Genomic DNA, 56,745 nt, shown 5'->3' with positions numbered 1-56,745 from the left:
CCGGTCCGCCGGCAGGTCCGGCCAGCCCGGCCGGGCCAGCCGCACCGCGTGGAAGTCGCGCCGCATCCGCCGCGCCATGACGGCGCCGAAGAAGCGGCAGAGCGCCGGCGAGCGCAACGCGACCGGATCGTCCCTCAGACCGTCATCCTCCATCCCTGGCCCCATATCCGGCCCGCCGCTCAGGCGACGGCGCGTAGGTCGCCGTCGCGCGCTCCGTTCCGGAGATCCTGGTCCAGGCTGTCGGCGGCGATCCAGCCGGACATCAGCACCATCGGCATGCCCGGCCCCGGATGGGCGGCCCCGCCGGCCAGATACAACCCCGCCACGTCGCGCGAGCGGTTGCCCGGCTTGAAGGCGCCCATGAAGCGGCCGTGGCTGGCCAGCCCGTAGATGGCGCCGTTCAGCACGCGGTAGCGGTCGTGGATGTCCTGCGGGGTCAGGACGCGCTCGACACGGATGCGCTCCTCCAGGTCGGCCATGCCGGCGGTGCGCTTCAGCTTGTCGAAGACGGTGCGGCGGTAGTCCGGCAGCATCCGCGACCAGTCGTGGTGCGGCCGCAGGTAAGGGGTGTGGACCAGCACATAGAGCGCCTCGCCCCCCGGCGGCGCCACGCCGGGCTCGGTGCGGGCGGGGGCGGCGATGTAGCAGGTCGGGTCGGGGGCCGGCTCACCGCGGCGGTAGATCCAGTCGAACTCCTCCGCCGGGTCACGGGAGAAGACGAAGTCATGGTGCAGCAGGTGGTCGTAGCCGCGGTCGAGCCCGAGATAGAAGACCACGCCCGAGCAGGCCGGCTCGTAGCGGCGGCGCTTGCGGAAGCGCTTGGCCGGGACGCCGCCCACCAGCTCCTCGTAGGTGCGGACGGAATCCATGTTGGACACCACCGCCGACACCGGGATGCGCTCCCCGCCCTCGGTCTCGACGGCGGTGACGCGCTTGTCGGTCACCTCCAGCCGGCGCACGCCGGTGCCGGTGCGGATCTCGACGCCGAGGCGCCGCGCCACCCTCTCCAGCGCCAGCGGAACGGCGCGGGTGCCGCCCATCGGGTACCAGACGCCGTCGTTGGTCTGCATGTGGGCGATGGCGCAGAGCACCGCCGGCGACCCGTAGGGGGACGAGCCGACATACTGGGTGAAATGATCGAGCATCTGGGCGGCGCGGGCGTCAGGGACGTGGCTGCGGATGGTGCCGGCCACCGTGCTGCCCATGCGCAGCGCCAGCACGTCGGACAGGGTGCTGGCGTTCATGCTCTCGCGGACCTTCAGCGTGTCGCCCAGATCCTCCACCGACTTCCAGAAGAAGAAGCGTTCGGAAATGCCGTGCAGACGCTCCGACAGCGCCTGGAAGCGGCGATAGCCCTCCCCGGCGCCGCGGCCGGGGGTCAGACGGTCGAGTTCCGCGGCCATCGCGCCGATGTTCTCCGACAGGTCCAGCACCGTGCCGTCGTCGAAGAAGCAGCGCCACTGCGGCTCCAGCCGGACCAGTTCCAGCTCGCGATCAAGGTCGCAGCCGGCCTCCGCCAGGATGCGGCGCAGGACGCGCGGCACCGTCAGGATGGTCGGCCCCATGTCGAAACGGAAGCCGCCCTCCTCCAGCACCGCCGCCTTGCCGCCGACCCAGCCGTTCTTCTCCAGAAGCACCACCTTGTGGCCGCGCGCCGCCAGAACCACCGCCGACGCCAGCCCGCCCAGGCCGCCGCCGATCACCGCGATCCGATCCGTCATGCCAATCCCCCCGCTACGGCCCGCTTGGGCAGGCCGGACAGTCCCATGGTCTCGCTGCGCCAGGGCGTCGGCAGGCCCAGTTCCGAGGCCAGCAGCCGCGACGTGATGCGCGCGCCTTCGAAGATCACCGGCAGGCCGCTGCCGGGGTGGGTGCCGCCGCCCACCAGATAGACGCCGTCCAGATCCTCGAACCGGTTGTGCGGACGCAGGTGGAGCATCTGATCCAGGCTGTGCGCCAGATTGAAGGTGGCGCCGCGGTGCACCGCGAACTGGCGGTCCCAGTCGGCCGGCGTCACCACCCGCTCCACCCGGATGCGGCGCTCCAGATCGCTCAGCCCGAAGCCGGCCAGCCGGTCGAGCACGAGGCGGCGGTAGCGCGGCGCCTCGGCCGTCCAGTCGATGTGGCCGCGCTGGTGGGCGACCGGCACCAGGATGTAGAGGGTGCTGCCGCCGGGCGGGGCCAACTCCGGGTCGCTCACGCAGGCGTTCTGCACATAGATCGATGGGCGGCGCGGCATCTCGCGGCCGTCCTCGATCTCGGCGAGGTTGCGGGCGTAATCCTCCGCCAGATAGACGGTGTGGTGGTCCAGTCCCTCCATCCGGCCTTCGATCCCGAGATAGAGCATGAAGGTGGAGCAGGAGAATTTCTTGGTGGCGATGCGGGCGTCGCTCCAGCGGCGGCGCAGATCGTCGGGCACCAGGCTCGTCATCGCGCGGGCGAAGTCGGCGTTGATGACCAGCGCGTCGGCCGGGTATTCGCCAGCCTCCGTCCGCACCCCCACGGCGCGCCTGCCCTGGAAGCGGATGTGGCGCACCGTCTCGTTCAGCCGCACGGTGACGCCGAGATCCTCGGCCACCCGCCGCATCGCCTCCATCACCGCCTCGGTCCCGCCGCGCGGGTGAAAGACGCCGTGCTCATGCTCCAGGAAGGACAGGATGGTGAACAGGCTGGGACAACGGAAGGGCGACATGCCCAGATACTTGCTCTGGAAGGAAAAGGCGAGGCGGACGCGCGGGTCCTGGAAGTAACGGGACAGGTCGCGGTCGACCGAGCGCTGCGGCGAAAGCCGTCCCAGCGCCTTCAGCATCGGCAGCGAGGCCAGCGCCCAGGGGCTGGAGAACTCGGTTTCCAGGATCGGGCGGAACAGCTCCATCTTCGCCCGGTTGTCGGCCAGGAAACGCGGCAGCCCCTGGGCGTCGCGCGGGTTGAGGCGGGCGATCTCCGCCATCAGGGCCTTCATCTCGCCGTGGACCCGCAGTTCCCCGCCGGCCTCGAAGACCAGCCGGTAGAGCGGGTCGAGACGGATCAGATCGACCTCGTCCGACAGGCGGCGCCCGCAGGCCTCGAAGATCTCCTCCAGAATGCGAGGGTAGAGGAAGAAGGTCGGGCCGCTGTCGAAGCGGTACCCGTCGAGCGCGAAGCCGGCCGACCGGCCGCCGACGCGGTCCTGCCGTTCCAGCACGGTGACCTTCGCCCCGGTGAGCGCCAGAAGCATTGCGGATGCCAATCCACCCGGCCCAGCGCCAATGATCACGACTTGCCGTTCCATCCGCTTGTCAAACGCTCCCAAGCTGCCGACTTGTGTGAAGGCAGTTACGAACATGGACCGGAAATGGATCACAGCCACAATCGCACCCCTCCGGGTGTAACCCCTTGGACAGGCGGGAGCGGCGATCTATTTTCATCTGCGCGCACGGCGTGGGCCGGCGGCAATACAGGCGAAAGACTGTCCATCATCCGCAAAATCCGCCGCCGCATCGCGGCGGATGCGGAGGATCTTGTGCGAACGCTGGCGACCCGCCCCGGGCGCAGCCCCGCCGAGAGCCTGAGCGCGGAGGTCCTGCCGCTGGCCGAGGCCTGCCGTTTCCTGGAGCGCGAGGCCGCCGCGCTGCTGGCGCCGCGGCGCCTGGGCGCGCGTGGGCGCCCGGTCTGGCTGTTCGGAGTCACCGCGGAGGTGCGACGGGAGCCGTTCGGCACCGTCCTGATCGTCGGCCCGTCCAACTACCCGCTGCTGCTGCCGGGGGTGCAGGCGCTTCAGGCACTGACCGCCGGGAACGCGGTGCTGGTCAAGCCGGCGCCCGGTTGCTCCGCGCCGATGGAGCGGCTGGCCGACTGGCTGGCCGAGGCCGGTCTGCCGGACGGCCTGTTCCAGCTTTTGGACGAGTCCCCCGACGCGGTGTCCGACGCGATCACCGCCGGCATCGACAAGCTGGTGCTGACCGGATCGGCCGGCACCGGCCGGGCGGTGGCCCGCCAGCTCGCCGACGGGCTGGTGCCCTCCACCATGGAATTGTCGGGCAACGACGCGGTGTTCGTCCTGCCGGGGGCCGACCTTGGCACGGTTGCCCGCGCGCTGGCCTTCGGCCTGCGCCTCAACGGCTCCGCCACCTGCATCGCGCCGCGCCGGGTCTTCGTGCCGCGCGCCCTGGCGGCCGAGCTGGAGCATTCCTTGACGCGCAGCGTGGCGGCGACCCCGCCGGCGGCGGTGCCCCTGCCGGTGCGGCGCCGGCTGGTCGGGCTGGTCCGCGCGGCGGTGGCGGAGGGCGCCCGCCCGGTTGGTCCACTGCCCGAGGACGCCGACCCGGCGATGACGCCGCTGATCGTGGCCGACGCGCGGCCGGGCATGGCGCTGCTGCGCGAGGAGCTGTTCGCCCCCATCCTGTCGCTGGTGCCCGTCCGCGATGCCGAGGAGGCGCTGGAGGCCGCCGCGCAGAGCCCCTACGCGCTCGGCGCCTCGGTCTTCGGGCCGGAGGAGGAGGCCTGCGCCCTGGCCGGGCGGCTGGACGCCGGGACGGTGACGGTCAACGACCTGATCGTTCCGACCGCCGACCCCCGCCTGCCTTTCGGAGGGCGCCGCGCCAGCGGCTGGGGCGTCACGCGCGGCGCCGAAGGGCTGCTGGAGATGACGCGGGTGAAAACCGTTTCGGTGCGGCGCGGCCGGCGGCTTCCCCACACCGACCCGCCGCGCGACGGCGACGCGGCGCTGATGCTGGCGGCGCTCCGCCTGCTCCATGGCGGTCCCGGCGCCCGCGCCGGGGTGGTCCGGACCCTGATCCAGGCCCTGCGCGACCGCCGGACCGACTGACCCGGAGACCAGTGTGACGACTGCCCTGATTCTCGCCGTCCTGATCGGCGCCGTTTCCGGTTCGCGCACCCTGCTCGCACCGGCGGCGGTCTCCTGGGCCGCCTATGGCGGCTGGCTCGACCTGTCGGGAAGCTGGCTGTTCTTCCTCGGCCACCCGGTCTCGCCCTGGGTCTTCGCCGCCATGGCGGTGGGGGAGCTGGTCACCGACAAGCTGCCGGGCACCCCCAGCCGCAAACGCCCCTTCCCCTTCGCCAGCCGCATCGTCGGCGGTGCCGTCGCGGGCGCTGCCATCGGGGCGAACGCGGGCGCGTGGGTCCCCGGATTGTTCGTCGGCGGGCTCGGCGCGGTTGCCGGCACGCTCCTTTTCTACGAGGCGCGCCGACGCATGGCGGCCGCCTTCGGCCGCGACCGGCCGGCGGCGCTGATCGAGGACGCCGTGGCGCTGACCGTTGCTCTGCTGGTCGTCGCGGCGGCATGAGGGGCCACCCGGTCCCGTTGGCGATTGCGCCGACGTCGAACCCGATGGCGGAAGAAGCCACGGAAAAGGGAAAAGCCAGCAACCCGTCAAGGTTGCTGGCTTCATGATGGTGGAGCCAAGGAGGATCGAACTCCTGACCTCTACAATGCCATTGTAGCGCTCTCCCAGCTGAGCTATGGCCCCACTATAATCTCAGGCCAACACAAGAAGTGTTGGTGCGCTTGGAGGGACTCGAACCCCCACGGCCTTTCAGCCACTAGGACCTGAACCTAGCGCGTCTACCAATTCCGCCACAAGCGCATCGTCTGCTCTTTGTCCCGCATCCCTTGGGGCGACGCGGGAGCGCTGATATAGCCGCGCCGCTGGCGGGGCTCAAGCGAAATCGACATGACCCCGTCACTTTTTTGCAAGACCGAGGGGGTTGGTGCAGCCACCCTACTCCGCCGCCCCGGCGTGGCGCATCCGGCCGGCGTTGGCGGCCCCCGCCTCGCCCCCCATCCCGGCCAGCATCTCCGCCGCACCGCGGGCGATGTGCAGCGTGCGCTGCGGCAGCGGGAAGTCGATTCCCAGCTCGATGAAGCGCGCCTTCATGCGGCCGTTGAACTCCCGCCCGACGTTCCATTGCTGGATGGGCAGCGTCTTGATGCGCGCCTTGATGACCGCCGCGGACTCCTGGAAGGAATCGACGCCCAGCACCTCCAGCGGCTCCAGGATCAGCGGCGCGAAGCGCGGGTCCTGGCGCAGCTCGTCGCCGATGCCGTGCAGCACGGAGACCACGCGGTCGGCGTTCTCGTGATAGGGAATGGCCACGTCGAACACGTAGTAGCTGAAGTCCTTCGTCATGTTCGACACGCTGGTGACCGCGCTGAAGGGGATGGTGTGCACCGTCCCGTCGAAGTCGCGCAGGCGGATGGTGCGGATGTTCATCCCCTCCACCAGACCGCCCTTGCCTCCGACATTGACGACGTCGCCGACCGAGATGGTGTCCTCGAACAGGATGAACAGGCCGGTGATGACGTCCTTGACCAGGGTCTGCGCACCGAAGCCGACGGCCAGGCCGACCACGCCGGCACCGGCCAGCAACGGCCCGATGTTCAGCCCCAGCTCCGACAGGGTGATCAGCGTGACCAGCGTCAGCAGGACCACCAGCAGGGCGCTGCGCAGCAGCGGCAGCAGGGTGCGCACCCGCGCGCTGCGCTGGATGGCCCGCCCGTTGCGGTCCGTCGTCGCCAGATGGCGTTCGATCAGCCCGTTCGTCACCTCCCACACGGCGAGCGCGATGGCGCCGACCAGCAGGAGCGACAGGCCCGACGCGACGATGCGCAGGCCGATGGCGGTCTGCAGCCAGCCCCAGACATCCAGCCCCCAGGCGTTCAGAACCACCAGCCCGCCCAGCACGGCCACCGCCGCGTGCAGCAGCCGCGCGGTGGGAGCGACGTAGCGGCGCAACCGCCCCGCCGCCCAGGCCGAATGTCCCCGCCGACGGTCCATACGCTCCAGAATCGCCGCGGCGGCGCGGGTGATCCCCCGCCCGATCAACCGCGCGACCCCCGCGACCACCAGCGTCACCGCCGTCGCCTGCATCACAAACAGCAGCCCGCCGCTGATCTCCAGCGCCCAGATGCCGAACAGGACGATGATGTAGAGGATGGCGATGGCGTGCCAAACATCGGCCACGCGGCGGCCGGCGGCGCGCAGCATCCGCCCGGCTCCGGCGGTGCGCCGTCCGGGCGGAACCGGCGACACCACGTCGGACAGCGGCTGCGCCGCCGCGATCCCGCCGCGCAGGCGTGCGGCCACCGCCTCCCGGCTTTGCAGCACCAGCACCGCCAGCATGACGGCAACCAGCAGGCCAACCAGGGTCACCAGCGCGCTGTAGCTCTGCGCCGGCAGGCCGAGCCGCCGAGCCGCCTCGGCCAGGAACATGCCGTAGAGCGTGGTGATGGCGATGGTCCGGCACCAGCGCAGCAGCCGCAGAGCCGACCCGTCGCTCATCGGGATCAAGCGCAGGTTGGGCGAGGCCGGAGCCAGAAGCGCCCGGACGACCAGAAGCACGATCTGCACGAAGATGCTGGCGTTGAGGAAGGTGACGCCCAGCACCCGCACCACCGGCGGCGGGTCGAACAGCGCCAGCACGCCGAAGCCGGCGGCGGCGAAGGCCACGATGGGCGCCAGATCGAACAGCGACCGCACCAGCAGCAGGGGCACCTTTGCGAGTGTGGAGTGGATGGGCCGCGCCGCCAGCATCGCCCGCGGACGCCGCAGCGTGCGGATGGCGATCAGCCGGGCGCTCTGCCCGACCACCACCACCAGCACCAGTTCGGCGGCCAGCCAGCCCCAGGCGGCGCGCTGCGCCGGGTCGGACACCTGCCGCTCCAGCCAATGCAGCCCCTGCGGCGCGTTCAACAGGGCGTCGCCGGCCAGCGCGGCCTCCTGCCCCAGCCCGTCGAGCCGGTTCGACAGCAGGCTGAGCAGGCGGGTGCCGATTCCGTCCGGTTCCGCCGGTGCGGTGGCGGCCTTCGCCTGCTCCAGGGCGCGGAGCTGACCGAGCAGGGCGGCGCGGCGCTCCGGGTCCTCCAGCGTCTGGCGCAGGCGGGCGATCTCCTCCGGATTGGGCGCCGCCTCGGCCTGGGCCGGCGGGGTGGGCGTCGGGATCTGCGCCGACGCCGGGGTCGCGAGCCCCCCAAGCGCGGCGGTCAGCAGGAGAAGGAGGGCGAGCAGGCCGCGCAAGGCGCGGAAGCGGGCGGCGGAAAGCCGTGGGGCACGGTCGTCGAAAGTCATCGTCCTCTGGCGGTTCCGTTTTCGGGGCGGTTCCGGTCTTCGGGGAAGACCTTTGGAGCGGTCCGGGTGACGGGTCCAACCCAGGCCAACAGCGCCGGGCACGATTTGTCTTGCAACGCAGCAACCGCGACATTTTGTCCGGCGAACCATCCGGCCCGCCGTCCGCTCTTGCGCGTCAATCTGATATATTAGTATACATCATGGCGAACACCGGAAGCGCCCGCGCCCTGCCGAGGCGGGCCGCCCGATCCGGCGCCCCCTTTCCAACCGGCCCTGGCCGGCGCCGCCCCCGATCCCATCCGGGGCCGCGAACACCAGCGGAGAACAGCATGTCCGTAAAGGTAGCGATCAACGGTTTTGGCCGTATCGGCCGTCTGGTTCTGCGGGCCATCTACGAGAGCGGCCGCAACGACGTGGAGGTCGTGGCGATCAACGACCTGGCCGACCTCAAGGCCAACGCCCACCTGCTGAAGTACGACAGCGTCCACGGCCGCTTCCCCGGCACCGTTGAGGTCAAGGACGGCGCCCTGATCGTCAACGGCCACGCGATCAAGGTCGTGCAGGAGCGTGACCCGGCCAAGCTGCCGTGGAAGGATCTGGGCATCCAGATCGCCATGGAATGCTCGGGCATCTTCACCAAGCGCGCCGACGCCGCCAAGCATCTGGAAGCGGGTGCGGAGAAGGTGCTGATCTCCGCCCCGGCCACCGACGAGGACATCACGGTGGTCTACGGCGTCAACCACGACCAGCTCAAGGCCGATCACCGCATCGTCTCGAACGCCTCGTGCACGACGAACTGCCTGGCCCCGGTGGCCTTCGTGCTGAACAAGCTGATCGGCATCGAGAAGGGCTTCATGACGACGATCCACTCCTACACGGGGGATCAGCGCATCGTCGACACCAACCACAAGGACCTGCACCGCGCCCGCGCCGCGGCGCTGAACATGATCCCGACCTCGACCGGCGCGGCCAAGGCGGTGGGCAAGGTGCTGCCCGAGCTGAAGGGCAAGCTGGACGGCACGGCCATGCGCGTGCCGACGCCCAACGTCTCGGTGGTCGACTTCAAGTTCACCGCCAAGCGCGCCACCTCGGTGGAGGAGATCACCAAGGCGATCGCCGAGGCCGCCAACGGCCCGCTCAAGGGCATCCTGGGTGCCTACACCGAGGATCTGGTCTCCACCGACTTCAACCACGACCCGCACAGCTCGATCTTCGCGCTGAACGAAACCAAGGTCATCGACGGCAACTTCGTCCGCATCATGACCTGGTACGACAACGAGTGGGGCTTCTCCAACCGCATGAGCGACACCGCCGTCGCCATGGCCAACGCCAAGTAAGGGCGGAGCGGCGTTGCCCCCACCCCGGCCCTCCCCCGCTTTGCAGGGGAGGGAGATTGTTGCGAAGCGGCGGCAGTCCCCTCCCCTGCGAAGCGGGGGAGGGTTAGGGTGGGGGCAATACGGCTCCCGTCCCCTCAAAAACTAAAATACCAGTTTTCAAAACCCGCTTTTTGAAAACACCCTTTCAAGGAGCCGTGGCATGCCCCGGACCTCCGACCCGCCGACCGCGCGCATCGCCGCCCTGGAGCGCGACGCCGACGCCCTGCGGCGGGCCTTCCTGACCACGCCGGTCTTCGTTCTGGATGAGCACGGCCTGCACGCGCGCTTCGAGGATTTCGGCCGCACCGCCCTCGCCCTCTTCCGTGAAACCGCCCGATCGGCCGGTGGCGAACAGGCCGCCCGGCGCATCGAGGCTGCCTACCACCGCGTCCATGAAGCGCTGCAAGCTGTTGCCACGCTTGCGCTTTCCGACACGGAGCCGGGTTTCCCGGCGCACGGGAACGGCACCGCCGAACCACCGCCGCAGGACGTGCGACAGAGTGTCATCCGACGGGGTACGCAGTTCTCCTGACTTGCCTCGCAGCGCTGATATACTAGTATCCACTCCATCGACGGCGCGATCCTTGGACAGGCCCGAAGGCCACCGGACCGGCGCCGCCCCGCAGGGGATGCGCGGCATGCTCCCCCTCCATGCGCCGCAACGGCAGCCACCACCCCGGACTTTCCATCGACGGCCCAGTCGGACCGCCCCAGGAGTACCGACTATGAACATCAAATCCAGGATCGACCGCATTCCCGGCGGGATGATGATCCTTCCCCTGTTCCTCGGCGCCTGCCTGAACACCTTCGCGCCGAACACGGGCAAGTTCTTCGGGTCCTTCACCAACGGCCTGATCACCGGCACCTTGCCGATCCTCTCCGTCTGGTTCTTCTGCATCGGCGCCAGCATCAGCCTGAAGGCCACCCCGCTGGTCCTGCGCAAGAGCGGCGTGCTCGTCACCGTGAAGATCCTCACCGCCGCCACCATGGGCATCGTCGCCTCCTGGTTCATCCCGCACGAGGGCGTCTCGTCGGGCTTCTTCACCGGCCTGTCGGTGCTGGCGATCATCGCCGCCATGAACGACACCAACGGCGGCATGTACATGGCGCTGATGCAGCAGTACGGCACCAAGGAGGAATCCGGCGCCTTCTGCCTGATGTGCCTGGAATCCGGCCCCTTCATGACGATGGCGACGCTGGGTCTGGCCGGTCTGGCCGCCTTCCCCTGGCAGACCATGGTCGGCGCGCTGCTGCCCTTCCTGATCGGCTTCGCGCTCGGCAACCTGGACCAGGACTTCCGCAAATTCTTCGGCCAGGCCGTGCCGGTGATGGTGCCCTTCTTCGCCTTCGCGCTCGGCAACAACCTGAACTTCGCGGTCATCCTGAACACCGGCCTGCTCGGCATCGTCCTCGGCCTCTCGGTCATCGCCATCACCGGCTTCACGCTGGTCGTCGCCGACATCCTGCTCGCCAAAGGCAACGGCACCGCCGGCATCGGCGCCGCCTCCACCGCCGGTGCGGCCGTGACCGTCCCGCCGATCATCGCCTCCATCGAGCCGAGCTTCGCCCCGAGCGCCCCGGCCGCCACCGCCCTGGTTGCCACCAGCGTCGTCGTCACCTCGCTGTTGACCCCGATCCTGACCGCTTGGTGGGCCCGCCGGTTCGGCGTCCTCTCCCCGCGCTATCTGGCCGCCCAGAAGGCCGCCCAAGAGAACACCGAAGCGCAACCCCTGCCGGTCCAGCCCGCCCCCGCCGAGTGACGGCGAGCGACTGAGCCCCACTCCACCACGGACGAAAGCCGGAGATTGCGGACCTCATGATTTCCGGCTTGCACCGCGGCACTGATATACTAATATGCTCCCTTAGGACCGGCCGAGCCGGCGCAACAGGTGCAGCCATGGACATGCCGACCACCCCGACGCCCGACGCCAGCAACGACCGCCCCGCCACTCAGCGGAGCGCGGTAAAGCCCTCCCGCGGGCCGGCGCGGGGCGCCTCCACCATGGCGGCGATCCACCGGTCGCTGCGCGCCGAGATCGTGGAGATGCGCCGCAATCCGGGCGAGCCCATCGTCGAGAAGCACATCGCCGAAGCCTTCGGCGTCAGCCGCACCCCGGTGCGCGAGGCGCTGCAGCGGCTGGCCGACGAGGGGCTGATCGAGATCTTCCCGCAGGTCGGCACCTTCGTCGCCCGCATCCCGGTGAACGCCCTGCCCGAGGCCATCGTCATCCGCACCTCGCTGGAGGGCACCGCCGTCCGCTACGCGGCGCAGCGCGCCACCGGCAGCCAGATCGCCGGCCTGCGCGCCAATCTGCTGCTCCAGCAGGAGACGGTGGAGGACGGCGACCTCAACGCCTTCCACGAGGCCGACGAGCGGTTCCACGCCCTGATCGCCGAGATCGCCGGCTATCCCGGTCTGTGGAGCATGGCGCAGCAGGTGAAGGTGCAGGTGGACCGCTACCGCCGCCTGACCCTGCCGGAGCCGGGGCGTCTCACCCATGTGCTGGCCGAGCACGCGGCGATCGTGGACGCCATCGCCGACGCCGACCCGGCGCTGGCCGCCGACCGCATGGCCGTCCACCTCGACGGTCTGCTGACCTCGATCCCCCAGGCCCAGGGGGCGAACCCGTTCTTCTTCACCGGTCCCTGATCTGGCTCCTGATTTGGCCCCTGAATTGGCCCCCACCGGCCCCGAAAAACACACACGAGGATACCGCCATGAAGATCACCGTCCGCCACGCGTCACACCAGGATGACGTCCGCAACTACGACACCACCAAGCTGCGCGACCATTTCCTTGTCCCGTCCGTCTTCGAGGCGGACGACATCGTCCTCACTTACAGCCACATCGACCGCTTCGTGGTCGGCGGCGCCATGCCGGTGTCCGGCCCGCTGAAGCTGGAATCGGCCAAGGCCATCGGCTCGGCCAACTTCCTCGACCGGCGCGAGCTGGGCGCCGTCAACGTCGGTGGCCCGGGGCGCATCACGGTGGACGGCGCGGTGTTCGAGCTGGCCCCGCGGGACTGCCTCTACATCACCATGGGCAGCCTGGACGTCCGTTTCGAGAGCCTGGACCCGACCAACCCGGCGAAGTTCTACCTGAACAGTGCCCCGGCCCACGCCCGCTTCGAGACGATGAAGATCTCCATCGCGCAGGCCAAGGCCGTGCACATGGGCGATCCCGCCCAGTCGAACGAGCGCACCATCTATCAGATGATCCACCCGGACGTCTGCCGCACCGCGCAGCTCGTGCTCGGCATGACCGTGCTGAAGCCGAACAACATGTGGAACACGATGCCGTGCCACACGCACGACCGCCGCTGCGAGGTCTATTTCTACTTCGACCTGCCGGAGCCGGCCCGTGTCTTCCACTTCATGGGCGAGCCGTCCGAGACGCGCCACGTCGTCGTCGCCAACGAGCAGGCGGTGATCTCGCCGAGCTGGTCGATCCATTCCGGCGTCGGCACGCGCAACTACACCTTCATCTGGGCCATGGCCGGCGACAACCAGGACTTCACCGACATGGACTTCATCCCTATGGAAGACCTGCGCTGATTCCCGGACGCCAAAAGAAGGAATAAGACAATGGCACAGGCACACCCCTTCGATCTCACCGGCAAGGTCGCCCTGGTGACCGGCGCCCACACCGGCATCGGCCAGGGCATCGCCGTGGCGCTGGCCCAGGCCGGCGCCGACATCGCCGCCGTTGACGTGGTGCCGCTGGACGAAACCAAGTCCCTGGTGGAGGCCGCCGGCCGCAAATTCCACGGTATGTCCGCCGACCTGACCAGCATCGCCCCGGTGCAGGGTCTGGTGGAGGAGGTGGTGGGCACCTTCGGCGGGCTGGACATCCTGGTGAACAACGCCGGTCTGATCCGCCGCGCCGACGCCGTTGACTTCACCGAGGCCGACTGGGACCTCGTGATGAACATCAACATCAAGACGGTGTTCTTCCTCTGCCAAGCCTTCGGCCGCTACGCCATCGGCCAGGGCCGCAAGGGCAAGATCATCAACATCGCGTCCATGCTGTCCTTCCAGGGCGGCATCCGCGTGCCCTCCTACACCGCCTCCAAGAGTGGCGTGGCCGGCATCACCCGGCTGCTCGCCAACGAATGGGCGGGCAAGGGCATCAACGTGAACGCCATCGCGCCGGGCTACGTCGCCACCAACAACACGGCGGCGATCCGCGCCGACGAGCAGCGCAGCGCGGAGATCCTGGGCCGCATTCCGGCGGGTCGCTGGAGCGTTCCCTCCGACATGGGCGGCCCGGCGGTGTTCCTGGCCTCCGACGCGTCGGACTACATCCACGGCACGGTTCTGCCGGTGGACGGGGGCTGGCTCGCCCGCTGAGGCGGGGTGAACCTGTTTCGGTGATGAAGCCGGGCGCCAGCGATGGCGCCCGGTTTTTCGTGTGGCGGTTCGCGGTGAGCCTTGCCCCACCCCGGCCCTCCCCCGCTGTCGCAGGGCAGGGAGCTTCCTGCGAGGCGGCGGCAGTCCCCTCCCCTGCGCAGCGGGGGAGGGTCAGGGTGGGGGCAAAAGCGCCTTCAATACGTTTCCACGGGCGTTCCTCGGCGCTTCACGGCATAACGGAAGTCCCCAGGACCGCAACGCCACCCGCCATGCCGACGCCAAACGAAGCCCCCGTGACCGAAACGGAATGGTCGATCCGGACCACGAAGGGAGCCCTCTACGCGAAGAGCTGGACTCCGGAAGCCGCCGGCGCCGTGCCGATCATCCTCTTCCACGACTCCCTCGGCAGCGTGGATTTGTGGCGCGGCTTCCCGCAGCGGCTGGCGGCCGAGACGAACCGCCGCGTCATCGCTTACGACCGGCTCGGCTTCGGGCGTTCGGACGCCCATCCGGGGCAGCTCGCCCTGGATTTCGTCGCCACGGAGGCGCGAGACAGCATCCCGCCGCTGTGCGACCAGCTCGGCGTGACGGAGTTCGTCGCCTGTGGCCACAGTGTCGGGGGCGGCATGGCCGTCGAGACGGCGGCGCGTTTTCCCGAGCGCTGCCGCGCCCTCGTGACCATCGCCGCACAAGCCTTCGTGGAAGAGAGAACCCTCGCCGGCATCCGCAACGCCAAGCGCGACTTCCAGGACCCCGCCAACGTCGCGCGTCTGGCGCGGTATCACGGCGACAAGGCGCGCTGGGTCCTGGACGCCTGGACGGAGACGTGGCTGTCGCCCGCTTTCGCCGACTGGACCCTGGACCGTGCCCTGGCGGCGGTGCGCTGCCCGGTTCTGGCCCTGCACGGCGACCGCGACGAGTACGGCTCCGCCGCCCACCCCGAACGCATTGTGGCCGGGCGGGGAGCCGCGAGGCTGCTCCCCGACACCGGCCATGTGCCGCACCGCGAACAGGAAGCGCTCGTCCTCGACGCGATCCGGAGCTTTCTGGACGGACTTTGAGGCGTCCGCTCAGGCCGCCAGGGGCGACAGTACTGCGCTGTGCGCCAGGATGCCCAGCGTGTGGCTGGCGATCATCCGCTCCTCGTCGGTGGGGATGACGAAGACCGGGACGCGGCTGTCGGCGGCCGAGATGCGCGTCGCCCGGGCGCGGTTCGCCGCCCCGTCGATATGGACGCCGAGCCAGCCCAGCTTCTCCGCCACCCGCGCCCGCACCGGGGCGGAGTTCTCGCCGACGCCGGCGGTGAAGACCACCGCGTCCAGCCCGCCCATGGAGGCCGCCAGCCCCGCCGCCTGCTTGGCGACCTGGAAGCAGAACAGCTCCACCGCCTCCGCCGCCTGCGGGTTCTCGCTGTCCAGCAGAGCGCGCATGTCGTTGGAGACGCCGGAGACTCCGAGCAAGCCGGACTTGTGGTAGAGCAGCCGCTCCAGCTCGTCGGGTCCCATGCCCTTCTCGCGCATCAGATAGATCAGCACGCCGGGATCGAGGACGCCGGGCCGCGTGCCCATCGGCAGGCCGTCCAGCGCGGTGAAGCCCATGGTGGTGTCGACGCTGCGGCCCGCGCGCATGCCGCACAGGCTGGACCCGCTGCCGAGATGGCAGACGACGACGCGGGCCTCGGCCAGCTCCGGCGCGATCTGCGGCAGGCGCTGGGCGATGTACTCGTAGGACAGGCCGTGGAAGCCGTAGCGGCGCACGCCCTCGTCGGTCAGCTCGCGCGGCAGGGCGAACATCTGGGCCTGCCAGGGCCGCGTGCTGTGGAAGGCGGTGTCGAAGCAGGCGACCTGCGGCAGCTCCGGGTAGACCTCGGCCAGCGCGGTCATCGCCGCGATGTTGTGCGGCTGGTGCAGCGGGGCCAGCGGCACCAGGGCCTCCAGCTCCGCCAGCACCGCCGGGGTCAGCCGGACCGGCGCGTCGAAGCGGGTGCCGCCATGCACGACCCGGTGGCCGGCGGCGACCAGCCGCACGTCGCGCAGCTCGTGCCGCATCCAGGTCAGCAGGAAGCCGAGCAGCCCGGCGCGGTCGCCGGGGCCGACCTCGTCCAGGATGCCGTCGGCCAGGACGCGGCGGGCGGCGTCCTTGGCCTCGAAGCGCGGGGCGGTGCCGATGCCGGAGATCTGGCCGGTCAGGACGGCCTCCAGATCGTGCCTTCCGGCGCCGCAGAAGATGGAGAATTTCAGGCTGGAGGAGCCCGCGTTGATGACGAGACAGGCGTCACGGTGCGACATGGTGTGATCCTCACTCCGCAGCCAGGGGGGCAGCCAGGGGAGCGGCAACGGCGTTGAGCGCGAGGGCGGGACGGCGCGCGGCGGCCACCAGCGCCGCCACGGCGCAGGAGGCGAGGCGGGTGCGGACGTTGTCGGCGCGGCTGGTCAGGATGACCGGGACCCGCGCGCCGAGAACGATGCCCGCCGCGTCGGCGTTGGCGAGGAAGGAGAGCTGCTTGGCCAGCATGTTGCCGGCTTCCAAGTCGGGGACGAGCAGGATGTCGGCCTGTCCGGAGACGGGGGATTTGATTCCCTTGATGCGCGCGGCCTCGGCGCTGATGGCGTTGTCGAAGGCCAGCGGGCCGTCGAGGATGCCGCCGGTGATCTGACCGCGGTCGGCCATTTTGCACAGCGCGGCGGCTTCCAGCGTGGTGGCGATCTTCGGGTTGAGCGTTTCCACCGCCGACAGGATGGCGACGCGCGGCGTCTCGACGCCCAGCACCTTGGCGAGATCGATGGCGTTCTGGACGATGTGGACCTTGTCCTCCAGCGTCGGGTAGATGTTGATCGCCGCGTCGGTGATCAGAAGCGCCCGCGGGTAGGTCGGCACGTTCATCACGAAGACGTGGCTGATGCGGCGGCTGGTGCGCAGGCCGGTCTCCTTGCGGACGACCTCGGCCATCAGCTCGTCGGTGTGCAGGCTGCCCTTCATCACCGCCTCGGCCTCGCCGGTGCGGGCCAGCGCGACGGCCGCTGCGGCGGCGGCGTGGCTGTGCTCGACGTCGACCAGACGGTAGCGGGCGATGTCCAGCCCGTGGGCGGCGGCCAGCGCGCGGATCTTCGCCGCCGGGCCGATCAGGATGGGGTCGATCAGGCCGGCTTCCGCCGCCTCCACCGCGCCCTTCAGCGAACTTTCGTCGCAGGGATGGGCGACCGCCGTGGCAACCGGCTCCAGCCCGTCGCACTTGCGCAGCAGCGCGTCGTGCTTGTCATGGCGGATCATCTGGATCTGCGGCAGCGCGTGGGCGGCGCGGCGGACCTTGCGGGTCGGCGCCACCACCTCCGCGGTGCCGGTCACCACGACCTCGCCGTCCTGGTTGGTGCACAGGCAGTCGAAGACGACGATGTTCGTGTCGGTCCGCTTCTCGCGCACGGTGACGGTGGCGGTGATGACGTCGCCCAGCCCGACCGGGCGACGGAAGCGCAGGTCCTGGCCGGCGTAGACAGTGCCGGCACCGGGCAGCCGGGTCCCCAGAACGCCGGAAATCAGCGCGCCGGACCACATGCCATGCCCGATCACCTTTTGAAAGCGGCTGTCGGCGGCGAATTTCGCGTCCAGATGAACCGGATCGATGTTGCCGGAGACGGTGGCGAACAGCTCGACGTCCATCACGGTCAGTTGCCGCGCGATGCTGGCGGACTGCCCGACCACGATCTCGTCGAAGGTGACGTTCTCGATCGGGGCCGCGTCAACAGGGGCCGCGGGGAGGTCGCCGCTGGTTTCACCATTGGCAGTCATTGCAGAACACTCCGGATAAGAGAAATAGGCATGATGCTGCCCGTTTCAGCCGATCCCTCCCGGCGCGCGCCTTGCTGAAAGGAGAAGCGCGTCTTGCCGTCTTCTTCTGTGAGCGTCTTTTTGTGTACTGATATATTAGCGGAAAAGGCGGTGCGGCGCAGCAAATCCGGCATCACCGGACACTTTGCCGCAGCCGCCTTCTCTTGGGCCGTTACGCCCTGAGGATGCCGCGCCCGGCGAAGCGGGATGCTGCGCCGAGCATCTCTTCGATGCGGACCAGCTGGTTGTACTTGGCCAGACGATCGGAGCGCGACAGCGAGCCGGTCTTGATCTCGCCGCAGTTGGTGGCGACCGCCAGATCGGCGATGGTGCTGTCCTCGGTCTCGCCCGAACGGTGCGACAGCACCGCCGTGTAGCCGGCCTTGTGCGCCATGTCCACGGCTTCCAGCGTCTCCGACAGCGTGCCGATCTGGTTGACCTTGACCAGGATCGAGTTGCCCACGCCCTTCCGGATGCCGTCGGCCAGACGCGCCGGGTTGGTCACGAACAGGTCGTCGCCGACCAGCTGCACCTTGCTGCCGATGGCGTCGGTCAGCGCCTTCCAGCCTTCCCAGTCGTCCTCGGCCATGCCGTCCTCGATCGAGATGATCGGGTAGCGGCCGACCAGATCGGCCCAGTAGGAGACCATCTGCTCCGGCGCCAGCGACTTGCCCTCGCCGGCCAGCTCGTACTTGCCGTTCTTGAAGAACTCGGTCGAGGCGGCGTCGATGGCCAGCATGACGTCGTCGCCCGGCTTGTAGCCGGCGGCCTCGATGGCCTTCATCACGAAGCCCAGCGCGTCCTCGGTCGAGGCGAGGTTGGGGGCGAAGCCGCCCTCGTCGCCGACGTTGGTGTTGTGGCCGGCGTCCTTGAGCTTCTTCTTGAGCGCCTGGAAGATCTCCGAGCCCATGCGGATGGCCTCGGCGGCGCTCTCGGCGCCGACCGGCATGACCATGAACTCCTGGATGTCGATCGGGTTGTCGGCGTGGGCGCCGCCGTTGATGATGTTCATCATCGGCACCGGCAGCAGATTGGCAAACGCGCCGCCGACGTAGCGGAACAGCGGCAGCGCGGCTTCTTCCGCGGACGCCTTGGCGACGGCGAGCGAGACGCCGAGGATGGCGTTGGCGCCGAGGCGGCCCTTGTTGGGGGTGCCGTCCAGCTCGATCATGGCGAGGTCGAGGGCGCGCTGGTTGGAGCCGTCGAGGCCGGCGATGGCGTCGAAGATCTCGCCGTTGACCGACTCCACGGCCTTCAGCACGCCCTTGCCGCCGTAGCGGCCCTTGTCGCCGTCGCGCAGCTCCACCGCCTCGTGCGCGCCGGTCGAGGCGCCCGACGGGACGGCGGCGCGGCCAAACGCGCCGGATTCGAGCAGGACGTCCACCTCGACGGTCGGGTTCCCACGGCTGTCGAGGATCTCGCGGGCGTGGATTTCGGTAATGGCGCTCATGGCGGGGTGTGGACCTTGATTGGAGGGGATATGGGTTTTGAGGAAGTGGTCGCGGCGGAGCCCCCACCCTTCCCACGGCTTCGCCGCGGGCCCCTTCCCTCCCCCGCTGACGCAGGGGAGGGAGTTATCCCCTCCCCTGCGAAGCGGGGGAGGGTCAGGGAGGGGGCAACACCTCGCGACTCAGACGCTTCTCAATGCGCGCCATGGAAGGTGCGGCTGATGACGTCCATCTGCTGCTCGCGGGTCAGCTTGATGAAGTTCACCGCGTAGCCCGACACCCGGATGGTCAGCTGCGGGTACAGCTCCGGATGGTCCATGGCGTGCAGCAGCGTCTCGCGGTCGAAGACGTTCACGTTGATGTGGTGGCCGCCCTGGCCGAAATAGCCGTCGAGCATGCCCACCAGATTGGCCACCCGCTCCCCCTCGGTCGGGCCCAGAGCGCCGGGCACGATGGTGAAGGTGTAGCTGATGCCGTCCTGGGCGTGGGCGTAGGGCAGCTTGGCCACCGACGCCATCGAGGCGATGGCCCCCTTGCGGTCGCGCCCGTGCATCGGGTTGGCGCCCGGCGCGAAGGGCTGGCCGGCCTTGCGCCCGTCCGGCGTGTTGCCGGTCTTCTTGCCGTAGACCACGTTCGAGGTGATCGTCAGCACCGACTGGGTGGGCACCGCGTCGCGGTAGGCCTTCTGCTTGCGCAGCAGGCCCATGAAGGTCTCGACCAGCCACACCGCGATGCCGTCGACCCGGTCGTCGTTGTTGCCGAAGGCCGGATAGTCGCCCTCGATCACGAAGTCGGTGGCGAGGCCACGCTCGTCGCGGACCACCTTCACCGTGGCGTGCTTGATCGCCGACAGGCTGTCCGCGACGACGCTGAGGCCGGCGATGCCGCAGGCCATGGTGCGCAGCACGTCGCGGTCGTGCAGCGCCATCTCCAGCCGCTCGTACATGTACTTGTCATGCATGAAGTGGATGGCGTTGAGCGTGTTCATGTAGGCGCGGGCCAGCCACTCCATCATCGGCAGCAGGCGGGCGACCACCGTGTCGTGGTCGAGCACCTCGCCGGTGATCGGCGCGAAGGCCGGGCCGACCTGCTCGCCCGACACCTCGTCGCGGCCGCCGTTGATGGCGTAGAGCAGCGTCTTGGCGAGGTTAGCGCGGGCGCCGAAGAACTGCATCTGCTTGCCGATGCGCATGGCCGAGACGCAGCAGGCGATGCCGTAGTCGTCGCCCCAGAAGGGCCGCATCAGGTCGTCGTTCTCGTACTGCACCGAGCAGGTCTTGATCGACGTTTCGGCGCAGAACTTCTTGAAGCCCTCCGGCAGGCTCTCCGACCACAGAACGGTCAGGTTCGGCTCCGGAGCGGGGCCGAGGTTGTTCAGGGTCTGGAGCATGCGGAAGCTGTTCTTCGTCACCAGCGTGCGCCCGTCGAGCGCCATGCCGCCGATGCACTCCGTCACCCAGGTCGGATCGCCCGAGAAGAGCTGGTCGTATTCCGGCGTGCGCAGGAAGCGGACGATGCGCAGCTTGGTCACGAACTGGTCGATCAGCTCCTGCGCCTCCTCCTCGGTCAGCAGGCCGTCGCGCAGGTCGCGCTCGACATAGACGTCGAGGAAGCTCGACACGCGCCCGAGCGACATGGCGGCGCCGTTGGCCTCCTTCACCGCGGCCAGATAGGCGAGGTAGGTCCACTGCACCGCCTCGCGGGCGCTGGCCGCCGGGCGCGACACGTCGAAGCCGTAGGACTTGGCCATGGCGGCGAGTTCCTTCAGCGCCTTGATCTGCTCGGTGATCTCCTCGCGCAGGCGCAGCGTGTGCTCGTCGATGCGGTCGACCTCAAGGCTCTTGTACTGGGCCTTCTTGTCCTCGATCAGGAAGGTCGCGCCGTAGAGCGCCAGCCGGCGGTAATCGCCGATGATGCGCCCGCGGCCGTAGGCGTCCGGCAGGCCGGTGATGACGCCCGACTTGCGGCAGCGCAGCATCTCCTCGGTGTAGACGTCGAAGACGCCGTCGTTGTGCGACTTGCGCAGGCCGGGGAACACCTCCTCCAGCTTGGGCGAGGGTTTGAAGCCGTAGGCCTCCAGCCCGTTCTTGACCATCCGCCAGCCGCCGAAGGGCATGATGGCGCGCTTCAGCGGCTTGTCCGTCTGAAGGCCGACGACGATCTCAAGCTCCCGGTCGATGTAGCCCGGCGCGTGGGCGGTGATCGAGCCGAAGACCTCCGTGTCGGCGTCGAGCACGCCGCCCTTGGCCGCGCGCTCCTCCTTCAGCAGGGCGGTGACCTTGTCCCACAGGGCCTTGGTCCGTCCGGTCGGGCCGGTCAGGAAGCGCGAATCCCCGGCGTAGGGGTGGACGTTGCGGACGATGAAGTCGCGGACGTTGACCTCTTGCTGCCAGACGCCCGGAACGAAGCGGCGCCAGGGGCGCTCGGCTTGCTGTTCCGGGGTCTCGACGAGTCCGTCTCTCAGCAGGGTGTCCATGATGTCTCCTCACGAAAAGGCGTCTGGGCGGCACGCGCCGCGTCGCTGATCGACCCTGGAGGCCCCCAGTGGAGGGGTCGGAAGACCGCCGAAGCCCGGTCAGGGCGGGAGCGGCGGTATGGCAACGGGCTGTGAAGCCGGCAGGGCCAAAAGTCATTCTGTAGTTTTGCTACATAAACCGGAACCCCGGGGCGCGCAAGGCAAAAGCGGTTGATTTTCCACGTTCTTTGATGAATTTACTGTGACGGAACGCCGCATCGTCGGCGGTCCCGGTATGTGGGACAGCGCCGACGATAGCGCCCTTCTATCGGGCCATGTAGTTTTACTATCCGTGCTACAGTGGCGAACGGATGGAACGGGGGAACAGGTCGATGCTGGCGAGGATCATGGCGGTGCGCGACGGGCTCCGTCCTTCGGAACGGAAGCTGGCGGACTGCGTGCTGGCCCAGCCGGGCGAGGTCATCACCCTGTCGATGGCCGACATGGCGGAACGCGCCGGAGTCAGCGAGCCGACCATCGCCCGCTTCTGCGGGGCGCTGGGCTGCAGCGGCTTCCGCGAGTTCAAGATCAAGCTGGCCCAGGACATCGCGGCGGGCATGCCCTTCATCGACCAGGAGGTCAGCCCGGACGACCGCGCGGCGGGCATCGCGGGGAAGGTGTTCGACCGCACCCTGGCGACGCTCATGCAGGTGCGCAACAACCTGTCGGCGGAGGCGGTGGACCGCGCCGCCGACCTGCTGGCCGGGGCGCGGCGGATCGAGTTCTACGGCTCCGGCAACTCCGGCACGGTGGCGCAGGACATCCAGCGCCGCTTCTTCCGGCTGGGCATCCCCACCGTCGCCTACAGCGACGCCCACGTCTATTTCGTGTCGGCCCTGTCGCTCTCCCCCGGCGACGCGGTGGTCGCCGTGTCCAGTTCGGGCGGCACCCGCGACATGCTGGAGGCCGTGCAGAACGCGCTTTCGTCCGGAGCCTCGGTCGTCGCCATCACCCGCTCCGGCTCGCCGCTGGCGCAGCTCGCCACGGTCAGCCTGCTGGCCGACGTCGCGGAAGACTTCGACATCCACTCGCCCATGACGTCGCGCATCAGCCATCTGGTCCTCGGCGACATACTGTCGATTGCCGTGGCGCTGCGCAAAGGCGACGCCCTGCGGGAGCGGCTGGAACGCCACAAGCAGGCGCTCAGCCGCCATCCCCGTGAACAATAAATACTAGTATATTAGTTTAACAGCAAGCCGTTCCGCCCGTCCTGTGCCGTTCTGCCGCAGGCCCCAAAGCAAAAAGCCCGGCCCCGTTTCCGGGACCGGGCTTTCCGCTTCCAACCGCAGCCGAACCGTCAGTCTCCGGCGTGCATCGGCTCGGCACCCTGCAGGGGGTGGGCGCCGGCGCGCTTGCTGCCGAACAGACGGTAGACCGCGACGAAGAAGACCGGGACGAACAGGATCGCCAGCACCGTGGCGGAGATCATGCCGCCCATCACGCCCACGCCGATGGCGTTCTGGCTTTCCGAACCGGCGCCGCTGCTGGTCGCCAGCGGCAGCACGCCCAGCACGAAGGCCAGCGAGGTCATGATGATCGGGCGCAGGCGCTGGCGGCACGCCTCGATGGCGGCGTCCTTCAGATCCATGCCCTCGTCGTACAGTGCCTTGGCGAACTCCACGATCAGGATGGCGTTCTTCGCCGACAGGCCGATGGTCGTCAGCAGGCCAACCTGGAAGTAGACGTCGCTGGGCAGACCGCGCAGCGTGGCAGCGAGCACGGCGCCGATGACGCCCAGCGGCACCACCAGGATGACCGACACCGGCACCGACCAGCTCTCGTAGAGCGCGGCCAGGCAGAGGAAGACGATCAGCATGGACAGGGCGTAGAGCGCCGGCGCCTGCGACCCGCTCAGCCGCTCCTCGTAGGACAGGCCGGTCCATTCATAGCCGACGCCCGGCGGCAGCTTGGCCATCATCGCCTCCATCTCCTGCATCGCCTCGCCGGAGCTGATGCCCGGCGCCGCGGAGCCCTGGATGTTGAGCGACGACATGCCGTTGTACCGCTCCAGCTTCGGCGAACCGTAGGTCCATTGCGCCGTGGTGAAGGCGGAGAACGGCACCATCTGCCCCATGCCGTTGCGCACGTACCAGCGGTCGACGTCGCTCGGCTGCATGCGGTAGGGGGCGTCCGCCTGGAGATAGACGCGCTTCACGCGCCCCCGGTCGATGAAGTCGTTGACGTAGGAGGAGCCCCAGGCCGCCGTCAGGGTCGTGTTGACATCGTTCAGCGACAGGCCGAGCGCGCTGGCCTTCTCACGGTCCACCGTCAGCTTGAACTGCGGCGTGTCCTCCAGACCGTTCGGGCGGACGCCGACCAGCTTGGCGTTCTGCGCCGCGAGGCCCAGAAGCTGGTTGCGCGCCTGCATCAGCCGGTCGTGCCCGACGCCGCCGCGGTCGACGAGCTGAAGGTCGAAGCCGGTGGCGTTGCCGAGACCCGGAACCGAGGGCGGCATGAAGGCGAAGACCACCGCGTCCTTGGCCTTCGACAGGGCGCCCATGGCGCGGCCGGCGATGGCCGTCGGCTTGCGGTCGGCGGACTCGCGCTCGCTCCAGTCGCGCAGCCGGACGAAGGCCATGCCGGCGTTCTGGCCGCGGCCCGCGAAGTTGAAGCCGGCGATGGTGAACAGGCCCTCGACGCTGTCCTTCTCCTGCTCCAGGAAGTAGGTCTCGACCTGCTTGGTGGTCTCCAGCGTGCGCTCGATGCTGGCGTTCGGCGGGGCCGACCACAGCACGAACATCGTCCCGCGGTCCTCCTGCGGCAGGAAGGAGGAGGGCATCTGGAGGAACAGGTAGGCCAGGCCGCCGACGATCAGCGCGTAGGCGAGGCCGTAGCGCCCGAGCCGCGACACCGCCCCGCGCACGCCGCGCAGATAGACGCGGCTGCTGGCGTCGAAGCCGCGGTTGAACAGGCCGAAGAAGCCACGCTTGGCGTGGCCGTGGCCCTTCGCCACCGGCTTCAGGATGGTGGCGCAGAGCGCCGGGGTCAGCACCAGGGCGACCAGCACCGACAGCGCCATCGCCGACACGATGGTCAGCGAGAACTGGCGGTAGATGGCGCCGGCGGAACCCCCGAAGAAGGCCATCGGGACGAACACGGCGGACAGCACCAGCGCGATGCCGATCAGCGCGCCGGTGATCTGGCCCATCGACTTGCGGGTCGCCTCGCGCGGGGGCAGCCCGTCCTCGCTCATCACGCGCTCGACGTTCTCCACCACCACGATGGCGTCGTCGACCAGCAGGCCGATGGCCAGCACCATGCCGAACATGGTCAGCGTGTTGATCGAGAAGCCGAACAGCGACAGCACGCCAAAGGTGCCGAGGAGCACCACAGGGACCGCGATGGTCGGGATCAGCGTCGCCCGGAAGTTCTGCAGGAACAGGTACATCACGGCGAAGACGAGGATGATCGCCTCGATCAGCGTCTTGATGACCTCATGGATCGACAGTTCGACGAAGGGCGTCGTGTCGTAGGGGTAGATGACCTCCAGCCCTTCCGGGAAGAAGGCCGACAGCTCGGCGATGCGCGCTTTCACGGCCGCCGCGGTGTCGAGCGCGTTGGCGCCGGTCGCCAGCTTGACGCCAAGGCCCGCCGCCGGCTTGCCGTTGTAGCGGGCGGTGATCTCGTAGGTTTCCTGCCCGACCTCGATCCGTGCGACGTCGCGCAGCCGCACCTGGCCGCCGTCGGGGTTGACGCGCAGCAGGATGGCGCCGAACTCCTCCGGCGTCTGCATGCGCGACTGTGCCATGATGGTGGCGTTGATGCGCTGGCCGGGAACGGCGGGGGCGCCGCCGAGCTGGCCCGCCGAGACCTGCGTGTTCTCCGCCTTGATGGCGTTGGTGACGTCGATGGTGGTCAGCTGGTGGCTGTTCAGCGCGTCGGGGTCCAGCCAGATCCGCATGGCGTGCTGCGGGCCGAACACGGTGATGTCGCCCACGCCCTCGACGCGGCTGATCGTGTCCTGGAGGTTGGAAGCCACATAGTCGGCGATGTCGCCCTGGCTCAGCCGCCCGTCGCTGGACACGAAGCCGGCGACCATCAGGAAGTCGTTGCCGGCCTTCGACACCTGGAGGCCGCGCTGCTGCACCTCCTGCGGCAGGAGCGGCGTGGCGAGCTGGAGCTTGTTCTGCACCTGGACCTGGGCGATGTCCGGGTTGGCCTCCGGCTCGAAGGTCAGGGTGATGGTGACGTTGCCCGACGAATCGCTGTTCGACGACATGTAGCGGAAGTGGTCGAGCCCGGTCATCTTCTGCTCGATGACCTGGGTGACCGTGTCCTCCAGCGTCTTCGCGGACGCGCCGGGGTAGCTGGCGGTGATGGACACCGTCGGCGGGGCGATCTTCGGGTATTGCTCGACGGGCAGGCCCAGGATCGCCAGACCGCCCGCCAGCATGATGACGATGGCGATGACCCAGGCGAAGACGGGCCGGTCGATGAAGTATTTCGACATGGATCGGTCCTCGGTCTCAGCGCGCCTGCGGTCCGGGCAGGGCCGCCACGGCGGCCTGGGCCGGCACCGGCTTGACCTCGCCCCCCGGCTTCACCTTCTGCAGCCCCTCGACCACGATGCGCTCGCCCGCCTTCAGACCGTCGGAGACCAGCCAGGCGTTGTTGATCGCCCGCTCGGTCTTGATGGTGCGCGGGTTGACCTTGTTGTCGTCGCCGACGACCCAGACGCGGGCCGAGCCGTCCGGACCGCGCTGGACCGCCTCCTGCGGCACGGCCAGCGCGTTCTGGGCGACGCCCTGCTCGACGCGGGCGCGCACGAACAGGCCGGGCAGCAGCTCCTGGTTCGGGTTCGGGAACACCGCGCGGAGCTGGACCGAGCTGGTGCCCGGATCGACCGACACGTCGGAGAACTGAAGCTCGCCGCGCTGGGGATAGGGGACCTCCGCCGCGTGCAGGAACAGCGAGACCGGGATTTTTCCCGGCTCGGCCGGGCGGATGCGCCCGCTCTCCATGTCCTGGCGAAGCTGCATGAGCTGCGAGGCGGTCTGGGTCACGTCCACAAAGATCGGGTCGAGCTGCTGGACGGTGGCGAGCGCCGTCGCCTGGTTGGCGGTGACCAGCGCGCCTTCCGTCACGGCGGACTTGCCGATACGGCCGGAGATGGGGGCGAAGACCTTGGTGTAGTCCAGATTGATGCGCGCCAGATTGTGGGCGGCCCTGGCAGCGGCGAGCTGCGCCTCGTTCTGCTTCAGCGAGGCCATGGCGTCGTCGTAGTCCTGCTTGCTGACGACGCTGTTCTTGACGAGGTCGTTGTAGCGGGCCGCCTTGTTGCGGGCGGCCTGCAGGTTGGCCTCCGCCTTCTGGATGTCGGCCTGGGCGACGGCGAGGTTGGCCTCGTAGGTGGCCGGGTCGATCTGGTAGAGCTGGTCGCCCGCCTTGACGTCACTCCCCTCCGTGAAGAAGCGCTTCAGCACGATGCCGCTGACCTGCGGGCGGATCTCCGCCACGCGGAAGGCCGCGGTGCGGCCGGGCAGTTCGGTGGTGACGGACAGGCTCTGCGGCTGGATGGTCGCCACCGCGACCTCCGCCGGACCGGGCGCCGGCTGGCCCCCGGCGGCGTGCTTCTTGTCCTGGCAGGCGCCCAGCACCACGGTCAGGGAGGCCGCCACGGCAAGAGACAGAAATGCGTTCCTGTTGAACATCCGTTCCTCGTGAAAACGCCGTGATGCGGCGATGAAATGTCCTAATGAGCCGGGGGCGTTCCACATTCCGCCCGGCTTTCGGGACCGGCGGAAAAGGCCGGTGCGCGCGGACGGTGCGAAATGACCCCTTTATTCGTACTGTCTCATACAGTACACTGTACCGGACGATACATTCAGAACGACCGTTCGCGCAAGGGGGAACCGCAATGCCCGACAAGGGGGCATCCACACCGTTCCACGGCGGAATCGCTGGGGGCGGAATCGCCGGAGCCGGAATCGCCAGCCTCGGCATCAACAGCTTCGACACGCCCGGCTGCGGCCCGCGCGGCCAGGCGCGTTGCCGGGCGCTGCTCGACGCGGCAGCGGCGCTGTTCGTGGAGAAGGGATTCGCGCTGACCTCGCTGTCCGACATCCTGCGGCAGGCCGGCGGGTCGCGCACCACACTCTACGAGCATTTCGGCGACAAGGAGGGGCTGTTCCGCGCGGTGATGGAACGCCACTGCGACCGCGTGCTGGAGGAGATGTCGGCGATGCACGCCGCCGGCCCGGCGGCGATGGCCGAGGAGCTCGAAGAGAATCTGTACCGCGTCGGCCTGCACATCGCCGGCACGCTGACCATGCCGGAAACCACCGCCATCCTGCGCATCCTGGTGTCGGAAGGCGGGCGCATTCCCGACATCGCCCAGGCCTTCTTCCAGGTCGGCCCGGAGAAGACCATCGGCTGGCTCGCCGACTGCTTCCGCGAACTGTCCGAGGCGGGGCGCCTGCGCATCGACGATCCGGAGGGGGCCGCCCACGCCTTCATCGGCATGGTGGTCGGCGACCTGCTGACCAAGCGGCTGATCCTTCCGGACGAGCCCGTCTCGATGGAGGAGTTGGAGCGTTACGTCCGCCAGTCCGTGCGGTTGTTCCTCGCAGGGACGCGGCCCTGACCCTGATGGAGAGCGGCGTATTGCCGTCTTGCCAGCGGGGGCGGCACGGGTCATAGCTCCCGCGACGATGCGCACGCTGGCAGTGGTTGCCCCCACCCTAACCCTCCCCCGCTTCGCAGGGGAGGGGACATATTCTCCCTCCTCCGCCCAGCGGGGGAGGGCCGGGGTGGGGGCGAGGACCGCCAGCGCCTAAGGAAAAAACCGATGGACCGGGGAAACGCCAGGGAATTGACGGACAGGACAACCGACAAAGACTCATCCACGGTCGGCCCGCGCGGCCGGGCGCGCCGGCAGGCCCTGCTCGACGCGGCGGCGGCGCTGTTCGTCGAGAAGGGCTTCGAGAAGACCACGCTGACCGACATCATCGGCCGGGCCGGCGGCTCCCGCGCCACCCTCTACGAGCATTTCGGCGACAAGGAGGGGCTGTTCCGCGCGATGATGGAGGAGAACAGCGCCCGCATCCAGGAAGGGCTCGCCGCCATCCAGGCGGACGAGCGGGCAGCACCGGAGGACGGGCTGGCCCGCTTCGCCCTGCACATCGTCGCGGCGCTGTTCGACGACCGCACCATGGCCATCATCCGCGTGCTGGTGTCGGAAGGCGGGCGCATCCCCGACATCGCCGAAGCCTTCTTCCGCATCGGCCCGGAAACCGCCCAGCGGCGGCTGGCCGACTATCTGGCGCGGCAGACCGCCGCCGGCGCCTTGTCCGTCGCGGAGCCGGAGGCCGCCGCCCGCGGCTTCATCGGCATGATCACCGGCAACATCCTGCTGCGCCGCCTGATTCTGCCGGAACAATCCTTCTCCAGGGAGGAGACGGAGCGTTACGTCGGACGGGCCGTCGCCCTCTTCCTGACGGGCGCCCGCCCCATTGCGAAGCACTGACCTTGGGCTGAGGACGGCACGGGCGGGCGAGGAAAGCGTTAGGACCGAAGGACAGGCGTTGCAACATACTTCGGTATGTTAGGGTTCACACGATCGCTTCCTTCATCCCAACGGCCTCCGGGCCGGGACGGTCGATCGTGTCAATGGTTCGCTGGCTTCTGCTGCTCGTCTTCACCCTGGCCCCGCTGATCGGGTTCGAGGTCTATTCCCACACCCGGCTGCGGGCGGAGCGGGAGGCCGAACTCGGTCAGGAGGCGTTGCGCCTGCTCGACCTGATCCAGACCGAACAGCAGCGGATCGTCGACGACATCGAACACATCCTGGCCACGCTGGCGGAGGCGGACATCGCCGGCCCGGCCTGCCAGGAGACGATGGAGCGGCTGCGCCAGCGCCTGCCCAGCTACCTGACGCTGGGCTTCGCCGCCCGGTCCGGAATTGTCCTGTGCTCCACCGACCGGCAGACCGTCGGGACCGGGAGCGCCGACCAGCCGCAGATCCGTCAGGCCCTGACGACCGGCCTCTTCTCGGTGGGGGAATATGTCGCCACCGAGGGGCCGCGCCACCGCGTTTTGCCCTTCGCCCTGCCCTACGCACGGAACGGCGGCGAGAGCGGCAAGGAGGGGGGGAGCGGACCGGCGGTCGTCACCGCCCTGCTCGACCTCGACTGGCTGCGCCAGTATCAGGCGCGCAAGCCCCTGCCGCCGAACGTGACCGTCCTTCTGGCCGACCGCGCCGGGACCGTCCTCGTCCGCGTGCCGGACCTTCAGGGAATCGTCGGCCAGCCGCTTCCCGAGCGGCTCGGCCTGTATCTCAGCGGCGCGGAGACGGCGACGGCGCTGACCGAAGGGTTGGACGGGGTGGCCCGAGTCACCGCCTACTCCCCGCCGGGCGCCAATGGCAGCGGCCTCGCCATCGCCGTGGGGATCGACCGGGCCGCCGCGCTGCGCACCGTCGACGTCTCCGCGCTGTGGTCGTGGTTCCCCTTCCTGCTCATTCTTCTGTTCACATTGACCGGGACCGCCTGGGCCATCGGACGCCTGACCCGCCAGCGCGAGACGGAGCGGTCTCTGCTGAAGGCGGTGCTGGAGCATCTGCGCGCCGGCGTGGTGGTGGCGGAGGCGCCCACCGGGCGGATGATTCTGCACAACAGCGCCGCGGAACGGCTGATCGGCCAGCCTCTGGGCCGGATCGACCGCATCGAGGACTACCCCCGCCCCTTCACAGGCAGCCCGTCGGAAGGTTCTTCGGAACTGCCGCTGGTCCGCGCCCTGCGCGACGGCACGGTCGTGCGGCAGGAGGAACTGCGCCGCGACACCCCGGCCGGTCCCATCACCTGTCTGGCCGACGCCGAGCCGGTGCGCGACTCCGACGGCTGCATCACGCTGGCCGTCGTCACCCTGACCGACATCACCGAGCGCAAGACCGGCGAGGAAGCCCTGCGGCGGAGCGAGACCCGCTTCCGCGAACTGGTCGAGAACACCCCTGTGATGATGTGGATCAACCGGCCGGACGGCGGCCGGGAATACTACAACGCCGCTTGGCGCTCCTACACAGGGCGCAGCCTGGAGCATGGGGAGCGCTGGTCCTACATCCACCCCGCTGATTATCCACGGCTGCTCGACTGCCGCGAGCGCGGCATCGCCGCGGGCGAATCCTACGGCTTCGACGTGCGCATGCAGCGCCACGACGGGGCCTACCGCTGGCACGTCTGCCGGATCAACCCGATGCGCCAGAACGGTCAGATCATCGCCTGGGTCGGCACCGCGGTGGACGTGCACGACAGCCGCATGGCCCGCGAGGCGGCGGAGCAGGCCGACCGCTCCAAGAGCCGCTTCCTGGCCGCCGCCAGCCACGACCTGCGCCAGCCCATGCAGTCCATGTTCTTCTTCGCCGAGGCGCTGCACAGCCACGTCCATTCCCCGCGCGGGCGCGACGCCCTGGCGATGCTGGAGCGCGGGATGGAGACGCTGAAGGGCCTGCTCGACAGCCTGCTGGACGTCTCGCAGCTGGACGCCGGGGTGATCGAGCCGCGGATCGAGGACATCGCGGTCAAGCCGCTGCTCGACGATATCGGGTCCTCCTACGCCCCGGTCGCCGCCGCCAAGGGTCTCGATCTCCAGGTGGTGAACCATCACGACCTGACCGTGCGCAGCGACCGCAACCTGCTGGGACGCATGGTCCGCAATCTGGTGGAGAACGCCATCCGCTACACCGAGCGCGGGGTGATCCGCCTGGAGTGCCACCCCCTGGACGGCCACGCCGGCATCCAGGTGCGCGACACCGGGATCGGCATCTCCGGCGAGCAGATGTCCTGGATCTTCGAGGAGTTCTATCAGGTCGGCAACCCCGAGCGGGACCGCAACCAGGGGCTCGGTCTCGGCCTCGCCATCGTGCAGAAGCTGTCGGCTCTGCTCGGCCATCCGGTGGAGGTGCGCTCCGAACTCGGCAAGGGGTCGGTGTTCCGCATCTCCGTCCCCCTCGGCGACGCCACGGAAAGCCCGGCCCCGGCTCTTCCACCCCGCGAAACGGAGCGCGGGCGGCTGGCCGTCCTGATCGACGACGACGCCATCGTCCTGATGGGGCTGCGCTCGATCTTCCAGGACTGGGGCTACGACACCATCGTCGCCTCATCCACCGAGGAGGCGCTGGCCCGCCTGCGGGCGGCGGGCCGGCGGCCCGATGTGATGGTCGCCGACTACCGCCTGCGCGAGCACAAGGTGGGCACCGAGGCCATCCTGAAGATCCGTGAACTGGCCGGAGCGCCGGTTCCCGCCGTCCTGCTGACCGGCGATTCCGGCCCCGACGTGATGCAGGAGGCCGAACGGCACGGGATCGGCGTGATGTTCAAGCCGGTGACCGCCCGCCTGCTCCAGGAGGCCCTGACCCGCCAGACCGGCACCGCCGCGTGACGGTGCGGAGCGGGCCAACGCTCCCTACAATCAGTCCTCCCGACGACCGGCTACAGCCCCCCGCACCGTCTGGAGGCCCCGCCGCACCTGCTCCGAATCGTAGGGCTTGCGCAGGACCAGCACGTCGCGGAACTCCTCCGGGAAGATCGCGGACTCGCCGTAGCCGGTGGCGAACAGGAAGGGGATGCCCAGCTCGCGCAGCCGCTCCGCCACCGGGAAGGAGGTCTCGGTTCCCAGATTGACGTCGAGAAGCGCCATGCCCGGCGGATCGTCGGCGATGGCGACCAGCGCCTGACGGACGCTCGCCACCGTCTCCACCCGGTCGGCGCCCAGCTTCAGCAGCATGTCCTCCGCGCTCATCGCGATGATCATGTTGTCTTCCAGAAGCAGCACCGTCCCGCCCAGCGGAATGTCCGCCGCCGCGCAGGGCGTCACCGCCGCTTCGACCACCGCCGGACGTTCCGGCGCCAGGCTGACATGGATGGCCGGTATGGTGAAGCGCGCCCTCAGCCCGGCCAGGGCGTAGGTCACCGTCGCCTCGCCCTTCAGCTCGTGCGGGACCGAACGCTCGATGATGGTGGTGCCGAAGCCCTGGCGCGTCGGCGCCTGCACCGGCGGCCCGCCGCTTTCCTCCCAGCAGAGTTCCAACGCGTCCTGGTCGTCCAGGCTCCAACGGACCTTCACCCGGCCGCCGCTGTCGGCGAAGGCGCCGTATTTGGCGGCGTTGGTCACCAACTCGTGCATGATCAGCGCCATCACCGACAGGGCCGGCGGCGACAGCAGCACCTCCGGCCCCGACAGGACCACCCGCTCCGCCCGGTGGCCCAGATAGGCGTCGACCTCCGCCGCGATCAGCGGGCGAAGGGGGGAGGGTTTCCAGTTCTCCGCGGTCAACTGGTCGTGCGCCCGCGCCAACGCCTGGATGCGCCCGCCGACGATCTCCGCGAACTCCTCGACACGGGTGACCCCGGCCCGGCTCTGGGCCAGCAGCGCGCGGACGAGGCTGAGGATGTTGCGGACCCGGTGGTTCAACTCGGCGATCAGCAGCTCCTGCCGCTCGCGGGCCGTCCGGCGCTCCTCCTCCGCTTGGTCGGCCAGCCGCAGCACCACCTCCATCAGCGTGATCCGCAGGGAGTCGGCGATGCGCAGATCGGCCTCCGTCCAGGGTTCCGACTGGCCGAGGACCGTCTCCTTCCACGCCTCGAAGCTCTTGCGCGGGGTCAGCCGCTGCCCGTTGGGGCCGGCCTCCACCGGCTTGTCCGGGTTGCCGGCCCAGGTGACGGTGCGGACCGACTCCTTGCGGAAGAAGATGATGTAGTCGCGCGGCTTGCGCGACACCGGGATGGCCAGCATGCCGGCAGCGCGCTCGGCGAAGTCCATCCCGGGTTGGTGGACCTGCGCGATCTCGCTGGTGGCGAAGACGCGGCTGGCGTGCGCGCGGTTGAGCATGCGCACCAGCCCGAGCAACTCCTCCGGCGTCGGGGTGCTGCCGTCCACAAGGGTCTGGCCGCCCAGCACGATGGCGAAGCCGTCGCTGCGGATGTAGTGGCCGACCTCGCCGCGCAACCGCTCCAAATTCTCCATGGAGGAGGCACCGTCCGCCATCACCGCCATGATGCGGGTGTGGAGCAGGTGCGCCTTGGCCTCGTAGGCCTCCTCGCGGTCGCGCTCGACGCCCTCCAGAAGGAAGGAGAACATCTGGCCGTACAGCTCGGCCGCCGTACGCCGCTCCAGCGACAGCCGCCGCGGCACCATGTTGTGGCAGGCGAACAGGCCCCACAGCTTGCCGCGACGCAGGATCGACACCGACATCGAGGCCGCGACGCCCATGTTGCGCAAATATTCGCAATGGATGGGCGACACGCTGCGCAGAACGCTCATCGACAGGTCGAGCGGTTCGCCCTCCGGTCCGAAGGGCGGCAGGATGGCCGCGGACGGGGCGTCCACGTCGTTGATGCAGCGCAGCCAGTTCCGCTCGTACAGCGCGCGGGCCTGCTTCGGGATGTCCGACGCCGGGTAGCGCAGCCCCAGATAGGAGGGCATGCCGCGCACCGCGGATTCCGCGATCACCTCGCCCGCACCGTCACGGTCGAAGCGGTAGATCATCACCCGATCGAAGCCGGTCAGCGACCGCAGCTGCCGCGCCGCTTCCCGGCAGCAGGCGTCGAAGTCGGCGGTGCGCTGAAGCCGTCCGATCATCGCGCGGACCATGGAACCGACGTCCAGCTCGCTGTCCGGCTCGCTCGGCTCCGCCTCGATGATGATCGACTGTCCGGACAGATGGACCGCGATGTCCAGAGGCAGCGCGCTGGCCGACAGCTTCACCCGGAAGGCGCGCTCCACCGACCCGTTGATGAGGGAGAGCTGGAGCCGCCCGCGGATGGCGTGCAGCGCCTCCTCGTCCATCACCTCGCTCAGGGGAAGCCCCAGCAGAGCGTCGGGCTCCACACCCAGCCACGCCCCAATGTTGGACGAGGCGTGCTTGACGATCCAATCCGTCGACAGCGCGATCAGGAATCCGCTCGGTTGGATGGACCCGACGAGATGGATCGGCTCCCGGTCGCAATTGCTCAAGTCTACGCCACCGTTCATAGCCGCACCACCCGCGTCATTCGGTCACCATCGTCATTGTTCCGGCGTTCCTCAAATTTGTCCCATGCAGCCGGGTGGGCCGATGATTTGCCGATCCCTTGGCTTATTCCATGCCAACACACCGAAGCGGTCTTAAAGCACGTCGTGTCGGTAAAATAATCCAAAATCGAAGGGGGTCCAATACCATCCCCCTCGGCAAAAAGCCCTACACGCCGGCCAATCCATTGGGCGGGTGTGCCTGCGGCATTTTGGCCGAAGGGCCGCCCCGCCCCGCGAAACAGGCTTGCCTTTCAATCTGATATACTAGTATTTTATTTTGCGAAGGACAGACGCGCAGCCCGGCCGGCCCAAGCCCGCCCGCGCCGCGAGCGCATCCCCGAGAACCGCACCGACCGCCGCGCGCCGCACCTGTCACGCCGGCCCTGGCGCGGCGGTCTTACCGATGAGCGCCCGCGCGCCGCGCCCACCGTCCCCGCCCTCTTTTGCGGAGCCCGTTTCGATATGACCGCCCCCACCTCCCCGATCCGCCGCTTCCGGCAGACGAAGATCGTCGCCACGCTGGGTCCGTCCTCCTCCTCGCCGGACATGATCCGCGCGCTGTTCGAGGCGGGCGTGGACGTCTTCCGCCTCAATTTCAGCCACGGCTCCCACGACGACCACGGCGCCCGCGTGCGCGCCATCCGCGCCCTGGAGCGCGAGCTGGAGCGGCCCATCGCCATCATGGCCGACCTCCAGGGGCCGAAGCTGCGGCTCGGCCGCTTCGCCGACGGTTCGGTGGAACTGACGGTGGGCCAGCCCTTCCGCCTCGACCTCTCCACCGAGCCGGGCGACGCCACCCGCGTCGGCATGCCCCACCCGGAAATCTTCGCCGCCCTGCGCCCCGACACCGACCTGCTGCTCGACGACGGCAAGGTGCGGCTGCGCATCGCCGCGTGCAGCCCGGAGCACGCCGACACCGTCGTCGTGGCCGGAACGAAGCTGTCCGACCGCAAGGGCGTGAACGTGCCCGACGTGCTGCTGCCGCTGTCGCCCCTGACCGCGAAGGACCGCGCCGACCTCGTCTTCGCGTTGGACCAGGAGGTGGACTGGGTGGCGCTGTCCTTCGTGCAGCGGCCGGAGGATGTGGCCGAGGCGCGCAAGCTGATCGCCGGGCGCGCCGCCCTGATGTCCAAGCTGGAGAAGCCGCTGGCCATCCAGCATCTGGAGCGCATCGTCGAGCTGTCGGACGGCGTCATGGTCGCCCGCGGCGACCTCGGCGTGGAAATGCCGCCGGAGGACGTTCCGAGCATCCAGAAGAGGATCATCCGCGAGGCGCGCAAGGCCGGAAAGCCGGTGATCGTCGCCACCCAGATGCTGGAATCGATGATCGGCGCCCCCGCCCCGACCCGCGCCGAGGCGTCGGACGTCGCCACCGCCGTCTTCGACGGCGCCGACGCGGTGATGCTGTCGGCGGAGACCGCGTCGGGTGCCTACCCGGTGGAGGCGGTGTCGATGATGGACCGCATCGCCCGCCGGGTCGAGCACGACGACCTTTACCGCACGATGATGGACGCCCAGCACGCCGACCCGCAGGAGACGGCCGCCGACGCCATCACCGCGGCAGCGCGGCAGGTCGCCCACACCATCCACGCGGCGGCCATCGTCACCTACACCACCAGCGGCTCGACCACCCTGCGCGCCGCCCGCGAACGGCCGGAGGTGCCGATCCTCTGCCTGACCGCGACCGTCGCCGCCTCGCGCCGCCTGGTGCTGGCCTATGGCGTGCACAGCGTGCTGACCGAGGACATCCAGAACTTCTCCGACATGGTGCACAAGGCGACCCGCATCGCCTACGCCCACGGCCTGGCGGAGGACGGGCAGCGCTTGGTCATCACCGCGGGCGTGCCCTTCGGCATGCCGGGATCGACCAACATCCTGCGCATCGCCTGGGTGGAGCGCCCCGTCCTTCCGGCCGGAGGATACACGCAGTACGCGCAAGAGTCGCGGTCAGATCAATTGACCCCGGTCATGGCCGACGCCGGGGCGTGACATAGGATGGCACACAGCGCCGGTGCCGCATGAAGCGGACACCGGCGCCCATTCACGAGGTGCCTCATGCTCAGCCCGATTACCCCCCAACCCGCGCACGCCGCCGGGACGGGCGCATCGGTCCGCGGCTGGGTCCATTCGGTGGAGACGGGCGGCACGGTCGATGGGCCGGGTTTGCGCTACGTCCTGTTCCTGGCCGGATGCCCGCTGCGCTGCCAGTACTGCCACAACCCCGACACCCGCCACATGCACGACGGGTCGCCGGCCCAGTCCTCGGACGTGCTGGCCGACATCGCCACCTACGCCGATTTCCTGCACCGCGCCCATGGCGGCCTGACCCTCAGCGGCGGCGAGCCGCTGGTCCAGCCGGAATTCTGTGCGGCCATCTACCGCGGCGCCAAGCAACTCGGCCTGCACACCGCGCTGGACACCTCGGGCTTCCTGGGCAGTCACGCCGACGACCATCTGCTGGCCGACGTCGATCTGGTGCTGCTGGACATCAAGGCGTTCAAGGAAGCCACCTACCGCGCGGTGACCGGTGTGCCGCTGCGCCCGACCCTGGAATTCGCCGAACGGCTGTCCGCGATGCGCAAGCCGATCTGGCTGCGCTACGTGCTGGTTCCCGGCCTGACCGATCATCTCGACGAGATCGAGGGGCTGGCGGAATTCGCCGCCGGCCTGGAGGTGGTGGAGCGGGTGGACGTCCTGCCCTTCCACAAGATGGGCGAGTTCAAATGGAAGCAGCTCGGCCTGCCCTACGCGCTGGCCAACACCGAACCTCCCCCGCCGGAGCTGACCGAGCGGGTGCGCGGCGTCTTCCGGACGCAGGGCCTCAAGGTCGTGTGAGAGAGACGCCGTCCGAGACGAGGAGCACCTTCATGGACACGCATTCCCTTCCGGAGGCAAACCCACACGCCTCCCCGGCCATCTCCCCGATTGCCGCCCCGCCCGCGTCCTCTCTCGACGCGCTGATGCCCGACGCCATCGCGCTCGCGGCGGAGAATCTGGGCGTCAAGAAGGCCAATTACGACGGTGCGACGCTGTTCGCCCTGGCCGTCCTGGCCGGCGCCTTCATCGCGCTGGGCGGTCTGTTCGCCACCGTCGCCATGTCGGGGGCGGAGGGCATGCTGCCCTACGGGGTGACCCGGCTGCTCGGCGGTCTGGTCTTCTCGCTGGGGCTGATCCTGGTCATCGTCGGCGGCGCGCAGCTCTTCACCGGCGACGCGCTGATGGTCATGGCCTGGGCCAGCGGGCGGGTGAAGACCGGGCGGATGCTCCAGGTCTGGACCATGGTGTGGCTCGGCAACTTCGTCGGCGCCGCCGGCACGGCGCTGCTGGTCTTCCTGTCCGGGCAGTACGCCTTCGGCCACGGGGCGGTGGGCGCCTCGGCGCTCTACTTCGCCACGGCCAAGGCCGGGCTGCCCGCCGGACAGGCCTTCTTCCTGGGCATCCTGTGCAACGTGCTGGTCTGCCTGGCGGTGTGGCTGGCGCTCGGCGCACGCAGCGTGACCGACAAGATCATGGCCATCGTCTTCCCGGTCAGCGCCTTCGTCGCCGCCGGCTTCGAGCACTGCGTCGCCAACATGTATTTCGTGCCGCTGGGCCTGCTGATCGAATGGGGCGCCCCCGCCTCCTTCTGGGCCGACCTGGGCCGCGCCGCGCCGGTCATCCCGGTCGGGCAGTTCCTGCTGAACCTCGCCGCGGTGACGCTGGGCAACTGGTTCGGCGGAGCGGTGCTGGTCGGCGCCGTCTACTGGTTCATCTACCGCCGCCCGAGCCGCCGTACGGCGCATTGAGCGGCGTTGTTTGCCCCCTCCCTAACCCTCCCCCGCTGCGCAGGGGAGGGGACTGCCGCCGCTTCGCGACAAACTCCCTCCCCTGCGTCAGCGGGGGAGGGCCGGGGTGGGGGCAAGGTCAACCCGTTCCCCCAACCCCCGGGGCGCCCATGGCCCAACCCATCCCCAGCCATCTGCAGGCGCGCAGCGGCATCGTCTCCATGCTGCTGGCGGTGTTCCTCTACGCGGTGCTGAACGCGCTGGCGAAGCACCTCGCGGCGGAGTACCCGCTGGCCGAGGTGACCTTCTTCCGAAACGCCTTCGCCCTGCTGCCCGCCACCGCCATGCTGGCCCGCGCCGGCGGCTGGCGCAGCCTGCGGACGGAGCATCTCGGCGGTCATTTCTGGCGGGCGGCGATCGGCCTGACCTCGATGGTGCTGCTGTTCCTGTCCTACCACCTGATGCCGATGGCCGACGCGGTGGCGCTGTCCTTCTCCGCCCCGCTGTTCCTGACCGCGCTGTCCGTGCCGGTGCTGGGGGAGCGGGTCGGCCCCTACCGCTGGGGGGCGGTGGCGGTGGGTTTCGCCGGGGTGCTGGTCATCGTGCAGCCGGGACGCGGCATGCTGAACACCGGCGCGCTGGTCGGGCTGAGCGCTGCCGTCGCCTACGCCTTCGCCATGATGGCGATGCGGCAGCTGGGGCGGACGGAGGCGCCGGTCACCACCGTCTTCTACTTCACCGCCTTCTCCACGCTGCTCAGCGCCGTCGCCCTGCCCTTCGTCTGGACGATGCCGACGGCGGAGGGCTTCGCGCTGATGGCGGCGATGGGGCTGGTCGGCGGCGGCGCCCAGTACTTCGCCACCCGCGCCTACGCGCTGGCCCCGGCGGCGGTCATCAGCCCGTTCAACTACGCCGGAATCCTCTGGGCCTGCCTGTTCGGCTGGCTGTTCTGGGGCGACTGGCCGGGAACCCATGTGCTGGCCGGGGCCGCCATCGTCATCGCCAGCGGCCTGCTGATCCTGATCCGCGAGACGCGCCGCCGGGCCGAAGCGGAGACGTGCGACACTTCGCCCGACATGTCCCACACTTTGCCACTCAGCACCGGGCGCAAACACTAATATATTAGCTTTCACATGTTCACCGGGGCGCCGGCCCACGCCCGCGCGACCCGCCTGTCTGACGAGGTGGCTCATGCCATCGGACTCCCTCACCGCCGCCCCGCCGCGGCAGCGCCGGCTCGCCACGGTCCGGCCCGCACCGCGCTCCGCCTCTCCCATCTACCGTGACCTGCGGAACGACATCCTGGGAATGCGCCGACGACCCGGCGAGCCCATCGCCGAGGCCCGCATCGCCGCGGCCTACGGCGTCAGCCGCACCCCCGTGCACGAGGCGGTGCTGCGGCTGGCCGACGAGGGGCTGATCGACGTCTTCCCGCAGTCGGGCACCTATGTGTCCCTGATCCCGGTCGCCGCCCTGCCGGAGGCCGGGGTGATCCGCAAGGCGCTGGAGGAGGCCACCGTGCGGATGGCCGCCATCCGCGCCACCCCCGGCGACATCGCGCAGTTGCGTGCCGCACTGGAGGAGCAGCGCGACCTCTGCGCCGCCTGCGACCGCGACGGCTTCCACGAGGCCGACGAGAGCTTCCACGCCCTGCTCGCCGAGATCGCGGGATTCCCCGGCTTCTGGGCGCTGGTGGAACAGGTGAAGGTGCAGGTCGACCGCTGCCGGCGCCTGACCCTGCCCGTCCCCGGCCAGATGGCCAAGGTCATCGCCGAACACGACGCCATCGTGGAGGCCATCGCCGCCCACGACCGGGAAGGAAGCGTCCTGGCGCTCGGCGCCCATCTCGACGGATTGCGTCTGGCCATCGACGATTTGCGCGCCGTCGCACCGCTTTATTTCACCGACGCGCCCACCGCCGCGGGGCGTCAAACCCCGCCCAGGCTTTAATCCACACCCGGCTTGCGACATTTTGGCGTCACGCTTTCCGGCCTCCGTTTTGTGCTTGCCTCGAAAGCTGATATATTAATATAACTAGCGCAGCGGGATGTGGCACGGACGTGAACAACCGACGCCGCCCGCTCATCAGACAACACCAGGGCAGCCGCGCGGAAGAACACCGCGGCCGCTTCGGAACAAAGGACAAGAACCGCCCAGCTTCACCCCCGTCGGCACACGCCGATGGCGCCGGGATTTTGCGCCCTCATACCCTTCGGGGTTCTTTTTTGCCCTAGCCTTCGCAGCGCTGTTATTCGAAGCGCACAGCCGAACAGCCGGGGCTTCTTCCGAACTCTGCAATTTATTCGTTTGTCCATTTTCGGCGGGCCGACACCCCGCCTCCGCTCCAACAGGCACTTCTCCTAAGGCAGGAGTACGGTCCATGAAGAACACTTTCCGCCGCCTCGGCATGGCGCTGCTGGCCGCCTGCGCCGCGGGCGCGCTGCTCGCCGCCCCGGTCTCGGCCCGCGACTTCCGGTCGGCCGACATCCACCCCGGCGACTACCCGACCGTCGAGGCGGTCAAATACATGGGCAAGCTGCTGAGCGAGCGCAGCAACGGCAAGCTCGGCGTCAAGGTCTACCCGAACGGCGCGCTGGGCAACGAGCGCGACACGATCGAACAGATCAAGATCGGCGGCCTCGACATGATGCGCATCAACGTGGCGCCGCTGAACAACGTGGTGCCGGAATCGATGGTCGTCGCCCTGCCCTTCATTTTCCGCGACACCGACCACATGCACGCCGTTCTGGACGGCCCGATCGGCGACGAGATCCTCGCCGCCATGGAAAGCCAAGGGCTGATCGGTCTGGCCTTCTACGACAGCGGCTCACGCTCGCTCTATTCCAAGAAGCCCGTGTCGTCTCTGGCCGACCTGAAGGGCATGAAGATCCGCGTCCAGCAGTCGGACCTGTTCGTGTCGATGATCGAGGCGCTGGGCGCCAACCCGACGCCGATGCCGATGGGCGAGGTCTACACCGGCCTGAAGACCGGCATCATCGACGCGGCGGAGAACAACTACCCGTCCTACGAATCCTCGCGCCATTTCGAGGCCGCCAAGTACTTCACCCGCACCGAGCATGCGATGGCGCCGGAAGTGCTGGTCTTCTCCAAGGTCACCTGGGACCGCCTGTCCAAGGACGATCAGGCCGCCATCCGCAAGGCCGCCAAGGACTCCGTCCCCTACATGCGCAAGCTGTGGACGGAGCGTGAGGAGGCCTCCCGCGCCATCGTCGAGAAGGCCGGTTCCCAGATCAGCGACGTGAAGAACAAGCAGGAATTCATCGATGCGATGAAGCCCGTCTTCGCCAAGTTCGCGAACACGCCGAAGCTGCAGGGCCTCGTCCAACGCATCCAGGACACGAAGTAAGGCACGCGGTCGCGGCGCCGGCCAAGTCCGGCCGGCGCCGCACCCCCGCGGGAAGGACGGCATCATGAGCATCGAACTTGAATTGGAAGAGGTCCGCCCCCTCGCCGCCCCACGCTTGTTGACGCGGGTGAACGCGCGTCTGGCGTGGTCGGGGATGTGCGTGGCGATGGTCGGCCTGATGGCCATCGTCTGTGTGGTGTTCTATCAGGTCTTCGGCCGCTACGTGCTGAACGACTCGCCGACCTGGGCGGAGAGCCTGGCCATCGTGCTGGTCCTCTACGTCACCCTCATCGGCGCCGCCGTCGGGGTGCGCGACGCCGGCCACATCGGCCTGGAATCCTTCCTCGTCATGCTGCCCGACGCCATCCGCCGCAAGGTCGAGATCGTCATCTACGCCCTCGTCGGCGTCTTCGGCGCCTGCATGGCCTACAACGGCTGGCTCCTCGGCACCTCCGTCGCCGCCTACTACATCCCCAACCTGCACGTCTCCGAAGCCGTCCGCTACATCCCGCTCGTGCTCTCCGGCGTCCTGATCGTGCTTTTCGCCATCGAACACGTCGTCGCCATCATCCGCGGCGAGGAGGTCGCGCCGTCATGGAACTGACCATTCTCGCCGTCACCTTCTTCGGCTTCCTCGTCCTGGGCATCCCGGTCGCCTTCGCCATCGGCCTGTCGGCGCTCTGCACCATCCTCTACGAGGGCCTCCCCGTCGCCGTCATCTTCCAGCAGATGATGTCCGGCATGAACGTCTTCTCCTTCCTCGCCATCCCCTTCTTCGTCTTCTCCGGCGAGCTGATGCTCCACGGCGGTGTGGCCGACAAGATCGTCGCCACCGCCAAGAACATGGTCGGCCACATCCGCGGCGGCCTGGGCATGTCCAACGTCGTCGCCTGCACGCTCTTCGGCGGCGTCGCCGGCTCCCCCGTCGCCGACGTCTCGGCCATGGGCGCCGTGATGATCCCGATGATGAAGCGCGAGGGCTACCACGCCGACTACGCCGTCAACGTCACCACCCACGCCGCCCTCGTCGGCGCGCTGATGCCGACCAGCCACAACATGATCATCTACGCGCTGGCCGCCGGCGGCAAAGCCTCCATCGGCGCGCTGATCGCCGCGGGCATCGTCCCCGCCCTGCTGCTGATGGTCTGCAACCTGGGTGCGGCCTACTACGTCGCGGTCAAGCGCGGCTATCCCCCCGGCACCTTCCCCGGCTGGTCCATCCTGGGCCGCTCCTTCGCCGCCGCCGCGCCGGGCCTGCTCATCGTCGTGATCATCCTGGCCGGCATCACGTCGGGCGTCTTCACCGCCACCGAGTCCGCCTCCATCGCGGTGATCTACGCGCTGCTGCTCACCACCTTCGTCTACCGCACGCTGACCTGGGACCACTTCCTGGCCGCCGCCGCCAAGACGGTCAAGACGACCGGCGTGGTCCTGCTGCTGATCGGCGTCTCCACGATGTTCCAATACATCATGGGGCTGTATCAGGTGGCCGAGATCACCGGCGAGCTGATGGCGGGCATCTCGACCAACCCGCTGGTCATCTTCCTGCTGATCAACATCATCCTGTTCCTGCTCGGCACCTTCATGGACATGGCGAGCACGATCCTGATCTGCACGCCGATCTTCCTGCCGATCGCCATGCAGTACGGCATGGACCCGGTGCAGTTCGGCATCGTCATGCTGATCAACTGCGCGCTCGGCCTCAACACGCCGCCGGTCGGCACCACCCAGTTCATCGGCTGCGCCATCGGCGAAGTCTCGGTCGGGCAGGTCATGCGCTCCATCACACCCTTCTACGGTGCCCTCTTCGTCACCCTCCTCCTCGTCACCTACGTCCCGACCTTCTCCCTCTGGCTCCCGCACATGCTCATGCGCTGACCGGGCGCCCCCAACCGCCCCCGACTGCACACAATGGATACCGCGGGGCGCTCCGATCATCGGGCGCCCCGCTGCAATGGAGACGAATCATGATGACCGCCGAACTCTGGCCGCAACTCGTCGCTTTCGGGCAGGTGGTCGCCATCGACCTCGTTCTGGCCGGCGACAACGCCATCGTGGTCGGCATGGCCGCCGCCGCCGTCCCGGCGGAGCAGCGGCGCCGGGTCATCCTGTGGGGCATCAGCGCCGCCATCGTGCTGCGCATCATCTTCGCGCTGATGACCACGCAGCTTCTCGCCATCATCGGGCTGACGCTGGCCGGCGGCGTGCTTCTGCTCTGGGTCTGCTGGAAGATGTTCCGCGAACTGCGCTCCCAGGGCGCCGACGAGGTCACGCCGGAGGAGGCTCTGGAGGCCCCCGACGTCCTGCCCGCAACAGCCTCCTTCAGCAGCAACGCGGCGGTGGCCGCCGCCGGCAGCGTCTCGGTGGGCGCCGCCGTCTGGCAGATCGTGGTGGCCGACGTGTCGATGTCTCTTGACAATGTGCTGGCGGTGGCCGGTGCTGCCAAGGAGCATCCGACCGTGCTTGTGCTCGGCCTGCTGCTCTCGGTGGCGTTGATGGGCGCCGCCGCGAACGTAATTGCACGTGTTCTGCACAAACATCGCTGGATTGGTTGGATCGGTCTTGCGATCATCACTTATGTTGCGCTCGACATGGTCTGGCGGGGCTCGAACGAGGTTCTGGCCCACACGGCCTGGCTCGGCTGACGGGAAGACAGGGATAAGGCCTGCCGCGGACGGCGTGCGGCGGGGCCAACGAGAAGCAAGACCGCCGTTGGGGAAGAGATGACATGTCCAAACCGTTAGGAATTGCCCAGGATAAGGTGGTGCGCCCAAGCCGGCTGGGGGGCGTTCAGGGGCGCCTGTTCACCGGTGTCGGCGCCGTGATGTGCTGCACGCTGGTCGCCATCGGGGTGGCGCTGACCGGATACGCCGGCTTCGGCCGGACGCTGCAGGTCATCACCGCGGAGGCCGTGCCGTCCGCGCTCGGCGCCCTGCGGGCGGCCCAGCACGCGGGGCGCATCGACGCGCTGGCTCCGGCCTTCCGCTCCGTCACCAGCAAGGAGGAGAAGGCCGATCTCGCGGCGCGCATCGCGATGGAACGGCACGACTTCGAACGCGAGCTGCGCGATCTGACCGAGCTGGAGCAGAACAGCACCAACGCCGCGTCCCACGCCGGCGGTCCGTCCGAAACCGCCGCCGCCAGCAACGCCGCCCAGGCCCTGCTCGCCAACGTCACGCTGCTCGATCAGGCGGCGGACAAGCGGATCGGGCTGAGCGACCGCCGCTCCGAACTGCTGGAGCAGGTGGTCGTCGCCACGCGGCGCCTGTCCCAACTCGTGGCGCCCTGGAAATCGATCCACGGCAGCGGCGTGGACATGCAGCGCGCCGCCTTCCGGGACGACACCCGCCCGGCGGAGGAACGGCTGAAGGCCGGCGAGGAGTATCTCCAGACCGAGGAGCAGCTCGCCATCGTCCGCGGCATCGACGACGGTGCCACCACCGTCCGCGGCCTGCTGACCGAAGCCGCCGCCAGCTCCGACGAAAACCGGCTGTCGATCATCGAGGCGCAGACGCGCATCCTCGTCACCACGATGACCGCCAACTCCGGACAGCTGCCCGAAGCCTCGCGCGAGGCGATGGCCGAGCCGCTGAAGGCGATCGAAACCCTCTCGATCGAGCCGAACGGGCTGATTCCCACCCGTCTGGCCGAGCTGGAGATCCTGAAGGCGCAGCGGGACCTGCTGACCAACAACCTGAGCCTGTCCGAAGCGCTGTCCATGGCGGTGGTCAACCTCGTGCACACGCAGGAGGGCGCCATCACCACCGCCGCCGAGGACAGTGAGAAGGCGCTGTCCAACGGCACGCTCCTTCAAATCGGGGTCGGCGTGGTCAGCCTGCTGCTGTCGGCGCTGGTCGTTCTGGTCTTCGTGCGCCGGATGGTGGTGCGCCGCCTGCTCACCCTTCAGGGCGGGATGGAGAAGATCGCCGCCGGCGACCTCGACGTGACGGTTCCCGCCGGCGGCCGCGACGAGATCTCCGCCATGGCCCGCACGGTGGAGGTCTTCCGCGAGAACGCCCTCGCCAAGCGCCGGCTGGAGGCCGAGCAGATCGAATCCGCCCGCCGCGCCGAAGAGGACCGCAAGCGCTCGCTGGAGGAGATCGCCAGCAGCTTCGAGGGGGCCGTCGGCAGCGTGGTCAGCCGCTTCGTGGCGGAATCCACCGAAATGGAGGAAAGCGCCCGCAGCATGTCGGCCACGGCTGAGGAGACCAACCGCCTCGCCACCAGCGTCGCCGCCGCCACCGAGCAGACCTCGGCCAACGTGGAGACGGTCGCCGCCGCGTCGGAGCAGCTCACCAGCTCCATCGAGGAGATCACCCGCCAGATCACCGAATCCACCAACATCGTCCGCGAGGCGATGACGCTGGCCGAACGCGCCAACGGGCAGATCGGCGGACTGGCGGACTCCGTGCAGAGCATCGGGCGCGTCGTCGATCTCATCAACGACATCGCCAGCCAGACCAACCTGCTGGCGCTCAACGCCACCATCGAGGCGGCCCGCGCCGGCGAGGCCGGCAAGGGCTTCGCCGTCGTCGCCAACGAGGTGAAGGCGCTGGCCGCCCAGACCGCCCGCGCCACCGGCGAGATCGCCGCCCAGGCCGCGGGCATCCAGAGCGCGACCGGCGAGGCCGTGCAGGAGATCCAGGCGGTCGTCCAGGTGGTCACCCGCGTCGGCACCATCGGCGCCACCGTCGCCGCGGCGGTGGAGCAGCAGAGCGCGGCCACCAAGGAGATCGCCCGCAACGTCCATCAGGCGGCGCTGGGCACCACCGAGGTGACGCAGACCATCGCCGGCGTCAACGCCGCCGCCGACCGCAGCGGCACCGCCGCCCGCACGCTCCTCGACAAGGCCCACGACCTCGCCGACGGCGCCAACGCGCTCAACCGCGAGCTGTCCGGCTTCCTGCAGCGCGTCCGCGCGAGCTGACGGAAACGCCCTTCCCCGCGGCGGTGCGCGGGGAAGGGCGTTTCTCCTTTAGAGCGCCTAACAGAACCATCTCTGGACGAAGCGCCAGCAGATGAGGCTGGCCGCGATATGGTGAAAGGCAGTGAAGATGTCGGCGCGCCGTTCGTAGCGGACGGCGATGCGGCGGAAGCGGGCAAACCAAGCGAGCGTACGCTCGACCACCCATCGATATCGGCCGAGACGCTCGCTGCTTTCGACGCCACGCCGGGCAATCCGCGGAATGATCGCTCGTTGGCGCAGCGCCCGCCGGCAGTGAGCGAAGTCGTAGCCCTTGTCGGCATGCAGCTTGGCCGGTCGCCGCCGGGGCCGGCCCGCACACTGGCGGATCGCCGGCACGGCATCGACCAGCGCCTCCAGCAGCTTGCTGTCGTGCCGGTTGGCTGGCGAGATCCTCAGGGCGAGCGGGATGCCGTTAGCATCGACGAGGATGTGGCGCTTGGAGCCCGGCTTGCCGCGATCCGTCGGGTTCGGGCCGGTCTCCTCACCCCCCTTTTTGCCGGGACGCTGGCGCTGTCCACCGCCGCACGATCCCAGTTGATGGCGTTGGCATAGCCGAGACGGTCGAGCAGCACACGATGCAGCCGTTCCCACACGCCAGCCCGATGCCACTCGTGCAGACGCCGCCAGCAGGTCATACCCGAGCCGCAGCCCATCTCCACCGGCAGAAGCTCCCAAGGAATACCCGTGCGCAGCACGAACAGGATGCCGGTCAGCGCAGCACGATCGCACAGCCGGGGCCGTCCGCCTTTCGGCTTGGGCGGCTCCGGCGGGATCAGAGGTTCGATGATCGCCCACAAGGCGTCGCAAACAAGAGGGGCTGCCATGCCCCTACCAACCGTTCCCAGCCGGTTTTGTTACGCACTCTTACTCCGAGATCACGATCTGGCGTTCGCGCCCGCCCTTGCCGACGATCTTCAGCACGCGGCGCCCGCGCTCGTCGCGGCTGGATTCGTCCAGAACGACCCGCCCCAGCGCGGCGAGCAGGTGCAGAAGCTCACTGTTCGAGGCCACCCCGAAGCCTTTGCGAAGCTCCGCCAGCAGGACCTCGGTCTCATCGCGCGTCGTCACGGGCCCTGCCCTCCGGCTTTTGATTGCGGGCCCCAGCCTGCCGCAGGACGGGCGCCGCTGTCGAGTGCCCTGAAAGCGCAAGACAACGGCTTGACAGGCGGCTTGCCAGCGCGCCCCGCGGCCACTACGGTCACTGCCCGTATCGTCACCCCCGCGCCCGATGGCGCCGGCGGACCAGTCAGGAGAGGCAGCATGGCAAAGACAGGCAACGGGCGGAACGGCGCGGACAAGCCGGCCTCCGGAACCTTCACGGGCACGCCGGCGGAGCGCCTGGTCCGCTATTGGCGCAACAGCGACCGCCGCTTCGACGAACTGCTCGACGAGACGCTGGACGCCGGCCGCCAGGCGGTGCTGGAAGCCGCGCTGGACAAGCTGCGCGAGGAGGAACAGCCGGAATTCCTCGACGAGGTGGAGACCATCGCCGAATCCGTCCGCCGCACCGACGCCCAGGGCGACGACATGATCGCTACCCTCTTCTGGCTGGCGGTGGAGGTGTCCGGCGACCTGTCGCAGCCGCCCGCCGTGGAGACCATCGAAGAGGCGCTGGATTCCACCGGCCTGCTGGAGACCGCCGCCGACACACGCCTGCTGCCGGTCTGGCTGGAGCCGGAAGCGCTGGTCTATCTGGAGGCCGCCGACCGCCGCACCCTGCTGCGGCGCATGCTGGACTCGACCGACGCGGCGCTGCGCTTCGTCCGCGAGGGCGACCTGCTGGCCGATCCGGCGGACGTCGGCACCCGTCTGGTCGGCGTCGTCGGGCTGATCGAGGAGGAGGCGGAAGCCGTCGAGGCCGCCGGCGAGGATGCGGTTCCCGATTTCCTCGGGCTGGCCCGCATCGGCGAGGACGGCGAACCCGAACTCGACCCCGCCGAGGAGACCCGCATCCGCGAAGCGCTGGCCCGCTTCACGGCGGCCATCCAGGGCGCCGACCCGCGCGTCCAGCGCTGCGAGCCGGCCGGTGGGCTGAACGACCTGCTCGACCTGATCGCCGAGGCCGATTGGACGGACAATGGCGAACTGGCGGAACTCGCCTCCTTCATCGACGTGGCGAGCGACGAGACGGCGGACGCCGTGGTGGACGCGGTGGTGACCAGCACCGCGCACGGCCTGTTTGTCCGCGCCTTCAACGCCGACGGGCGGCTGCTGGACGAGCGGGCCTTCACCCTGCAGGGCGACGAGGCCGCCCAGGCCGTCACCCTGCTCCAGCAGCGCTGCCGGAGCGTGACCAAGGAGTAAAAAGAGGCGGTTCCCGGCCGTCTTGTGACGGGACGCCCCTTCGCCACCCTGTTGTTCGGCGCGGAAATCGGGTACACCCCTATTGGCAACCCGGTTTCCTGTCCCCACCCCAGTCTTGGAGCTTCTTCGATGCGCGACCAGTCACTCTCCATCGCCGAGGCGGCGGCCTGGCTGAAGTGCTCGGAAGCCGAGGTGGAGGAACTTGTGCAGGCGGGCCGGCTGCGCGCCGACCGGATGGAGCCGGCGATCGACCGGATCTCGCTCAACACCGTCATCGTCCTGGCGGAGAGCCTGCCGGTCGAACGCCGCATCTTCGAGGTGCGCGAGGCCGCCGGGCGGATGGACTCCTCCGAATCCCGCGGCCACTACCCGTCCCGCCCCTCCGGCGGCATGGACCAGCGCCCGCCGGTGGTCGTGGAGCGCCGTCCCTCGCGGTCCTTCACCCCCCGCTGATCGCGTCAGCCAGGGTTCCGGTCTGAATCAGGCGCCGCCGGGCAGAGACCCCGACGGCGCCCGAGTCCTGTCGGCTCAGACCAGTTCGACGCGCAGCGCGGTCGGGCCGCCATCGCCCGGCACGGCGACAAAACGCACGTCCTCCCCGTCGGCCACCACTTCCAGCCCGGACTGGCGCAGGATCGCGCGGTCGAAATAGACGCCGATGCCCGTCTCGTCGTCCCACGGGTCGATCAGGCCGGACTGGCTGTCCAGATTGTACCAACGCACGGTGCCGTAGATCATCTCACCGGTGGGCACCGGCATCAGGGTCGGGGCCGACCGCTCGCGCCGCGGCTTGGGCTCGCGGATGGCCGCCGGGGCGGCGGGGCGCACGGCCTGGGGGTCGCCGCCCTCCGGCTGGCGCTGGCGGCGCTGCTTCGGCGCGCGGGCCGGCTTGGCCTCCGCCGGGTCGGCGGGGGTGATGGAATGGATGGCCACGACCTGCGGCCCCTTCGGGGTCTCGGCGATGTCGCAGACGAGGCCGGTGCCCTCGGTCAGCGACACCTCGCCCAGCGAGGCGAGAACCCGGGAATGCAGAAACGCCTCACCGCTTCCGTCGGCGAAGCGGACGAAGCCGAAGCCCTTGTCGGCCTTGTACCATTTGACGACCGCCGTAACCTGCTGCTTTTGCTCTTCGCTCACTCTGGACACTCGATGCATGGAGGACAACCGGTCCAACAGTGACCGGATTTGTCGATCCGCGCAATGCGGCATCCGTTCGCCGCCCCCGCAATCGCACTTCGGTTTCACCCTTTCCCACGGGAAAGAGGCGCCCCCGGCCGCCGGTCCAACGGACCACCGCAGCAAAAGAGCGGAAAATTTTAAGTAAACGCACAAAAACGCTCTTTAAATCCGCTTTAAAAGCCGCCCTGTACTCTCCCCTCCGAAGTCCATCGCGGAGAATCCCGTGGCTCGCTTCCGGCCCAACCGATTTAGGATGAGGATCTCCCGATGAGCCTGTTCAGCGCCATGCGGTCCGGTGTGAGCGGCATGTCCGCGCAAAGCTCGCGGATGGCCGCCATTTCGGACAACATCAGCAACTCCGCCACCATCGGCTACAAGCGCGCCGCGGTCGACTTCTCGACGCTGATGACCTCCTCCGGCTCGACGAGCAACTACTCCGCGGGCGGCGTCCGCTCCAACGTGCATTATCAGGTGTTGAAGGACGGGACCATCCAGGGCACCCAGTCCGCCACCGACATGGCCATCGAGGGGCGCGGCTTCTTCGTCGTCGCCGACAACGCCGGCACCACCGGAACCTCGCCCGGCTACGCGCTGACCCGCGCCGGCAGCTTCCTGCCTGACGACCAGGGCTTCCTGCGCAACAGCGCCGGCCAGTATCTCCAGGCCTGGAAGCTGGGTCCGGACGGCAGCCTGCCCGCGGTGAACCGCAGCAGCTTCGACGGGCTGAGCGCCGTCTCCATCGCCGGGCTGGCCTATGGCGGCAGCAAGACGACGCAGATGAGCTTCGCCGGCAACCTGCCGGCCCAGGCCACGGACGGCACCAGCTTCGACACCTCCACCTCGCTCTATGACGGGCTCGGCAACCCGCTCGACGTCACGATGACCTGGACGAAGACGGCCAACCCGAACGAATGGACGCTGTCGGTCACGCCGCCCGCCGGCTACACCGCGACGCTGTCGACCAGCACCGTCACCTTCAACACCACGGGCGCCAACGCCGGCCTGCCGGCGGGCGCCCTGCCGCAGATCACGCTGACCTCGCCGGCCAACCCGACGCCGGACACCGTCAACGTCACGGTCGGCAACCTGACGCAGCTCAACGGCGACTACGTGCCGCAGTTCATGGGCGACGGCGCCCGCGCCGGCCGCGTCAGCACCGTGGACATCGACAAGGCGGGCACGCTGTGGGCCGTCTACGACAACGGCGCCCGCCAGCCGCTCTATCAGGTGCCGGTCGCCGACGTGGTCAACCCCGGCGGTCTGGTCCCGCAGGACGGCAACACCTACACGCTGGGCATCGACAGCGGCACGATGACGCTGAGCAACGGCAACAGCGGCACCGCCGGCTCGGTCGCCGGCTACGCGCTGGAGCAGTCGAACGTCGACATCGCGGAGGAACTGGTGTCGCTGATCGAGACGCAGCGCGCCTACTCCTCGAACGCCACGCTGGTGCGCACCGCCGACGAGATGGTGGACGAGACCACCCGTCTGAAGCGCTGACGGACGGGAAAGGGGATAGCCCGCCATGAGCCTCCAACTGGCCCTCAGCGCCGCCCTGTCCGGGCTGCGCGCGACCCAGCAGCAAGCCGCGCTGGTCTCGCACAACATCACCAACGCCACCACCGCGGGCTTCGTCCGCAAGGATCTGGCCGTCTCCACCGCGATCGGCGGCGGGCGCGGCCAGGGCGTGCGCGTCGACGGCGTGCTGCGCAGCGTGGACGAGTTCCTGATCCGCGACGCCCGGTTCGAACAGAGCCGCTACACCGCGCAGGAAACCCGCGCCTCGGCGCTGGCCGACTACGCCACCGCGCTGGGCCAGCCGCAGGACGAGCGGTCCGTCTCCACCGCCTTGGCCAAGCTCCAGCAGTCCTTCAGCCAGCTCCGCAACCAGGCGGACAACGAGGCGGCGCGCACCGCCGTGGTGGATTCCGCGGAATCGCTGGTGCGCCGCCTGCACGACACCGCCGCCGCGGCCATCACCGTGCAGAACGACGCCAAGGCGCGGCTCCAGTCCTCCGTCGACGAGGTCAACCGCTCGCTCGTCCGCATCGGGGAGCTGAACAGCACCATCGCCACCCAGAAGGCCAAGGGCGCCGAGACCGGCGACCTGATGGACGAGCGCGACCGGCTGCTCGATCAGGTGTCGAGCGAGATCGGCATCCGCACCCACACCCGCGAGAGCGGGGAGGTCGTGGTGATGACCCGCAACGGCCAGACGCTGCTCGACCGTGAGCTGCCGGCGGGCGCCCAGCCGCTTCAGCTCGTCGGCGGCGATCTGGTGGCCGGCGGCAAGATCATCTCCGACAACCCGGACCAGGACATCCAGAGCGGGCGCATCATGGGCTATGTCCAGACCGCCCACCAGGACATGCCGCGGGCGCTGGCCCAGCTCGACGAGCTGGCGGCGGGCATCGTGCAGCAGTTCCAGGCGGCGGAGGCCGACCCCACCCAGCCCGGCCTGTTCACCGACGCCGGCGCCGCCTATGGCGCGACGGAAGGGCTGGCCTCGCGCATCGCCGTCAACGGCAGCGTGCGAAGCCACCCCTGGATGGTGCAGAGCGGCGTCCAGGCGGGCGCTCCGCTGGCGTCGGGCGACACCACGCAGATCGACCGCTTCCTGAACGCCTTCTCGGCCACCCGCAGCTTCGCCGCGGCGGACCTGCCCTCCTCGGCCACGCTGGGCGACTACGCCACCGGCATGGTCTCCACCCAGCAGGGCTACCGCACCACCGCCGAGTCCGAGATGAAGACCCGCAAGATCAGCGCCGACGCGCTGCAGTCGGCGCGTCTCAACCGCGACGGCGTGAACGTCGACGACGAAATGCAGAAGCTGCTGCTGATCGAGCAGAGCTACGGCGCCAGCGCCCAGGTGCTCCAGGCCGCCGGGCGGATGCTCGACACGCTGCTCCAGATCCGGAACTGACGCCATGCTCTACAACGCCGTCTCCACCCTCGGCCTGTCCAAGCGCCTGCAGACCGCCAACACCGAGCTTCAGCTCGAGCGGCTGCGCAACAACGACGAGATCGCCAGCGGCAAGCATTTCGACGTCGCCAAGGCGCTGGGTGCGCGCACCGGGCAGGCCATCGCGCTGCGCAACCTGTATGACGAGACCGACCAGACCCTGAAATCCACCGCCCTGCTGCAGGGGCGGCTGGGCACCATGGACAGCGCACTGACCAACATCCTGTCCGCCGGGCAGGACGTGCTGGCCGCCGCCTCGGTCGGGCTGGGCCAGCCCTCGCCCACCGGCAGCTCGCTCCAGGTGCGGGCCCGCGCCATGCTGGAGCAGGTGGTGGGCATGCTCAACGCCTCCTCCGGCAACGGCTACCTGTTCGGCGGGGTGGAGGTGAAGACCGCCCCCATGCGCGCCGTGCAGGGCGACGAGTCCGGCCTGCCCTCGCCCATCCAGATCGTGCAGGACGCCATTGCCGCGGCCACCGGAGGCACGTCATCGCCGCAGACTCCGGCCGAGACCGCTGCCGCCGTGGCGGCGCTGGACGACCTGTTCGCCACGCCGTCGGCCTCGCCGCTCGGCTTCGAGGGCGGGTTCTACCAGGGGGCGCCCTCGACCGCGCCGCGCCTCAGCGCCCGGCTCGACCGCACGACCGAGATCCCCTACGGCATCCAGGGCAACGACCCGGCCATGCGGGACCTGCTCCAGGGCCTCTACATGCTGGCCAGCGTCGACACCAGCCAGCTGCCGCTGGACGCCTACAAGCCCTACATGGAGGCCGCGGTCGCCAAGGTGTCGGGCGGCATCGAGGGGGTGCGCGACGCCACCGCGCAACTGGGCATCCACCGCGCGCAGCTCGACGACATCGCGGCGATGAACACGACGCAGCTGCGCATCCTCAACGACCAGCTCGACGCGATGGAAAGCGTCGATCCGGCGGAGGCCAGCCTGCGCATGAACCAGCTCGAAGTGCAGATCGAGGCGACCGCGGCGGCCACCGCCCGCATCGCCCGCATGAGCCTCACCAATTACCTGTAGGAAGCCTCTTTCCCACGGGACGATGAAAGACGGTCTGATGACGCACGGCCCGACGAAGCACGGCCCGACGAAGCATGGCCCGATCCGCCGCACCCTCCGCGCCTTGGCGCTCGCCATGGCCTGCCTGCTGGCCGCCGCCGCCGTGGCAGAGGAGGGGCTGGCCCAGACGCGGGTGAAGGATCTCGTCACCTTCGACGGGGTGCGCCGCAACCAGCTCATCGGCTATGGCCTCGTGGTCGGGCTGAACGGCTCGGGCGACCGGCTGATCAACACGCCCTTCACCGAGCAGAGCCTGAAGGGCATGCTGGAGCGGCTGGGCATCAACACCCGCGACGAGGTGCTGCGCACCCGCAACGCCGCGGCGGTGATGGTCACAGCCTCGCTGCCGCCCTTCGCCCGCCAGGGCACGACCATCGACATCACCGTGTCGGCGCTGGGCGACGCCACCAGCCTGCTCGGCGGCACGCTGCTGGTCACGCCGCTGCTGGGCGCCGACGGGCAGGCCTACGCCGTGGCCCAGGGGTCGCTGTCGGTCAGCGGCTTCTCGGCTGGCGGGGTGGCCGCCAACGTGACCAAGGGCGTGCCGACCAGCGCCCGCATCGCCAACGGCGCCATCGTGGAGCGCGAGCTGAAATTCGCGCTGGACGAGACGACCGGCGTGCGCATGGCGCTGCGCAACCCCGACTTCACCACCGCCAACCGCATCGCCGACGCGGTGGCGGTGCGGCTGGGCAGCAGCGCCGTCCATGTGCTGGACGCGACCACCGTCGATGTGCGCATCCCGCCCCGCTACACCGGCGCGGTCGCCCGGCTGATCGGCGACATCGAGCAGCTCACCGTGCGCCCGGACGGCATCGCGCGGGTGGTGGTGGACGAGCGCAGCGGCACCGTGGTCATTGGCGACGATGTGCGCATCAGCCGCGTCGCCATCACCCAGGGCAACCTGACTGTCCGCGTGGTGGAGACGCCCCAGGTGTCGCAGCCGCAGCCCTTCTCCGACGGGCAGACCGTGGTGGTGCCGCGTACCGACGTGCAGGTGCAGGAGGGCAACGGGCGCCAGTTCGTCACCATCGGCGGCAACGTCAGCCTGCAACAGCTCGTCAACGGTCTGAACGCGCTGGGCGTCGGGCCGCGCGACATGGTCGCCATCCTCCAGGCGATCAAGGCGGCGGGCGCGCTGCACGCCGACCTGGAAATCATCTGACACCTCCGGCTGGACGACGACGCGATGGACATCTCCCCCCTTTCCCCGACCGCCCAAACCGCGCGTTCCGCCGCCGCGAAACCCGCCACCCAAAACCACTCCGCCAAGAAGGCCGGACAGGAATTCGAGGCGCTGATGGTCGGGCAGATGCTGGAATCCATGTTCGCCGGCGTGGAGACCGGCAGCGCCTTCAGCGGCGGCCAGGGCGAGCGGACGTGGCGCAGCTTCATGCTCCAGGAATATGGCAAGGCCATCGCCGAGGCCGGCACTCTGGGGATCGGCCGCATGGTCGAGGCCGATGTGGCCCGCCTCTACGGCCAGACGAGCGAAGGAGCCAAGGGATGAGCCGCCGTTTCAAGGACCTGATCCGCGAATTCGCCCCCGACGCCAAGCCGGAGGCGGACGCCGCCCCCGTCGCCGCCGCGGAACCTGAGATCCCCGCGCTGGCCGACGGGCCGACCGCCGTGGTGATGACGGAGTTCCTCGACACGGTGGCCGAACTGAGCGTCCTGCTGGACGAGGAGACGGCGGCGCTCGCCGCTGGCGAACTGGAGGGGCTGGAGGTTTACGCCCGGCGCAAGCAGGCGATGGCCGACCGGCTGGGCGGCATCATGACCCAGGCGCAGTCGGGCACGCTGCGGCTGAACGACGACCTGCGCGCGATGATCCTGGAGCGGGTGGAGCGGCTGGACCGCGCCATCAACGACAACGCGGCGGGGCTGGTCGCCATGCGCAAGGCCGTGCTGTCGATCAACCGCAGCCTTCTGGTGGCCCTGGAGAAGGCGGCCAGCGACGGCCTCTACGCCCCCTCCGGCCACGCGGTGCGCCCGGTCGAGCTGTCGGCGTCGGGCCTGAACGCGGAGCTGTAGGCCCAGCCGAATTGGAGTTCCCTCTCCCGCCCCGGGAGAGGGTGGCGCCGACGGCGCCGGGTGAGGGTCGTCCAAGGATCAAGGGGCCGATTCTCGGCAGCACCCTCACCCTTCCCACGCTTCCGCGTGGGCCCCTTCCCTCTCCCGGGACGGGAGAGGGAGTGAAAGCGCCTTGCCAAGGGTTCCGCCGCCGGATGCGGGCCGCTATAGTCCGGCGTCCGCTTGGCCGCATCTTCCCAAGGCTTCCGCATGCCCGCAAACGACCGCGCCGGCTCCCCGTCGCTCGCCGTCTTCACCCATGGCGAACTGATCGGCGACGCGCTCATCAAGATTCCCTTCGTGCGCGCCCTGCGGGGTCTGTTCCCGGACCACCGGATCACCTGGATCACCACCGAGGGCACCCATCTGGCGACCACGCTGCGCCCGATGATGGATGGGCTGATCGACGAGTTCCGGGCCGACACCGGCATCGGGCGCAGTCCGCTCGGCCTGCTGAAGCCCATGCCCATCAAGGA

The 56,745-nt window shown here is 69.2% G+C and carries 47 protein-coding genes and 2 tRNA genes (2 of these 49 only partly in view); 32 read left to right on the top strand and 17 right to left on the bottom strand.

The features are described from left to right. The 3 genes in view from Sp245p_RS33370 to crtI are tightly spaced (at most 26 nt apart) and all read right to left on the bottom strand, a layout consistent with a single transcriptional unit that may run on beyond the window. Positions 1–153: the beginning of a lysophospholipid acyltransferase family protein gene (locus tag Sp245p_RS33370; protein ID WP_014240803.1), read on the bottom strand. It extends 666 nt beyond the left edge of the window; 153 of the gene's 819 nt are visible here — the first part of the coding sequence; its start codon is at positions 151–153; its stop codon lies off the left edge, out of view. 26 nt (positions 154–179) lie between these two features. Next, entirely contained in the window at positions 180–1,721 is a 1,542-nt protein-coding gene (locus Sp245p_RS33365) for a phytoene desaturase family protein (protein ID WP_014240804.1), read from the bottom strand. Continuing rightward, complete coding sequence (gene crtI / locus Sp245p_RS33360) at positions 1,718–3,271, bottom strand: phytoene desaturase family protein (RefSeq protein WP_041811116.1); 1,554 nt, start codon at positions 3,269–3,271, stop codon at positions 1,718–1,720. Before crtI ends, Sp245p_RS33365 begins: the two co-directional genes overlap by 4 nt. 63 nt (positions 3,272–3,334) lie before the next feature. On the opposite strand from crtI, the gene Sp245p_RS33355 reads away from it, so the two are divergent. Further along, complete coding sequence (locus tag Sp245p_RS33355) at positions 3,335–4,807, top strand: aldehyde dehydrogenase family protein (RefSeq protein WP_109139301.1); 1,473 nt, start codon at positions 3,335–3,337, stop codon at positions 4,805–4,807. Positions 4,808–4,820: 13 nt separating this feature from the next. Beyond that, complete coding sequence (locus tag Sp245p_RS33350) at positions 4,821–5,285, top strand: DUF4126 family protein (RefSeq protein WP_014240808.1); 465 nt, start codon at positions 4,821–4,823, stop codon at positions 5,283–5,285. A 107-nt stretch (positions 5,286–5,392) separates the two neighbouring features. Here Sp245p_RS33350 and Sp245p_RS33345 read toward each other — a convergent pair. The 3 genes from Sp245p_RS33345 to Sp245p_RS33335 form a co-directional block, all read right to left on the bottom strand. Next, positions 5,393–5,468: transfer RNA gene (locus Sp245p_RS33345), tRNA-Ala, on the bottom strand. A gap of 30 nt (positions 5,469–5,498) precedes the next feature. Continuing rightward, positions 5,499–5,585, bottom strand: a tRNA-Leu gene (locus Sp245p_RS33340). Positions 5,586–5,720: 135 nt separating this feature from the next. Then, entirely contained in the window at positions 5,721–8,066 is a 2,346-nt protein-coding gene (locus Sp245p_RS33335) for a mechanosensitive ion channel domain-containing protein (RefSeq protein WP_014240809.1), read from the bottom strand. A 329-nt stretch (positions 8,067–8,395) separates the two neighbouring features. Here Sp245p_RS33335 and gap point away from each other — a divergent pair, with 329 nt between their 5' ends. The 7 genes from gap to Sp245p_RS33295 all read left to right on the top strand — a co-directional run bounded on the left by gap (position 8,396) and on the right by Sp245p_RS33295 (position 14,853). Then, the gene (gene gap, locus Sp245p_RS33330; protein WP_014240810.1) at positions 8,396–9,403 is read left to right on the top strand and encodes a type I glyceraldehyde-3-phosphate dehydrogenase; all 1,008 of its coding nucleotides are present in this window, start codon (positions 8,396–8,398) and stop codon (positions 9,401–9,403) included. Positions 9,404–9,602: 199 nt separating this feature from the next. After that, positions 9,603–9,974: a hypothetical protein gene (locus tag Sp245p_RS33320; RefSeq protein WP_014199722.1), complete on the top strand. Its 372-nt coding sequence runs from the start codon at positions 9,603–9,605 to the stop codon at positions 9,972–9,974. Between the two features lie 193 nt (positions 9,975–10,167). Continuing rightward, on the top strand, positions 10,168–11,202 hold the full coding sequence (kdgT, locus tag Sp245p_RS33315) for a 2-keto-3-deoxygluconate transporter (protein ID WP_014199721.1): 1,035 nt from the start codon (positions 10,168–10,170) through the stop codon (positions 11,200–11,202). A 137-nt stretch (positions 11,203–11,339) separates the two neighbouring features. Beyond that, a complete protein-coding gene (locus Sp245p_RS33310) occupies positions 11,340–12,092 on the top strand; it encodes a GntR family transcriptional regulator (RefSeq protein WP_014199720.1) in 753 nt (250 codons plus the stop codon). Positions 12,093–12,160: 68 nt separating this feature from the next. After that, positions 12,161–12,997: a 5-dehydro-4-deoxy-D-glucuronate isomerase gene (kduI, locus tag Sp245p_RS33305; protein WP_014199719.1), complete on the top strand. Its 837-nt coding sequence runs from the start codon at positions 12,161–12,163 to the stop codon at positions 12,995–12,997. A gap of 30 nt (positions 12,998–13,027) precedes the next feature. Further along, positions 13,028–13,792, top strand: coding sequence for a 2-dehydro-3-deoxy-D-gluconate 5-dehydrogenase KduD (gene kduD / locus Sp245p_RS33300; RefSeq protein ID WP_014199718.1), 765 nt, complete (start codon positions 13,028–13,030; stop codon positions 13,790–13,792). 269 nt (positions 13,793–14,061) lie between these two features. Next, positions 14,062–14,853, top strand: a complete 792-nt coding sequence (locus Sp245p_RS33295; protein ID WP_014199717.1) for an alpha/beta fold hydrolase — start codon at positions 14,062–14,064, stop codon at positions 14,851–14,853. 9 nt (positions 14,854–14,862) lie between these two features. On the opposite strand, the gene Sp245p_RS33290 is transcribed toward Sp245p_RS33295, so the two are convergent. From Sp245p_RS33290 to pflB, 5 genes are all read right to left on the bottom strand, one after another. Further along, positions 14,863–16,080: an acetate/propionate family kinase gene (locus tag Sp245p_RS33290; protein ID WP_109139298.1), complete on the bottom strand. Its 1,218-nt coding sequence runs from the start codon at positions 16,078–16,080 to the stop codon at positions 14,863–14,865. A gap of 10 nt (positions 16,081–16,090) precedes the next feature. Next, positions 16,091–17,578: a bifunctional enoyl-CoA hydratase/phosphate acetyltransferase gene (locus tag Sp245p_RS33285; protein WP_014199715.1), complete on the bottom strand. Its 1,488-nt coding sequence runs from the start codon at positions 17,576–17,578 to the stop codon at positions 16,091–16,093. Then, complete coding sequence (locus tag Sp245p_RS35360; RefSeq protein WP_158310466.1) at positions 17,575–17,751, bottom strand: hypothetical protein; 177 nt, start codon at positions 17,749–17,751, stop codon at positions 17,575–17,577. Before Sp245p_RS35360 ends, Sp245p_RS33285 begins: the two co-directional genes overlap by 4 nt. 38 nt (positions 17,752–17,789) lie before the next feature. Then, positions 17,790–19,067, bottom strand: coding sequence for a phosphopyruvate hydratase (gene eno / locus Sp245p_RS33280; protein WP_014199714.1), 1,278 nt, complete (start codon positions 19,065–19,067; stop codon positions 17,790–17,792). Between the two features lie 191 nt (positions 19,068–19,258). Further along, complete coding sequence (gene pflB, locus Sp245p_RS33270; protein WP_014199713.1) at positions 19,259–21,541, bottom strand: formate C-acetyltransferase; 2,283 nt, start codon at positions 21,539–21,541, stop codon at positions 19,259–19,261. Between the two features lie 371 nt (positions 21,542–21,912). Here pflB and Sp245p_RS33265 point away from each other — a divergent pair, with 371 nt between their 5' ends. Beyond that, positions 21,913–22,749 (top strand): MurR/RpiR family transcriptional regulator, encoded by an 837-nt coding sequence (locus Sp245p_RS33265; protein WP_014199712.1) that lies wholly within the window; start codon positions 21,913–21,915, stop codon positions 22,747–22,749. A gap of 128 nt (positions 22,750–22,877) precedes the next feature. Here the strand turns inward: Sp245p_RS33265 and Sp245p_RS33260 are convergent, their stop codons facing one another. Together Sp245p_RS33260 and Sp245p_RS33255 are read right to left on the bottom strand one after the other, a co-directional pair. After that, positions 22,878–26,030, bottom strand: a complete 3,153-nt coding sequence (locus Sp245p_RS33260) for an efflux RND transporter permease subunit (RefSeq protein ID WP_014199711.1) — start codon at positions 26,028–26,030, stop codon at positions 22,878–22,880. 16 nt (positions 26,031–26,046) lie between these two features. Then, on the bottom strand, positions 26,047–27,231 hold the full coding sequence (locus tag Sp245p_RS33255; RefSeq protein ID WP_014199710.1) for an efflux RND transporter periplasmic adaptor subunit: 1,185 nt from the start codon (positions 27,229–27,231) through the stop codon (positions 26,047–26,049). A 206-nt stretch (positions 27,232–27,437) separates the two neighbouring features. Here Sp245p_RS33255 and Sp245p_RS33250 point away from each other — a divergent pair, with 206 nt between their 5' ends. The 3 genes from Sp245p_RS33250 (at position 27,438) to Sp245p_RS33240 (ending at position 31,954) form a co-directional block, all read left to right on the top strand. Continuing rightward, a complete protein-coding gene (locus tag Sp245p_RS33250; RefSeq protein ID WP_014199708.1) occupies positions 27,438–28,163 on the top strand; it encodes a TetR/AcrR family transcriptional regulator in 726 nt (241 codons plus the stop codon). A 228-nt stretch (positions 28,164–28,391) separates the two neighbouring features. After that, positions 28,392–29,045 (top strand): TetR/AcrR family transcriptional regulator, encoded by a 654-nt coding sequence (locus tag Sp245p_RS33245; RefSeq protein WP_041814475.1) that lies wholly within the window; start codon positions 28,392–28,394, stop codon positions 29,043–29,045. Between the two features lie 143 nt (positions 29,046–29,188). After that, positions 29,189–31,954 carry a hybrid sensor histidine kinase/response regulator gene (locus Sp245p_RS33240; RefSeq protein ID WP_014199706.1) on the top strand — a complete coding sequence of 922 codons (2,766 nt, stop codon included), beginning with the start codon at positions 29,189–29,191 and terminating at the stop codon, positions 31,952–31,954. Between the two features lie 30 nt (positions 31,955–31,984). On the opposite strand, the gene Sp245p_RS33235 is transcribed toward Sp245p_RS33240, so the two are convergent. Next, positions 31,985–34,546 carry an HWE histidine kinase domain-containing protein gene (locus Sp245p_RS33235; RefSeq protein WP_014199705.1) on the bottom strand — a complete coding sequence of 854 codons (2,562 nt, stop codon included), beginning with the start codon at positions 34,544–34,546 and terminating at the stop codon, positions 31,985–31,987. Positions 34,547–35,047: 501 nt separating this feature from the next. On the opposite strand from Sp245p_RS33235, the gene pyk reads away from it, so the two are divergent. The 10 genes from pyk (at position 35,048) to Sp245p_RS33185 (ending at position 46,643) form a co-directional block, all read left to right on the top strand. Next, positions 35,048–36,574, top strand: a complete 1,527-nt coding sequence (gene pyk, locus Sp245p_RS33230; RefSeq protein ID WP_014199703.1) for a pyruvate kinase — start codon at positions 35,048–35,050, stop codon at positions 36,572–36,574. Between the two features lie 66 nt (positions 36,575–36,640). Next, entirely contained in the window at positions 36,641–37,420 is a 780-nt protein-coding gene (gene pflA, locus Sp245p_RS33225; RefSeq protein ID WP_014199702.1) for a pyruvate formate-lyase-activating protein, read from the top strand. A 32-nt stretch (positions 37,421–37,452) separates the two neighbouring features. Continuing rightward, positions 37,453–38,370 (top strand): formate/nitrite transporter family protein, encoded by a 918-nt coding sequence (locus Sp245p_RS33220; RefSeq protein WP_014199701.1) that lies wholly within the window; start codon positions 37,453–37,455, stop codon positions 38,368–38,370. A gap of 149 nt (positions 38,371–38,519) precedes the next feature. Continuing rightward, positions 38,520–39,467 carry a DMT family transporter gene (locus Sp245p_RS33215; protein WP_014199700.1) on the top strand — a complete coding sequence of 316 codons (948 nt, stop codon included), beginning with the start codon at positions 38,520–38,522 and terminating at the stop codon, positions 39,465–39,467. 73 nt (positions 39,468–39,540) lie between these two features. Further along, positions 39,541–40,299 carry a GntR family transcriptional regulator gene (locus Sp245p_RS33210; RefSeq protein WP_014199699.1) on the top strand — a complete coding sequence of 253 codons (759 nt, stop codon included), beginning with the start codon at positions 39,541–39,543 and terminating at the stop codon, positions 40,297–40,299. 430 nt (positions 40,300–40,729) lie between these two features. After that, on the top strand, positions 40,730–41,716 hold the full coding sequence (locus tag Sp245p_RS33205) for a TRAP transporter substrate-binding protein (RefSeq protein ID WP_014199696.1): 987 nt from the start codon (positions 40,730–40,732) through the stop codon (positions 41,714–41,716). Between the two features lie 64 nt (positions 41,717–41,780). Continuing rightward, positions 41,781–42,320, top strand: a complete 540-nt coding sequence (locus tag Sp245p_RS33200; RefSeq protein WP_014199695.1) for a TRAP transporter small permease — start codon at positions 41,781–41,783, stop codon at positions 42,318–42,320. Beyond that, the gene (locus tag Sp245p_RS33195) at positions 42,311–43,594 is read left to right on the top strand and encodes a TRAP transporter large permease (protein ID WP_014199694.1); all 1,284 of its coding nucleotides are present in this window, start codon (positions 42,311–42,313) and stop codon (positions 43,592–43,594) included. The genes Sp245p_RS33200 and Sp245p_RS33195 overlap by 10 nt, the downstream gene beginning before the upstream one ends. An 89-nt stretch (positions 43,595–43,683) precedes the next feature. Further along, positions 43,684–44,361: a TerC family protein gene (locus Sp245p_RS33190; protein ID WP_103041265.1), complete on the top strand. Its 678-nt coding sequence runs from the start codon at positions 43,684–43,686 to the stop codon at positions 44,359–44,361. 83 nt (positions 44,362–44,444) lie between these two features. Then, positions 44,445–46,643: a methyl-accepting chemotaxis protein gene (locus tag Sp245p_RS33185; protein ID WP_109139296.1), complete on the top strand. Its 2,199-nt coding sequence runs from the start codon at positions 44,445–44,447 to the stop codon at positions 46,641–46,643. A 57-nt stretch (positions 46,644–46,700) separates the two neighbouring features. Here the strand turns inward: Sp245p_RS33185 and Sp245p_RS33180 are convergent. Both Sp245p_RS33180 and Sp245p_RS33175 read right to left on the bottom strand, forming a co-directional pair. Further along, positions 46,701–47,506, bottom strand: a protein-coding gene (locus tag Sp245p_RS33180; RefSeq protein WP_088123925.1) for an IS5 family transposase whose coding sequence is annotated in 2 segments (ribosomal slippage) — positions 46,701–47,179 and positions 47,179–47,506 — 807 coding nt in all. Because the reading frame shifts where the segments join, the coding sequence is not laid out codon by codon here. A gap of 40 nt (positions 47,507–47,546) precedes the next feature. Then, positions 47,547–47,750 (bottom strand): hypothetical protein, encoded by a 204-nt coding sequence (locus Sp245p_RS33175; RefSeq protein WP_014199687.1) that lies wholly within the window; start codon positions 47,748–47,750, stop codon positions 47,547–47,549. Between the two features lie 192 nt (positions 47,751–47,942). Between Sp245p_RS33175 and Sp245p_RS33170 the strand changes: the two genes are divergently transcribed. Continuing rightward, positions 47,943–48,986, top strand: coding sequence for a hypothetical protein (locus Sp245p_RS33170; RefSeq protein ID WP_014199686.1), 1,044 nt, complete (start codon positions 47,943–47,945; stop codon positions 48,984–48,986). Between the two features lie 129 nt (positions 48,987–49,115). Then, complete coding sequence (locus tag Sp245p_RS33165; protein WP_014199685.1) at positions 49,116–49,439, top strand: hypothetical protein; 324 nt, start codon at positions 49,116–49,118, stop codon at positions 49,437–49,439. Between the two features lie 75 nt (positions 49,440–49,514). Here the strand turns inward: Sp245p_RS33165 and Sp245p_RS33160 are convergent, their stop codons facing one another. Next, complete coding sequence (locus tag Sp245p_RS33160) at positions 49,515–50,123, bottom strand: cold-shock protein (RefSeq protein ID WP_014199684.1); 609 nt, start codon at positions 50,121–50,123, stop codon at positions 49,515–49,517. A gap of 309 nt (positions 50,124–50,432) precedes the next feature. Here Sp245p_RS33160 and Sp245p_RS33155 point away from each other — a divergent pair, with 309 nt between their 5' ends. The 7 genes from Sp245p_RS33155 to Sp245p_RS33125 form a co-directional block, all read left to right on the top strand. Beyond that, positions 50,433–51,665: a flagellar hook protein FlgE gene (locus Sp245p_RS33155; protein WP_014199683.1), complete on the top strand. Its 1,233-nt coding sequence runs from the start codon at positions 50,433–50,435 to the stop codon at positions 51,663–51,665. Positions 51,666–51,690: 25 nt separating this feature from the next. Next, positions 51,691–53,088 carry a flagellar hook-associated protein FlgK gene (gene flgK, locus Sp245p_RS33150; protein WP_014199682.1) on the top strand — a complete coding sequence of 466 codons (1,398 nt, stop codon included), beginning with the start codon at positions 51,691–51,693 and terminating at the stop codon, positions 53,086–53,088. A 4-nt stretch (positions 53,089–53,092) separates the two neighbouring features. Then, positions 53,093–54,157 (top strand): flagellin, encoded by a 1,065-nt coding sequence (locus Sp245p_RS33145; protein ID WP_014199681.1) that lies wholly within the window; start codon positions 53,093–53,095, stop codon positions 54,155–54,157. Between the two features lie 37 nt (positions 54,158–54,194). Beyond that, positions 54,195–55,361, top strand: coding sequence for a flagellar basal body P-ring protein FlgI (locus tag Sp245p_RS33140; protein ID WP_052584580.1), 1,167 nt, complete (start codon positions 54,195–54,197; stop codon positions 55,359–55,361). A gap of 24 nt (positions 55,362–55,385) precedes the next feature. Beyond that, the gene (locus tag Sp245p_RS33135; RefSeq protein WP_014199679.1) at positions 55,386–55,706 is read left to right on the top strand and encodes a rod-binding protein; all 321 of its coding nucleotides are present in this window, start codon (positions 55,386–55,388) and stop codon (positions 55,704–55,706) included. Then, on the top strand, positions 55,703–56,230 hold the full coding sequence (locus Sp245p_RS33130) for a flagellar protein FlgN (RefSeq protein ID WP_014199678.1): 528 nt from the start codon (positions 55,703–55,705) through the stop codon (positions 56,228–56,230). The genes Sp245p_RS33135 and Sp245p_RS33130 overlap by 4 nt, the downstream gene beginning before the upstream one ends. A 249-nt stretch (positions 56,231–56,479) precedes the next feature. Continuing rightward, positions 56,480–56,745 carry the 5' end (the start) of a glycosyltransferase family 9 protein gene (locus Sp245p_RS33125; protein ID WP_014199677.1) on the top strand. Its footprint extends 736 nt past the window's final position, so only the first 266 of its 1,002 coding nucleotides appear in the window; its start codon is at positions 56,480–56,482; its stop codon lies beyond the right edge, outside the window.

Origin of the sequence: Azospirillum baldaniorum (assembly GCF_003119195.2) — a bacterium.
GTDB lineage: Bacteria > Pseudomonadota > Alphaproteobacteria > Azospirillales > Azospirillaceae > Azospirillum > Azospirillum baldaniorum.
This window is presented reverse-complemented; position numbering and strand designations above follow the sequence as displayed.

What these genes read in the sequence shown, in the direction of transcription:
- Sp245p_RS33365 (WP_014240804.1), bottom strand. Translation starts at nt 1,721, where the DNA reads ATGACGGATCGGATCGCGGTGATCGGCGGCGGCCTGGGCGGGCTGGCG.
- crtI (WP_041811116.1), bottom strand. Translation starts at nt 3,271, where the DNA reads ATGGAACGGCAAGTCGTGATCATTGGCGCTGGGCCGGGTGGATTGGCA.
- Sp245p_RS33355 (WP_109139301.1), top strand. Translation starts at nt 3,335, where the DNA reads ATGGATCACAGCCACAATCGCACCCCTCCGGGTGTAACCCCTTGGACA.
- Sp245p_RS33335 (WP_014240809.1), bottom strand. Translation starts at nt 8,066, where the DNA reads ATGACTTTCGACGACCGTGCCCCACGGCTTTCCGCCGCCCGCTTCCGC.
- gap (WP_014240810.1), top strand. Translation starts at nt 8,396, where the DNA reads ATGTCCGTAAAGGTAGCGATCAACGGTTTTGGCCGTATCGGCCGTCTG.
- Sp245p_RS33320 (WP_014199722.1), top strand. Translation starts at nt 9,603, where the DNA reads ATGCCCCGGACCTCCGACCCGCCGACCGCGCGCATCGCCGCCCTGGAG.
- kdgT (WP_014199721.1), top strand. Translation starts at nt 10,168, where the DNA reads ATGAACATCAAATCCAGGATCGACCGCATTCCCGGCGGGATGATGATC.
- Sp245p_RS33310 (WP_014199720.1), top strand. Translation starts at nt 11,340, where the DNA reads ATGGACATGCCGACCACCCCGACGCCCGACGCCAGCAACGACCGCCCC.
- kduI (WP_014199719.1), top strand. Translation starts at nt 12,161, where the DNA reads ATGAAGATCACCGTCCGCCACGCGTCACACCAGGATGACGTCCGCAAC.
- kduD (WP_014199718.1), top strand. Translation starts at nt 13,028, where the DNA reads ATGGCACAGGCACACCCCTTCGATCTCACCGGCAAGGTCGCCCTGGTG.
- Sp245p_RS33295 (WP_014199717.1), top strand. Translation starts at nt 14,062, where the DNA reads ATGCCGACGCCAAACGAAGCCCCCGTGACCGAAACGGAATGGTCGATC.
- Sp245p_RS33290 (WP_109139298.1), bottom strand. Translation starts at nt 16,080, where the DNA reads ATGTCGCACCGTGACGCCTGTCTCGTCATCAACGCGGGCTCCTCCAGC.
- Sp245p_RS33285 (WP_014199715.1), bottom strand. Translation starts at nt 17,578, where the DNA reads ATGACTGCCAATGGTGAAACCAGCGGCGACCTCCCCGCGGCCCCTGTT.
- Sp245p_RS35360 (WP_158310466.1), bottom strand. Translation starts at nt 17,751, where the DNA reads ATGCCGGATTTGCTGCGCCGCACCGCCTTTTCCGCTAATATATCAGTA.
- eno (WP_014199714.1), bottom strand. Translation starts at nt 19,067, where the DNA reads ATGAGCGCCATTACCGAAATCCACGCCCGCGAGATCCTCGACAGCCGT.
- pflB (WP_014199713.1), bottom strand. Translation starts at nt 21,541, where the DNA reads ATGGACACCCTGCTGAGAGACGGACTCGTCGAGACCCCGGAACAGCAA.
- Sp245p_RS33265 (WP_014199712.1), top strand. Translation starts at nt 21,913, where the DNA reads ATGCTGGCGAGGATCATGGCGGTGCGCGACGGGCTCCGTCCTTCGGAA.
- Sp245p_RS33260 (WP_014199711.1), bottom strand. Translation starts at nt 26,030, where the DNA reads ATGTCGAAATACTTCATCGACCGGCCCGTCTTCGCCTGGGTCATCGCC.
- Sp245p_RS33255 (WP_014199710.1), bottom strand. Translation starts at nt 27,231, where the DNA reads ATGTTCAACAGGAACGCATTTCTGTCTCTTGCCGTGGCGGCCTCCCTG.
- Sp245p_RS33250 (WP_014199708.1), top strand. Translation starts at nt 27,438, where the DNA reads ATGCCCGACAAGGGGGCATCCACACCGTTCCACGGCGGAATCGCTGGG.
- Sp245p_RS33240 (WP_014199706.1), top strand. Translation starts at nt 29,189, where the DNA reads ATGGTTCGCTGGCTTCTGCTGCTCGTCTTCACCCTGGCCCCGCTGATC.
- Sp245p_RS33235 (WP_014199705.1), bottom strand. Translation starts at nt 34,546, where the DNA reads ATGAACGGTGGCGTAGACTTGAGCAATTGCGACCGGGAGCCGATCCAT.
- pyk (WP_014199703.1), top strand. Translation starts at nt 35,048, where the DNA reads ATGACCGCCCCCACCTCCCCGATCCGCCGCTTCCGGCAGACGAAGATC.
- pflA (WP_014199702.1), top strand. Translation starts at nt 36,641, where the DNA reads ATGCTCAGCCCGATTACCCCCCAACCCGCGCACGCCGCCGGGACGGGC.
- Sp245p_RS33220 (WP_014199701.1), top strand. Translation starts at nt 37,453, where the DNA reads ATGGACACGCATTCCCTTCCGGAGGCAAACCCACACGCCTCCCCGGCC.
- Sp245p_RS33215 (WP_014199700.1), top strand. Translation starts at nt 38,520, where the DNA reads ATGGCCCAACCCATCCCCAGCCATCTGCAGGCGCGCAGCGGCATCGTC.
- Sp245p_RS33210 (WP_014199699.1), top strand. Translation starts at nt 39,541, where the DNA reads ATGCCATCGGACTCCCTCACCGCCGCCCCGCCGCGGCAGCGCCGGCTC.
- Sp245p_RS33205 (WP_014199696.1), top strand. Translation starts at nt 40,730, where the DNA reads ATGAAGAACACTTTCCGCCGCCTCGGCATGGCGCTGCTGGCCGCCTGC.
- Sp245p_RS33200 (WP_014199695.1), top strand. Translation starts at nt 41,781, where the DNA reads ATGAGCATCGAACTTGAATTGGAAGAGGTCCGCCCCCTCGCCGCCCCA.
- Sp245p_RS33195 (WP_014199694.1), top strand. Translation starts at nt 42,311, where the DNA reads ATGGAACTGACCATTCTCGCCGTCACCTTCTTCGGCTTCCTCGTCCTG.
- Sp245p_RS33190 (WP_103041265.1), top strand. Translation starts at nt 43,684, where the DNA reads ATGATGACCGCCGAACTCTGGCCGCAACTCGTCGCTTTCGGGCAGGTG.
- Sp245p_RS33185 (WP_109139296.1), top strand. Translation starts at nt 44,445, where the DNA reads ATGTCCAAACCGTTAGGAATTGCCCAGGATAAGGTGGTGCGCCCAAGC.
- Sp245p_RS33170 (WP_014199686.1), top strand. Translation starts at nt 47,943, where the DNA reads ATGGCAAAGACAGGCAACGGGCGGAACGGCGCGGACAAGCCGGCCTCC.
- Sp245p_RS33165 (WP_014199685.1), top strand. Translation starts at nt 49,116, where the DNA reads ATGCGCGACCAGTCACTCTCCATCGCCGAGGCGGCGGCCTGGCTGAAG.
- Sp245p_RS33155 (WP_014199683.1), top strand. Translation starts at nt 50,433, where the DNA reads ATGAGCCTGTTCAGCGCCATGCGGTCCGGTGTGAGCGGCATGTCCGCG.
- flgK (WP_014199682.1), top strand. Translation starts at nt 51,691, where the DNA reads ATGAGCCTCCAACTGGCCCTCAGCGCCGCCCTGTCCGGGCTGCGCGCG.
- Sp245p_RS33145 (WP_014199681.1), top strand. Translation starts at nt 53,093, where the DNA reads ATGCTCTACAACGCCGTCTCCACCCTCGGCCTGTCCAAGCGCCTGCAG.
- Sp245p_RS33140 (WP_052584580.1), top strand. Translation starts at nt 54,195, where the DNA reads ATGACGCACGGCCCGACGAAGCACGGCCCGACGAAGCATGGCCCGATC.
- Sp245p_RS33135 (WP_014199679.1), top strand. Translation starts at nt 55,386, where the DNA reads ATGGACATCTCCCCCCTTTCCCCGACCGCCCAAACCGCGCGTTCCGCC.
- Sp245p_RS33130 (WP_014199678.1), top strand. Translation starts at nt 55,703, where the DNA reads ATGAGCCGCCGTTTCAAGGACCTGATCCGCGAATTCGCCCCCGACGCC.